Origin of the sequence: Sporomusa malonica (genome assembly GCF_900176355.1) — a bacterium.
GTDB lineage: Bacteria > Bacillota > Negativicutes > Sporomusales > Sporomusaceae > Sporomusa > Sporomusa malonica.
In genome coordinates this window covers 171,715-229,385 of the sequence record NZ_FWXI01000003.1, presented here as the reverse complement: position 1 = coordinate 229,385, position 57,671 = coordinate 171,715, and the positions used below count along the sequence as shown (strand labels likewise).

Here is a 57,671-nt window from a genome sequence, read left to right as displayed (position 1 = left end):
GCGACAAGTCTGAAGAGAGTGACGACCAGGTTACACTAATGACACTGCATTCAGCCAAAGGACTGGAGTTTCCCATCGTGTTCCTGGCAGGCCTTGAGGAAGGGATCTTTCCCCATGTCCGAACCCTGATGGATGAACGGGAAGTGGAAGAAGAGCGCCGGTTATGCTATGTCGGTATTACCCGGGCTGAGCGCAAGCTCTATATATCAAACGCCAGACAGCGCATGATTTATGGTAATACAGTAAGCTATTCACCGTCCCGCTTTTTGGATGAAATCCCACCTGAACTTATTGAGCGATATGCGCTTAAGCGCCCCAGCTATTTATCGCCAGTACAAAACCGTCCGGCAGCTGCAACGGCCCTGCCGCCGCGGGCTGTGCCCAAACCCGAACTGACCATTCTCAAAACCCCAGTTCAAAATCCCACTAAGCCGAATAATACCGATTGGAAGGCTGGCGAAAAGGTTTATCACGCGAAGTGGGGTACAGGCACTATTGTTGCTGTGACCGGCACTGGTGACAATATGCAGCTTAGCATCGCCTTTCCATCTGAAGGCATAAAAAAATTGATGGCCCAGCTGGCACCAATTAGCAGAGTCTAATATACTCTTTTCGGGGGTTACAAACATGAATAGCGCGATACCGGCCAGCTTGACTGCTGCCGCGCAGGAAATTGAACAATTAAGAAAAACCATCCACTATCATAGCCACCGTTACTATGTACTTGACAACCCTGAGCTAAGTGACAGGGAATTTGATCATTTGCTGAGACGGCTGATTGACATTGAGACAGCCTACCCTTCGCTCATTACCCCTGACTCGCCGAGTCAGCGGGTAGGCGGGGCTCCGGCTGATGGCTTTGAACGGGTGGCTCACCTGACACCGCTGCTTAGCCTGGGTAACGCTTTTTCCGCCGACGAGCTCAGGAGTTTTGATGCCAGGGTTAAAAGCGGGCTTGAGAGCACGGCTGTGGAATATGTTGTTGAGCTTAAAATTGACGGCTTAGCCATGAATCTGGTTTATGAAAATGGCAGACTGGCCAGGGGGGCTACCCGGGGTGATGGCACCTATGGTGAAGATGTTACAACCAACCTCCGCACCATTCGGGCAATCCCACTGGTTTTACATGAGGAAGGCGGGATACCGCCACTGTTAGAGGTACGCGGCGAAGTGTATCTGCCCAGACGTGAATTTGACCGGCTCAATAAACTCCGTGAAGCAGCCAATGAACCGCTTATGGCCAATCCCAGGAATGCTGCCGCCGGCTCAATCCGTCAGCTTGACCCCAGGATCACGGCTGAACGGGGTCTTGATATCTTCATGCATGGCTTAGGTACGGAAGAAGGCCTGGGTGTAGCTACCCACTCGGCTATGCTGGAGAAGTTACAGACGCTGGGTTTTAAAATTAATCCCTATTATCGGGTGTTTGACACGATTGAAGAGGTGGCAGAGTTCTGCGAGAGTTGGAGCGAGAAAAGGGTTGATTTGCCGTATGACATCGATGGCTTGGTGATTAAGGTCAACAACCTTGCCAGCCAACGCGCCCTTGGTTCAACAGCTAAAGACCCGCGCTGGGCGATCGCCTATAAATTCCCGGCAGAGCAGGCAGCAACAGTTGTTGAAGACATCTTTGTACGGGTAGGACGTACTGGCGTATTGACACCAACTGCCATATTACGCCCAGTTCGGCTAGCCGGTAGCACAGTGAGTAGAGCGACTCTTCATAATGCCGACTTTATTGAGGAAAAAGATATCCGTATTGGCGACACTGTCATTGTTCATAAAGCCGGAGAGATCATTCCGGAAGTGATCGCTGTTGTTGAGAACCGGCGCACAGGCAGCGAACAGCCATTTATTATGCCAGCCGCTTGCCCTGAATGCGAACAGCCAGTTGTACGTGGACAAGGCGAGGTTGCTCATAAGTGCATCAACCCCCACTGCCCAGCCTTGCTCAGGGAAGGCCTAATCCACTTTGTATCCCGCGATGCCATGAATATTGATGGTCTGGGGCCTGCCGTTATTACCAGCTTGCTGGAAGCTGGCTTGGTTACAGATGCGGCTGATCTTTATACCCTAAAGCCGGAATCCCTGGCCGCGCTTGACCGTATGGGCGAGAAGTCGGCCAGCAATCTGGTACAAGCGATTGCTGCCAGTAAAAATGCTGGGTTAGCCCGCGCCCTATTTGCCCTTGGCATCCGGTATGTCGGTGCCAAAGCCTCGGCAATGCTGGCTCAGCAGTATGGCAACATAGATAAGCTTACGGCAGCAAGTGCCGAGGAACTCATGACAATTGATGAAATCGGCCCCAAGATTGCCGAAAGCACAGCAAGCTATTTTGCCGATCCCGCTAATTTGGCCTATATTGAAAAACTAAAAGCAGTGGGCGTAAAGCTGACAGAAGAACAGAAGGTTACCGTAAGTCAGGAGCTGGCAGGCAAGACCTTTGTTCTGACAGGCACACTGTCCATGCCGCGTAAAGAAGCCGAAGACCTCATTGCTGCCTGTGGCGGTAAAGTATCCTCCTCTGTCAGCAAAAAGACCAGCTATGTTGTTGCAGGTACTGAAGCTGGAGATAAGTTGAATAAGGCTAAGGCTCTTGGCATTAAAGTTCTTACAGAAGAAGATCTCCTTGCAATGATTGAGTAATTTGAGAAAACGAAGATACCCACGTTTACTTACGGGCATTTTTTCGAGGACGAGTTTTTGAACATTCAATTGTGTATATAGACAACTACTACTATAGAAATTTCGCTTTAAAGGCTGTATTAATTGGACTAGTTCTCGTATCTGGATTAGTTTGGTTCCAATTACAGAAAAAGCATCACGACTAGGTTGGCTTGACAAATTAGGCTTTTATTACGGGGCGATTTTAAGGGTTACACAATTACAGTATATATCGCCAGGGATTTTCGTTCTGATTCGGCTCTCTTGGATGACCTACTGCCTTGGCCACTGGTTTTTCCGGTCAATTGCCGTAAACATAAAGAAAAGTTACAAGATGACTAACTATGACTCTGGCATTGTTGCCAGAGTTTTATTTTTTTACCCGCTGCACCCCTTGGCTAAGCGCTTACTGATGTTCTAACAAAAGGGCTAAAGTCCTACGAAAATTAGGATTTTAGCCTCATATTTTTTCTCAAAACATTTCCTATAATTGAACTATAAATTTAAATTATGGTAAATTATACAAAAATAACATAATTACTCCATGATTCTCTCCAATATGGATATTTTCGATAATAGAAAATAATGTTATCATTTTTAAATATTAAATCAGTTAAGAAGGAGGGTTAATTGTTACGATCACACTAGTCCGTAGTATAGACTATTAAGTATTCCAGAAAAGAAACTAAGTATAAAGCTAAAGCAGGTGAAAAATCTTGAACTTTAAAAATAACTGGCAAAAATTATCTCTAATTGGATTAATTGGTTTTCTGGAAGGTTTTAAGTATTTGCTTGTAAATCATATATTACTTTTTTTTGCTTCATTTATAATAACTATAGTTGTTGCAATTATTTCCTTTTTTCTATTCTATTATATTTCCAATGAAAAACCAAAAGATGATCGTATAAGTAAAGCGTTAAAAACAACTATTTATCTGATCATAATTACTACTATAATTAGCTATGTATGATTTTTTATCTTAAACAATATCATTATTATTTTCATGTGGATTCGTATTGTTTCAATATTGGCGTTCATTGCCACCCCAAAAGTTGAAGATGTAGTTTTATGAATTATATGGAGTGAACATTTTAAATAACAATTTAGCAATGAAATACTTTCTTGACTTTTTCATTGTTGTTGAAAGTATGGGGTGTTTATTCTCCGACAGAATGGAATCTAATTTGGAAGTATACTCTTGTCCTTGGTTCAGACTTGTTATGATGTCAAAATTTTTTATATAAATTGGAGAGAAAAAGAAATGGAAAATTTACAAGTAGAGAAGGTAACTGGTTCTTGGTTTAAGTGTAAAAATGATCTTAAAGTCGTAACCGGCATTCATTTAGCATTAGTTGGTTTTATAATTATTGCCGGATATGGCCGAATAGGAGGGTGGTCTCAGAAAATTGTTAATATGTTTTTTATAGATTCTTTATGGCTAGTCTTCGTCTACATCGGGCATAGTATGTGGCCCTTTGCGATTGCGCTTATTATTATCTCCATATTTTTGTGTATTGATCATTATTGGAAGTGGATATTTATATCTTGGGTTTCTTTATCAATTATTGGTGCTTATTCGATAGGATTATATGGTTTTAAGGTTATTCCATTCTCATTTCTTGCTCAAGCAACAGCAACATTAGGCATTATTCACCTACCTGTATTTGCTTGTTTATCAGGAATCGTATATTTTATTAGAACGAAGAAGAGAGAGGATTGATAAAGTATGAGTCAATATTCTGTGGTCATTCGAATTGCCGCGCCTGGAAGCCCACTTGCAGATGGGGACACTAGCGACGCAGGCCATATGTGGTTCGAATTAAATCGACCTGATGGAATCGTTGAATCCTTTGGTTTTGATTCAGGATGGGATAAGCCGCTACCTGCTGGCCCAGGGAATGTTTCAAAAACTGACTCTAATCACTACTTACAATCATCTGCGTCTCCTGATTTTTCAATTACTGAGCAACAATATAATCAAATTAAAAATTATGTTTCTATGGTAGATGCTGGACAACATGGATGGTATATAGCTCCTACAAATTCATGTGTTGATTTTACATGGCAGGCACTTGGACAAGCTGGTATTGGACAAAGAATTGCTCCAGATGGTGACTTATTTCCTACGTGGAATTTCCCATTAGTTAATTCGGCTTATCAACAATGGCAAAACGATCCTGGAAATCCAGATAATAGTGGATCTGGAGATGGTGGATCTGGAGATGGTGGATCTGGAGATGGTGGATCTGGAAACGGAGGGTTAGACCCTTTCAATGATGGCGGTTGGATGGATGCTGGCGCTGGTCAATTTGACCCTTTCAATGGCGCAGGATCAGCCCGTTGGGATCCTTTAGTTCTTGATTTAGACGGAGACGGTATTGAGACTACCGATACTTCTGCGGGTGCTTTCTTTGATTTAGATAACAATGGTTTTGCGGAAAGAAGCGGTTGGGTCAAACCTGACGACGGCATTTTAGTCATGGATCGAAATGGTGATGGCATCATTAACGGTGGACAAGAACTCTTCGGTGATCAAACCATATTGACAAATGGTCAACGCGCTACCGACGGATTTCAAGCATTAGCTGATTTGGATACGAATGGCGACGAAAAAATTGACGCAAATGACGCAGATTACGCTAATATTCGTGTTTGGAAAGATATGAATGGGGACGGTTATTCTAACGCTGAGGAGTTGTTTACTCTTGGTGACCTGGGTATTCAATCGCTAAGCATTAGGAGTACATCAACAAACACCACGGATGCTAATGGCAATACCCAAGTCAGTCTAGGTTCTTTCGAAAGGCAAGATGGAACTGTGCAATCTATAGGGCAATATCTGTTTGATCGTGATCCAATCTATTCTATTGCCACGGATTGGATAGACGTTCCTCAAGATATAATGGTACTACCGTATTTAAAGGGACACGGCAATGTCTACGACCTGTGGCAAGCTATGGCGCGTGACGAAAGTGGCGCTTTAAAAGCATTGGTAGAATCCTTTAGTGCGGAAGAAGATTTTGAAATACGTGGTAATATAATGGATCAATTATTATTTAAATGGACCAATAGTGATACTATTAATCCGGCAAGCAGCGGCGGAAATATGGATGCTCGACAATTATCCGTTTTAGAAAAGATGTTTGGAGAGCAATTCTCAGGTCTTATTACTACGATAGGTACAACTAATGATCCAAATGTGAACGCCGCTGCAATACTAAAAGACATCTATATTGATGTAAAAGAATATTACTATGTCCGTCTTATGGCGCAAACACATACTACTGGTTTATTAGATGCTATAAACTATACATGGAATTCTACAACTAATACGTATATAGACGATCTGACATGCGCTCGAAACCAAATTGATGAAGATTTTGCTCAAAGCTATGACAAAGGATTAGAAGAAATAAGCGAGTTTTCACGTGTCTTACAAGGCTTGGGGTTAAAAACAATGTTAACTAGCTTTGATGATTTTCGGAATTACTTCGCAAATACTTATGGAACGGATGTAGGACAGGCCATTGATATGGCAGGGAAGGGTCTACATAGTATCATAAGTGGTGGTGAGGGTGATGATGTTCTTTTAGGCGGAGTATCATCAAACACTTTATATGGTAATAAAGGTAATGATACTATTAACGGCGGTGCAGGTGACGATAATTTATTTGGACAAGATGGAAATGATATTTTAGATGGAGGAAGCGGTAATGATTATTTAGAAGGTGGTGCTGGTAACGACGTATACCAATATGGAATCGGGTCAGGAAATGATTTAATTTGTAATTATGGCTCCTCGGGAGAATATGATATTGTTCAATTTACCAGCGGCTTGACATCCGATATGTTGGCGTATAGACAGAATGGCAATGACCTTTTATTGATAATCCAGTCAACAGGTGAAACTTTAACTATTAATAATTTTTTTAGTGGAGAAGAGTACCTGATAGACAAGCTAGTATTTGCTGATGGGTCGGAGTTGATGGCAGCCCAACTTAGCGAAATAGCAACGGTACAAGGGACTTTAAACAGTGATACTTTATATGGATCTGATGGACATAATGACAAGATATATGGTCTTGATGGTAACGATACGATATACGGCTACCAAGGGAACGATACAATGGACGGGGGAACTGGTAACGACTACCTAGAAGGCGGAGCGGGAGACGACACATACATTTGGGGAAGAGGAGTTGGCAATGATACTATTAATAATTCAGTCTATACAGGCTCCTCTTCAAATCCAACATATGTGGATTCGGGTAATGACACGGTTCAACTTGGGAATGGAATTACCGTGGAGTCGGTAGAATGGCTCCAAAACGGCGAGACATTGACAATGAGGATCAAAGACAGTGGTGAAACATTGACCTTTGACCGATGGTTTCTCGACGATTCCTTCAAAGTGAAAACCGTTCAGTTTGCTGACGGAACCGAGTTAACAGCGGCCCAAATAAGCAATTTGGCAGTAATTCTGAGTACAGACGGAGCGGATGTACTGAAAGGTAGCAATAATCGCAATGATATCCTGAATGGTAGAGCCGGCAACGACTACCTAGAAGGCGGAGCGGGAGACGACACATACATTTGGGGAAGGGGAGTCGGCAATGATACTATTAATAATTCAGTCTATACAGGCTCCTCCTCAAATCCCACCTATGTGGATTCGGGTAATGACAGAGTTCAACTTGGAGAGGGGATTACCGTGGATTCGGTAGAATGGCTTCAAAACGGCGAAACATTGACAATGAAGATCAAAGACAGTGGCGAAACATTGACTTTTGACCGATGGTTCCTCGACGACTCCTTCAAAGTGAAAACGGTTCAGTTTGCTGACGGAACTGAGTTAACAGCGGCCCAAATAAGCAATTTAGCAGTGATTCTGAGTACAGACGCTTCAGATATACTTATTGGCAGTAGCAAGCGCAATGATGTAATGAATGGTGGCGCTGGAGATGACACTCTAGATGGCAGAGGTGGTGCCGACATCATGACTGGTGGCCTGGGAAATGATACTTATATCATTGACAATATTGGAGATGTAGTGACGGAATTATCTGGTGAAGGTTCGGATACGGTTAAATCATCTATTTCTTATACGCTTGGTGCCAATTTAGAAAATCTTATATTAACCGGAGCAATGGCGATTGATGCTACAGGTAATGAAATAGACAACACGCTGACTGGTAATAGTAGTAGTAATGTATTAAACGGCGGCTTGGGCAACGATACCCTCCAGGGCGGGGACGGAGCCGATACTTATATCTTCGATGCCAGCTTCGGTCAGGACGTCATCAAGGAGGGGGTGAGCAATTCAACGATCAGCGATAACGATAGTATTGTATTCGGCTCCGGCCTCACCTCGGATAAAGCAATTCTCTCGCGTGACGGCGACGACTTGATTATTGGCTTCCAGGGTTCGACTGATCAGGTCACAATCAAAGGGCAGTTTAGCCATGATGGTTGGTTCCTAGGATGGAAAGATATAGAAACCATCCGGTTCGCCGACGGTGTCGAGTGGACCGACGCCCAGGTAAGGGCGATGCTGATTCAGCAGTCGGAAACAGCAGGCGACGACACGGTCACCGGTTATTGGACTGCGGATACTCTCGACGGCGGGGCGGGGAACGATACTCTGATCGGACTGGGCGGCGGCGATACCTATCTATTCGGCAAAGGCTCCGGCCAGGATGTAATCAAGGAAAGTATTGTCACGATTTATGAAGATCAGCCTGACACCGTCTCTTTCTTACCCAATGTCGCTATTTCAGACGTCACTTTCCACAGGGTTAATAACGATCTTCAGATCTCGATCGCGGGTGTGAACGACACGCTGACGGTCAAAAACCAGTTCGGATTGAGCTACAACGCAGTGGAACTGTTCCAGTTCGCCGACGGAACGTCGCTGACAGCAGCTCAGATCGCGTCCAGCATCTTTGAGTCCCAGTCTACTTCAGGCGACGATTTGATTGTAGGGACGGACGGCGTAGATGTCATGAATGGCGGCCTGGGCAACGATACTCTCCAGGGCGGAGACGGCGCTGATACCTATATCTTCGATGCCGGCTTCGGCCAGGACGTAATTAAGGAGAGTGTGAGCAATTTAACGATCAGCGACAACGATAGTGTTGTATTTGGCTCCGGCCTCACCTCGGATAAAGCAATTCTCTCGCGTGGCGGCGACGATCTGATGATTGGCTTCCTGGGTTCGACTGACCAGGTCACGATAAAAGGGCAGTTTAGCCACGATGCTTGGTTCCAAGGCTGGAAAGACATAGAAACCATCCGGTTTGCTGACGGTATCGAGTGGACCGACGCCCAGGTTAGGACGATGTTGATCCAACAATCGGAGACAGCAGGTGACGACACGGTCACTGGCTATTGGACCGCCGATACTCTCGACGGTGGGGCGGGGGACGATACCCTGGTCGGACTGGGCGGCGGCGACACCTATCTGTTTGGCAAAGGCTCCGGCCAGGACGTAATAAAGGAAAGTATTTTTACGATCGCTGAAGATCAGCCCGACACCATTTCATTCCGATCCGATGTCACTAGATCGGATGTTACTTTCCTTATTGTTGGTAATGATCTAAAAATTTCAATTGCAGGGGCGGCCGACACGCTGACGGTGAAGAACCACTTCGGGTCGAGTGACAACGCAGTGGAACTTTTCCAGTTCGCTGATGGGACGATGCTCACGGCGGCGGATGTCGCGATACTGGCGGTAGCGGCACAGACTACCGGTGGTGATGATTTGGTCACAGGAACACTCGGCGCCGACACCCTCTATGGCGGGGCTGGCAACGACACGTTGGATGGCGGCTTGGGCAGTGATACCATGTCCGGAGGTATTGGCAACGATGTCTACGTAGTGGAGAGCAGCGGCGACGTAGTGATTGAGAACACCGAGGAAGGAATCGATACGGTCCATTCGAGTATCACCTATACTCTGGGCGCCAATCTGGAAAATCTGATGTTGACCGGTTATTCCAGCATTAATGGAACAGGAAACGAACTGGACAACGTCATCACCGGAACTAGCTACAATAATGTCCTGACCGGCGGGGCGGGCAACGATACACTGGACGGTGGCTTAGGCAGCGACACCATGATCGGAGGCACTGGCAACGATAGCTACGTGGTGGACAACAGCGGCGACGTGGTGACCGAAAACGCCGGTGAGGGCACGGATATGGTCCAGTCGAGTATCAGCTACACCCTAGGCGCCAATCTGGAAGGTCTGACATTGACCGATTCCGCTACCAAGGCAACTGGTAATAGTCTTGACAACGTACTCATAGGCAATGGTTTAAGCAATATTCTAGACGGCGGCGCGGGCGCAGACACCATGACCGGCGGGCTGGGCAACGACACCTATGTGGTTGATAGTGCCGGAGATGTCGTCATCGAAAACGCTGTAGAAGGAACCGACACCGTCCAAGTTGGTTTTAGTTACACCTTAGGCGCCAATGTGGAAAACCTGACCTTGAGCGGTACTAATAACATCACTGGAATCGGCAATGCACTTAATAACGTGCTGATCGGCAACAGTGGCGACAACATGCTGGACGGTGGCGCCGGGAACGACAACATGACCGGTGGTTTTGGCAATGACATTTTTATCGTGGACAGCATTGGAGATGTCGTGAATGAAAACATCGGTGAAGGTATTGATACCGTGCAATCTGGTGTCACCTTTACTGTCAGTGCCAATGTGGAGAACCTGACATTGACCGGTACTAATAGCATCAACGGAACCGGCAACACACTTAGCAATATGCTGACCGGCAACAGCGGTGACAACGTGTTAGACGGTGGCTCTGGTGCGGATGCACTGGCCGGAGGATTAGGTAATGACACGTATATCGTGGACAACGTTGGGGATACCGTGAATGAGAACGCCGGCGAAGGTATCGACACCGTAAAATCCAGTGTCAGTTACGTATTGAGTTCCAATGTGGAAAATCTGACACTTACAGGGAATTCAAACATCAATGGTACAGGTAACGAGTTGGACAATGTCTTAACCGGAAACAGCTATAATAACTCATTATCTGGAGGAGCGGGCAATGATACGCTAGATGGTGGCGGAGGCATCGATACCATGGTCGGCGGTGCCGGGAACGATATTTACGTCGTGGATAGCACTGGGGACAAGGTGACAGAGAACGCCGGAGAAGGAATCGATACCATTCAGTCAAGTATTACCTACACCCTCGGCGTCAACCTGGAGAATGTGATGTTGACCGGCAGTGGAAATATCAACGGGACCGGTAATACTTTCGACAATTTATTGATTGGCAATAGCGGGAATAATGTGTTGGATGGTTGTACCGGTGCTGATACGATGGCCGGTGGCCTGGGTAACGATACCTATGTAGTGGACAATGCGGGCGATGTAGTGACTGAGAACGCTGGGGAAGGTGTGGACGCCGTTCAGTCGAGTGTTAGCTATGTACTAGGGGCTAATCTGGAAAAGCTAACACTGACGGGAACTACTGCTATCAACGGTACCGGCAATGAAATGGACAATATCATTGCCGGCAATAGTGTCAACAATATTCTTTACGGTGGTCTGGGCAACGATATCATTGACGGGGGAGCCGGTGCTGATACGATGACCGGTGGTCTGGGTAACGACACCTACGTAGTGGATAATACGAGCGATGTTGTGGCAGAGAACGCTGAGGAAGGTGTAGACGCCGTTCAGTCGAGTATTAGCTATGTATTAGGGGCTAATCTGGAAAACTTGACACTGACGGGATCTTCCAGCATCAATGGGACAGGTAATGAACTAGATAATATTTTGACGGGCAATAGTTATGACAATGTGTTGGAAGGCGGTATAGGAAATGATACTATGACCGGTGGCACAGGTAACGATACCTATATCGTGGACAGCATCGGTGATATTGTAATTGAGAATACAGGACAAGGAAGCGATACAGTTAAATCCAGCGTCACTTACGTACTGGGGGTCAACCTAGAAAACCTGACACTGACGGGAACTGATGCGATTAACGGTACCGGTAATGAGCTGGACAACATCATTACCGGCAATAGCGTCAACAATATTCTTAATGGAGGTCTCGGAAACGACACACTGCATGGTGATGCTGGCGACGACAGCATGACCGGGGGTTTAGGTGACGACACATATATTGTGGACAGCACCGGCGATGTGGTGACTGAAAACGCTGGCGAAGGAAGCGATACAGTTAAATCCAGTGTCACTTACGTACTTGGGGCCAATCTGGAAAAGCTGACCCTGACGGGTACTGCCGTGATCGACGGTACCGGCAATCAACTGGACAATACCATTACGGGTAATAGCGTCAACAATATCCTAAGCGGCGGTCTGGGTAACGATATTCTTGACGGTGGAGCCGGTGCCGATATGATGACCGGTGGCCTGGGCAACGACATCTACGTGGTAGATAATACGGGCGATGTTGTAACAGAGAACGCCGGGGAAGGTGTAGACGCCGTTCAGTCGAGTATTACCTATGTACTAGGGGCTAATTTGGAGAACTTGACACTTATCGGATCTTCCATGGTTAATGGGACGGGCAATGCATTGGACAATGTGCTAACCGGAAACACGAGTTGGAACGTACTGAACGGCGGCAGCGGAGCTGATACAATGATTGGTGGTCAAGGCTGGGACACCTACGTCGTTGATAATCTGGGAGATGTAGTAATTGAATACGCCAGCGGGGAAACCGATACCGTTAATTCCAGCATCAGCTATATACTGGGGGCCAACCTGGAAAACCTGACCTTGACAGGAGCTATTGCCATCAACGGTACTGGCAATGAACTGGACAACACTATTACAGGCAATAGTCTTGCCAATATCATCGATGGTGGTTTAGGTAACGATACTCTTGACGGTGGCACCGGTGCCGATATGATGACTGGTGGTCTAGGCAACGACACCTATATGGTGGACAATACCGGCGATGTTGTGACCGAAAGCGCCAGTGAAGGAATCGATACCGTTAAATCCAGCATCAGCTATGTGTTGGGGGTTAATCTGGAGAACCTGACACTTACTGGATTCTCCAACCTTAACGGTACCGGTAATGAACTGGATAATGTCATTATGGGCAATAGCGTTAACAACGTTCTGATTGGTGGCCTAGGTAACGACACGTTGGACGGCTATGGCGGGACAGATACTTTTATTGGTGGTTTAGGAGATGATACTTACTTTATTAACAGTACTGGCGACGTGGTGACCGAAAACGCCGGAGAAGGAACCGATACTGTTAAATCCAGCATCACCTACACCCTCGGTTCTAATCTGGAGAATCTGACACTTACTGAGTATTCAAACATTAATGGTGCGGGCAACGAGCTCGATAATATCCTTACTGGCAATAGCTACAATAATATGCTGACTGGTGGGGCGGGCAGCGACGTGCTGAACGGCGGCTCCGGCAACGATATTCTTGATGGTGGTGCCGGTAATGACACTCTGAGAGGCGGACTTGGGAATGATACTTACCTCTTTGGCGTAGGTTCGGGCAATGAAACTATCAATAGCTATGAAAGTGCCGATAACGGACTTGATACGCTTCAATTCCAGAATCTGGTGTTAGCAAGTATCGAGTTCACTAGAGGCAACAACGATTTGGTTTGCACCATCACGCAAACCGGCGAAACTGTTCGTCTTTCCAACTGGACATTGGGCACGAGCTATCAAGTGGATCAATTTCAGTTTTCAGACGGAACACTCACAGCCGACCAGGTCAATCAAAAGATAGCTTAAGGTAAACAGCAAAATCGTACTTTTTGAAGCAAGTCTAAACCGGCGGCATTGCCGCCGGTTTAGACTATGTTCTAGGGAGGATAAATATGCAGCCTAGTCAAAATGACAGTGCTACTGCTCAACCTAATAAGGGAAGTCTTGATAGCGGCTTAATGTGTTTAGTCACCGCCGCACGGCTCCTTGGCATACCCGCCGAATATCAGCAGCTAAAACGGGCCTTTGTCGTAGCAGATACAGCCGCTGATATCGTTACGCTACTTAGGGCTGCAAAAGAACTGGGCCTCAAGGCGAAGCAGACCCAGATTCTAATAACCAAGCTGCCCAAATTAGCGCTACCGGCCATGACGCTGTTAAGTAACGGACAATATGTAGTCATCGTAAAAGCCGATGATCAACGGGTATTGCTTTTTGATCCATACAAAGAGCGTCCACTTACGCTCACCCACGAAGCCTTCGGTGCCGCGTGGACCGGGACAGTCATCCTTTTAGCCCGCCGGTTCAGTCTAGCTAATCTGGAGAAGGAATTTAACTTTAGCTGGTTTATCCCGGTAATCATTAGATTTAAACGGTTTTTTAGCGAAGTCTTAATCATGTCTTTTTTCTTGCAGAGCTTTGGTTTGATCACGCCTCTGTTCACTCAGGTTATCATTGACAAAGTACTAGTTCATAAAGGTGTAACAACCCTAGATATACTGGCGGTCGGCTTATTATGTATTAACCTTTTTGAAGGTATTCTAAGCTTTTTACGGTCCTATCTCTTTTCTCACACCACGAACCGGGTGGACGTCCTTCTCGCTGCCAAATTGTTCAATCACTTGCTGGCGCTGCCGCTGAAATATTTCGAAATAAGACGGGTCGGCGACACCGTCGCCCGGGTGAGGGAACTGGAAAACATTCGTCAGTTTTTGACCGGCTCAACACTTACAGTGGTTCTTGACCTTTTTTTTGCAACGGTATTTATTATAGCCATGTTTTTTTACAGCGTAACGCTGAGCCTGATTACCTTAGTATCATTACCCCTCTTTGTCACTTTATCGGTATTGGTTACTCCAATCTTCAAACAGCGCCTGAACCACAAATTCATGTGTGGCGCAGAAGTCCAATCATATCTTGTCGAGACTATAACCGGCATTCACACTGTTAAAAGTTTGGCGATTGAACCCCAGCTCAGCCACAAATGGGAGGGGCTACAGGCTAATTACGTCAAGTCTTCCTTCAATAGCACCATTTTAGGTAATATGGCCAGTAATACCGCCCAGCTTATTCAGAAAATAGCCACACTGGCGATTCTTTGGTTCGGCGCTCATTTGGTTATGGATGGAAATCTTACCGTTGGCCAACTCATTGCCTTTCAGATGCTAGCAGGTAGAGTAATAGATCCGGTGCTGCGCTTGGCCAACCTCTGGCAGGATTTTCAACAAGTCCGGCTTTCTATCGAAAGGCTCGGCGATGTATTAAACTGCCCCCGCGAGCCGGCGTTTAATCCCAACAGAACCTTACTGCCGCCTATCAAAGGTCTTGTTACGCTGGAAAACATCGCCTTTCGTTATCGCACCGACGGGTCGCTAGTTCTCGACGGTATCAACTTAACGGTTGAGCCAGGAACCACCGTAGGCATCGTCGGTCGCTCAGGGTCCGGCAAAAGTACTATGACGAAACTGATACAACGCTTATATATACCTGAACGCGGCCGGGTGCTTATCGACGGTATTGATTTGGCTCAGGTCGAGCCGGCATGGCTGCGCCGCCAGATTGGGGTTGTTCTGCAGGAAAACTTCCTATTTAACGGCAGTATCCGTGATAACATCGCTGCGGTTGACCCAGCCGCTCCAATGGAACGGGTGATTCAAGCCGCCAAATTGGCTGGGGCCCACGAATTTATTCTGGAACTGCCTGAAGGCTATGATACCAGCGTTGGCGAACGCGGCACAGCTTTATCCGGGGGACAGCGCCAACGCATCGCCATTGCCCGAACCTTGCTGATCAATCCACGAATCCTAATTTTTGACGAAGCCACTAGTGCTCTTGACTATCAGTCGGAAAGAATCATCCAGGATAACCTGGCGCAGATTTGCCAGGGACGCACGGTATTTATCATCGCCCATCGATTGTCTACGGTGCGGAATGCAGATACTATCATTGTGGTCGAAAAAGGCCATATCATTGAGCAAGGAAGCCATGAACAGCTTCTGAAGCAAAAAGGTGCCTACTATAGCCTCTATACGCAACAGGAGGGTACGAATGTATGCGCCTAAAAATGGTGGATAGTTTAGAAGCGATGCTTAATAAGGTAAAATCATTAAAACCGACAGCGACGGCCACTAACGCACTCAACAAAAGTGAACTGGAGTTTTTACCGGCTGCCCTGGAAATTGTTGAGACGCCTCCTTCACCGGTTGGACGAGCAACCGCTTGGGTGCTTATCACTTTATTCGTTCTTGCTCTAACATGGGCGTGCATAGGTCAGGTTGATGAAGTCGCCGTCGCGCCGGGGAAAGTCATCCCTTCGGGTTATACAAAGACTATTCAGGCGGAAGATAAAGGTGTAGTCAAAAATATTCTTGTTAAAGACGGAAGTAAGGTTCAGCCCGGTGATGTACTAATTGAGCTTGACACCACCATTACAGCGTCCGACCTTGCCCGTCTACTTAAAGAACAAGGCTATTACCAATTGGAGATAAAGCGGTTGATCGCAGAACAAACAGGCCAACCCTTCGTGCCTGACCCGAATCCAAACGTCAATTCCCAGGATCTACTGAATCAGCTGCTTCTCTATCGCGTCGATATTGACGAATACCAATCCAAAGTAGCCACAGCCCAGCAGGCGGTCATCCAGGTTCGCTCTGCATTAAACATTGCCCAATCAACCAAACGGAAATTGGAGATGCAGCTGGAAATATCCGTGGACAAAGAGGCAAAAATGCGGCAACTAGTGGAACAAGGCGCTGTTTCCCAGTTCCAATATCAGGATTACCGTGAGCGGATGTTGACCTTGCAGCAAGATTATGAGTCTCAGACAACGGAATTAGAGAAAGCTCAATCGGCTCTGCTGCAAAGTATTGAGTCGCTGAATAACGTTATGAGTCAGCATGATAGGGATATTATGAGTAAGCTTGTGGAAAACCGGAGGCAACTCCAGACTGTCGAAGAGGAACTAAAAAAGGCGAAAGAGAAGCATCGGCTTAGTACGATTACTTCGCCGATAGCAGGTACTGTCCAGCAGTTGGCTATACATACAGTGGGGGGAGTAGTTACACCAGCACAAGCGCTGATGCTAGTAGTACCTGAAGGCGCAAAAATGGAAATAGAGACTTGGATTGCCAACAAGGATATAGGATTCCTCTATGAAGGCCAGAATGCCGAGGTTAAGGTTGAAACCTTTAATTTTCAGAAATACGGGACGCTGAACGCGAAACTGGTTGATCTTAGTTCTGACGCTGTGGATGATAAGGACAAAGGTCTGGTGTACCGTGCTGTAGTCCAGACAGAATTAGACTACTTTGCCTTGGCTAATGACCGAAAAGTATATCTTACACCCGGGATGGCAGTAACGGCGGAAATTAAAACAAGGCAGAAACGGATAGTTGAGTACTTCATGGATCCGTTCATTAAATATAGGAGTGAGGGATTGAGGGAGCGGTAATAGCCAATTAAGCTATCAATATGCAATGTTGTACCCATTTGAAAGCGGAAAAAGAAAATCCGAGTGCGTACCTAATTTTAAAAAGCTGTATAAATGTGATATAATGTACTTTAGCCAAAAAACTGCAAAATTAGTGGCTTGAAGTATTTAGGCAAAAGTCATTTTAACAATTGCTGGTGCTGAAGCTGGCAGCAAACTGGATAAAGCAAATGAGCTTGGCATTACAGTCTTGGATGAAGAACAGTTCAGGACGCTGGTGCAAAAGCCACAGGCATGATATAATATCCTTTATGAAAATATTGGCACATTTTGCTTTTAGGAAGGTGATAATAAGATGAAGATATCCCGCCAAGATGTTGAAAACGTAGCCCTCTTATCCCGGTTGGAGATGACCCCTGAGGAGCTGGACGCCTACGCAGGTCAACTTAATGCGATTTTAGAATATGCTGATGTCCTTAATAAACTTGATACCGAGGGTGTGGAGCCGACAGCCCACGTTCTACCGCTTAAGAATGTTATGCGGCCTGACGTAGTCAAGCCTTCGCTGCCACAAGAACTGGCTTTGTCAAATGCGCCAGAAGCTGAGGACGGCTATTTCAAGGTTCCGAAGATTATGGAAGGCTAAGAGGACTGGAGGTTAAGAGATGGAATTATTCAAACACACCGTACATGCCCTGCATGACATGTTGGTAAAAAAAGAGATATCGGCAGTTGAACTGGCAAAATCCGTATTTGCCCGCACAGACGCTGTCGAACCTAAAATACGTTCTTACATAACTGAGACCAGAGAACAAGCTCTTTCTCAGGCAGCCGCTGTTGACGCCAAAATCGGGCGTGGCGAGCAAATCGCACCATTAGCCGGTATTCCTGGCGCGCTTAAGGACAATATTTGTACCAAAGGGACAAAGACTACTTGTGCTTCCAAAATTCTTGCCAATTTTGTCCCGCCTTATGATGCAACTGTTGTTGAAATGCTGGCAGCCCAGGATGCTGTCTTGACAGGTAAGGCTAACTGTGACGAATTTGCCATGGGCGGTTCTACTGAGAACTCAGGCTTTTTTCCAACTCACAACCCTTGGGATACTGACAGGGTTCCTGGCGGTTCAAGCGGCGGCTCAGCGGCAGCAGTGGCAGCCGGACAAGCTATTTGGGCGCTTGGCTCAGATACCGGCGGTTCTATCCGTCAGCCAGCAGCCTATTGCGGCAATGTTGGCCTAAAACCAACCTATGGCCGCGTATCCCGTTACGGCCTGGTGGCTTATGCTTCGTCGCTTGACCAAATTGGCCCTATTACCAGGGACGTTACTGACAGCGCGCTGCTGCTCAATGCCATCGCCGGACATGATGCTAAAGATTCGACATCCATTAATGTGGAGGCCCCTGACTATACCCAAGCGCTTGTCAACGATGTTAAAGGCCTCAAGATTGGTCTGCCGAAAGAGTATTTTGGTACAGGTATTCAGCCCGAGGTTGCTGCAACTATCCGCAAGGCGGTTGATCAGCTTATTGCCATGGGGGCTGAGGTTAAGGAAGTATCCCTGCCACACACCGAGTACGCTTTGCCTGCTTATTACCTGATTGCTCCGGCTGAGGCTAGCTCCAACCTGGCCAGATATGATGGCGTAGGTTTCGGCCATCGTGCAGCAGGCAATGATATCATTGATATGTATAAAAAGTCCAGGAGTGAAGGCTTCGGCCCTGAGGTTAAACGTCGCATTATGCTTGGCACCTATGCCCTAAGCTCTGGTTACTATGATGCTTATTATCTTAAAGCGCTGCAAGCGCGCACCTTAGTAAAACAAGACTTTGACACAGCTTTTACCGAAGTAGATGTGCTTCTTACGCCAACAGCGCCGACCACTGCATTCAAAATCGGTGAGCTTAGCGATCCGTTAGCTATGTACCTGCAGGATATCTATACCATCCCAATTAACCTGGCCGGCCTGCCTGGCATATCCATACCATGCGGCTTTGTCCAGGGACTGCCTGTCGGTATGCAGATTATCGGCAAGCCGCTGGCTGAAGCTACTATTATTCAGGCGGCTTATGCCTTCGAGCAGGCTAATGATTATCATACGCGTTTTGCGCCGCTGGGGGAGGTTTAAGGCCATGAAATATGAAACAGTCATTGGACTTGAAGTCCATTCAGAACTTAAAACCGAGTCTAAAATATTCTGCGGCTGCAGTACTAAATTCGGCTCAGAACAAAATACCAACGTGTGTCCCGTATGTTTGGGTCTTCCTGGTGTGTTGCCTGTTATCAATGAAAAGGTCGTAGAGTTTGCCGTCAGGGCAGGCTTGGCGCTTAACTGCCAGATCCTGCCGTTTAGCAAATTCGATCGCAAAAACTACTACTACCCTGACCTGCCCAAGAACTATCAAACCTCGCAATACGACCTGCCGATTGCAGTCAACGGCTATCTGGACATTGAAGTCAATGGTGAGACCAAACGTATTGGTATTACCCGTGTACATATGGAAGAAGATGCCGGTAAGCTGGTACACTCAGGCACCATCAGTAATAGCGAATATGCCTTAGTAGACTACAACCGGACCGGTGTGCCGCTCATCGAAATTGTGTCAGAACCTGACCTGCGGTCACCGGAAGAGGCTAAGGCCTATCTGGAAAAAGTCAAAGCCATTCTTCAATATATTGATGTTTCTGACTGCAAAATGGAAGAAGGCAGCCTGCGCTGCGACGCTAACGTTTCACTCCGGCCTGTTGGGACTGAGCCATTTGGCACCAAAGCCGAACTGAAAAACCTCAACTCCTTCCGTTCGGTGCAGCGTGGTCTTGAATATGAGGTAGAACGCCAGACCGAAGTGCTGGAAGAAGGCGGCCGCGTCATTCAGGAAACACGTTCATGGGATGAAAACAAGGGTGTAACGCTGTCAATGCGTAACAAAGAACAGGCCCATGATTACCGCTATTTCCCTGAACCTGAGCTTGTCCCCATTGTTGTTGATCCAGCCACAGTCGAAAGTATCCGGGCCAGCTTGCCCGAATTGCCTGATGCCCGCAAAGCCAGGTTGATGGCAGACCATGGTCTGTCCGCCTATGATGCTGAGACTATTACTGTCAGCCGCGCCATGGCCGACTATTATGACGCTATAGTGAAGGCCGGAGCGGATGCCAAAGTGGCAGCAAACTGGCTGATGGGCGATGTATCCAAACACCTTAATGCTGCCGGTAAATCGGTAGAAGAGTGCCCTGTAGCCCCTGCCCAATTGGCCGGGTTGATTGAGCTTATTGCTAAAGGTACTATTTCTGGCAAGATTGCCAAAACAGTATTTGAAGGCATGTGGGATAGTGGCAAAGATGCCCAGACCATTGTAAAAGAACAGGGTCTTGTCCAAATCAGTGACGAAGGCGCAATTGTTGCCATCGTAGACGGCGTGATTGCCGCCAGTCCGCAGTCTGTAGCTGATTTTAAGGCAGGCAAGGAAAAAGCCATTGGCTTCCTGGTCGGCCAGGTTATGAAGCAAAGCAAGGGCCGGGCAAATCCTGAACTTGTCAACAAACTGTTAAAAGAGCGACTGGCCTTAGTTTAATATAAGGGTATCCAAAGAAGCAGCCGATAAAATTCGGGCTGCTTCTTTTTTTACGGAAAAGTTTTCTTGAATTAAAGCCTATATGACCGCACATAATGGTATTGATACGCCAAAAAAATGAGGTTATTAAGTATGCTAAAAGCGACCTGGGACTTACGAGCCGTCCTCTCTGTTCATATTTTACGTCTGGCTGCCGGAATACTCGTTGTACGGCTGCTGTATCCGCTTTTCTTCGATGCCAGCCCGTTTATTATTGAATTGACTGATCGCCTGATTGTATTAGCCTTGGTATTGTGGAAAATCCAGAGCACCAGGGGTGACTTTGCACAGTTAGGGTTTTCGCTAAACAACTGGGGAAAAAATGTCTTGAAAGGTCTGGCAGGCGGAGTCGCGTTATTATTTGTCAGCCTATACAGTGAGCGCCTGTATACCACCGTACTTTTAGTATCACCAACACAGCATCCGATCGTCACGCAAGTACAGGCGGCGTTGTCCTGGCAAGAGCTCATTATCCCGTTATTTTTGGCCGGTATTGCCGCACCGGTTACTGAGGAAGTACTGTACAGGATGTTTACATTTCTACCGCTTAAAGACAAGTGGGGGCTATGGGGCGGAGCTTTAGTCAGCGCCGCAATTTTTGCTCTATTTCATTTTAACGCCTACTGGCTGGCAGAGATGATTATTGTTGGCATCGGTTTTGCCCTGCTGTATTTTTGGACCGGTTCGCTCATTACTTCAATTACTGCCCATTCTTTCATTAACACCAGTAAAATTGTAATGATGTACCTGGGCGTGCCGCTCGTGTAGCAGGATTTTTCTGGCAGACAGTAGAAAAGACATCTATGTACTAAATCTACGTAGATGGAGTGATGAAGAAATGAGTGAACAGCAAGAAGCCAGCTGCCTTAAGCCTGATGTAAACTGTCCATGTCCTAAAACGGAATGTGACAACTTCTCACAGTGCTGCAAATGTGTGTCAATTCACCGTGCTAACGGCACTCCAACATCCTGTATGGCCGAGTTAATTAAGAAATAGTACCCAAAGGGAGGACTCTTCATGACCATAAGTCAGGAATTGCCGGTCGAGAAACTCCGCTTTAGCTGTGATGAAAACATGTTTAACTTTGCAACAACTGAAGCAGTGCCGCCGCTCGAAGTCATGATAGGTCAGGAACGGGCGGTAAAAGCGGTTGAATTTGGCCTGTTCACCAAAAACCCGGGTTACAATATTTTTATTTCGGGTTTAGTGGGCACTGGTAAAATTACCTATGCGGAAGCAGCTGTAAAAAAAGTGGCCAGCCAGCAGGAACTCCCCTATGATTGGTGTTATGTAAATAATTTAGAAACCCCCGGACAACCCATTGCCTTAGCGTTGCCTGCTGGGATGGGGCATGAGTTTAAGCAAGACATGAAAGAACTTGTTGAGGACTTGAAAACTAATATTCCTAAGGTATTTAGCAGTGAGGACTATGAGCAGGCCAAGCAAAGCTTGCTAAAACAATACCAGGAACAACGGTCAGTGATGGTGGAAGAGTTTACTCAATACGCTGAATCACAAGGGATTTCTCCACAATGGAGTTCAACAGGTTTTGTTGGTCTGCCGATGGTCGACGGGAAGGCATTAGCTCCTGAAGATTTTCAAAAATTGGAAAAAGAACAGCGTGATGCCATTGAGAAAAACTTGTTTGCCGTCCATGAAAAAGGTATGGATGTTGTTCGCCGTATTCAACTGCTGGAACGGGGAACACGCGAGGATTTAAAACAGCTTGATATCAGAATCGGACTGTATGCTGCCGGAAACTTGATTGATGAACTTAAAGCCAAGTACGATGGACACAAAACGGTTGTCGATTACCTGGAGGCCATCAAGCAAGATGTATCAAAAAATGTCAACGAATTTAAGCCGCAGCCTGAAGAAGACAATAATCCTTTGGCCATATTTAAACGGCCTGCCCAAGACGCCAAAGATAAATACAATGTCAATCTCTTAGTAGAGCATCGGGAAACCCAGGGCGCACCTGTCATTGTTGAAATTAACCCCACCTATTACAACCTGGTGGGCCGGGCGGAATACGAAACCCGTATGGGTGTTGTTAGCACTGACTATACAATGATCAAGCCAGGAGCCCTGCACAAGGCGAATGGCGGCTACCTGATTTTAAATGCCCGTGATGTACTTGCTAATGTTGGTGCTTGGGAAGCACTGAAACGGGTGCTGAAGACGAAAAAGCTGCAAATTGAAAATTTAGGGGAGCAATACGGCGTATTGGCCATGGCCTCATTAAAGCCGGAACCCATTCCCATTAATGTAAAAGTCGTATTGATTGGCAATCCATATATCTATCAGCTTTTATACAATTATGACGAGGACTTCCGGAAATTGTTCAAAGCTCATGCCGATTTTGATGTTATCATGGAAAACAATCTGATCAATATTCAAAAACTGGCTGGCTTTATTAGCTCAACAGTCAACCGGGAGAAACTCAAGCATTTTGACAAGGCGGCAGTGGCCCGGGTTGTTGAATATAGTTCACGACTGACAGGTTCGCAAACCAAACTCACTACACGGTTTAATGATGTTGTTGAGATATTGTGTGAAGCCGATGTCTGGGCTACCATGGACAACAGCCAGCTAGTCACGGCAGAGCATATTAAAAAGGCCATAGAAGAAAAACGCTATCGTGCCAATAAATATGAAGATCACTTGCAGGAAATGTTTGCCGAAGGGCATCTCTTAATTGATACTGATGGCGAGAAAGTAGGCCAAGTCAATGGCTTGGCAGTACTGTCAGTCGGTGAATACATGTTCGGCAAGCCCTCGCGTATCACCGCCAATACCTATCTCGGTAAAAGCGGTATTGTCAATATTGAGCGCGAGACCAAGACCAGCGGTACCAGTCATACTAAAGGCGTACTCATCCTAAGCGGTTACCTGGGTCAAAAATATGCCCAGAAACACCCGCTGACACTGACTGCCAGTCTGACCTTTGAACAGCTCTATGACGGCGTTGACGGCGACAGCGCATCAAGCACTGAACTATACGCCATCTTGTCAAGTGTGGCAGATTTGCCGATTAAACAATACATTGCCGTTACTGGCTCAGTCAATCAAAAAGGTGAAATTCAGCCTATCGGCGGCGCGACAGAAAAAATCGAAGGCTTTTTCTCAGTCTGCAAGCTAAAAGGACTGACAGGCAACCAGGGCGTAATGATTCCCCACCAGAATGTCAGCAACCTGGCGCTAAATGACGAGGTCATCGAGGCTGTTGAGCAGGGAAAGTTTCACATCTATCCTGTCGAAACCATTGACCAGGGCATTGAAATCCTAACAGGCATCCCCGCCGGTGTACCAAACCCAGACGGCACTTATCCATCTGGCACAGTAAACGCTCTTGTCAGCCAAAAACTTAAAGAATACACCGATACCTTGATTAAGCTGGGCAAGTCTTCAGACGATAAAGAAAACACGGCTTCCGCCGAGCGTTAGCGAAAGTGAAAACCGATGTTGATCCAGGCGGAAAGTCAACCTTTCCAACAGGATAAGAAGGATTAAGTAAAGAGGGCGGAGATCTCCGCCCTCTATAACATATTTTATGATTTTCTAAAGAAAAGGTGGCATTTCGTGGCAAATAAAGCATACTCAGTCCCTGTAGAAAAAGGCAAAAGCTATAATATCGATATTACCGGCCTGGGCCATAGCGGCGAAGGCGTAGGGCGTTATCAAGATTTTACAGTATTTGTACCGCAGGCTTTGCCTGGGGAAAAGGTAGCGGCAGTTATTACAACAGTCAAAAAAACATACGCCGTTGGCCGACTCAAAGACGTCTTAATGCCGTCACCTCACAGAATTATTCCCGAATGCGGTATTTATAATGAGTGCGGTGGCTGCCAACTGCAGCATCTCAGCTATCAGGAGCAATTAAACGCCAAGCGTCAGCAGGTTGTGGATGCCGTTACCCGCATTGGCAAACTGCCGGAAGTAAAAGTTCATCCGACTCTTGGCGCAGATAACCCTTGGTATTACCGCAATAAAATGCAATTTCCTGTAGGACATAAAAACGGTAAAGTGGTTGTTGGATGTTTCACACAGGGAAGTCATGACATTGTAGATACAGATAATTGCCTGATTCAGCACCAAATTAATAACGATATTGTCAGGGAAGTCAGAACTGTTATTGATGAATTAGGTATTGAAACCTACGATGAGCATACAGGTCAGGGAATTATTCGACATGTCCTGGGACGGGTAGGCACAGCTACCGGTGAAGTCATGGTAGTATTAGTAACAGCGACAGACCGCCTGCCGCAGCGTGAGACGATCATCGAGCGGTTGAAAAACAAGATACCGAATCTTGTCAGTATTGTTCAAAATGTCAATACAGTCCGTACCAATATTATTATGGGAAATAAAACGGTTACTATCTGGGGACGAGACACCATAACCGATAAGCTGGGCGAATTCAGTTTTGCCATATCGGCCAGGTCGTTTTTCCAGGTCAACACGACTCAAGCCGAAGTGTTATATAATCAAGCCGTACAGTATGCCGGATTAAACGGTGCTGAAACAGTCATCGACGCTTACTGCGGGACAGGCACCATTACCTTGTTCCTGGCACGGAAAGCAGCTCAAGTATATGGCATTGAGGTTGTAGAACCGGCCATCCTTGACGCCCGCCAAAACGCCATCAACAACAATGTTGCTAATGTTGAGTTTATTGTCGGCGATACTGTCGACGTTATGCCCCGTTTGTATAAGCAAGGACTCAGACCTGACGTTATTGTTGTCGATCCACCCCGCGCCGGCTGTGAACCAAAAGTACTAGAGACTTTTGCAAGAATGGAGCCAAAGCGGATTGTCTATGTATCCTGTAACCCGGCGTCACTGGCCCGTGATTTGGCAGTTCTAAGCAGCCTGGGTTATATTGCCCAGGAGATTCAGCCTGTTGATATGTTCCCGCAGACGTTTCACGTTGAGTCAGTAGCGGTGATAGAGAAAAAACCCCAGGAATAGTAAGGGTGTGCGGATTTGCGGTATTTTCAAATGTGTGTTTGTATGTTAGCATGGACGTAGTAAATGGGGCGAACGTATGTTGGGGTTCGAACCCCCTATACTTTTACACGAAACTATTAAAGTATTTTTCGTAAGAGTATGGAAAATATATTATAACGGCTCCATATAAGGGCATTAGTAAAACAAGTCCGGTATTTAACCAGGAAAAGGGCGGGATAGTATGGACAAAAATAAGAGTAATTTTAATAATACAGAACTGATAAAAAAACGATTAAATTCGCTTCAATTTGCTGTAACTCAAGAAAATGCTACTGAACCTTCTTTTCGGAATGAATATTGGGATAATACACGTGAAGGCATTTATGTTGATATTGTGTCAGGAGAACCGCTATTTTCTTCATTAGATAAATTTGATTCTGGCTGCGGCTGGCCGAGTTTTACAAAGTCAGTTGATGAAAAGAAAATAAAACAATCAGTGGATGCAAGCCACGGCATGGTACGTACAGAAGTGCGCAGCACAGATGCAGATTCACATTTGGGGCATGTATTTACTGACGGGCCACAACCTGGCGGCTTACGTTATTGCATCAACTCCGCAGCATTGCGGTTTATTCCCAGAGAAGATCTAGAGAACGAAGGCTATGGAGAATTATTGGCATTATTTGAAAAGTAAGTTGTTGAGTGCAAAAATTGGGGAGGTTTGAGCATGAGCGTTAAAGAAACTGTTCTAGAAACTATGAAAACTGCCGGCAAGCCGGTAAGCGCAGGAGAGGTCGAGAAATTGTCCGGGTTAAATCGAAAAGATATCGATAAGGCATTTAAAGAATTGAAAGAGGAAAATGCCATCACTTCACCTGTACGTTGTAAGTGGGAACCGGCGAAGTGAGGATTGCGATTTAAGAGTTCTGGTTTAGATGTAGTAGAAGCGAATGATCTGATAAAAAATGCCGGGTTACTGCAATTTCATATATGTAACTGGTAATTCTAAAACTGTTCTGAAAGGGCATTCAACAATAAAATAGAAATGATGTGTATAATCCTGCGAATTTATATATAAGTTTGCAGGATTTTGTATTTTTATGGTAGAAACACCTACCGAATACTGAAAAAAGAGTATAAAACTAGAAGGTACAAGTCTTGGTGGATGTGAGCATGAAAAAAAGTGAGCATAAGCTAATCTACGGAGCTGATTTTGAAGAATAAATATGCAAATAAAGATACTCGTCAGGAAGGAAGGGGGAGATTCGGAATGGGAATGTAAGATATTTTGTGTAAATGGATTTTTTTGTTTCTTCCCGTCCTACCTAGTAAATGAAGAAACATGCAAAATTTGTCTAATATCGTGTGATATATGTGCATCATATGATTAAGTCATAAGGCAAAATCTAATGTTAGATTTTTAATGAGATTAATCAAAAGGATACAAGGGGAAGGTTCGTAATGTTTCCTTACCTAAATAGAAGTGTATAAAAAATAAAACACGGCCATTGTATAAACTTCCGTGTTTCTCTGCGTGCGTCCGGCATGGGGCGCAATCTAATTTGATTGCGGCAGACGGGGTCATCCTGACCCCGAGCCCCGTGACCCCGATTCCGAGTTTTGATTGTCCCCCTCGAAACAAATTGAAAAGGTAATAAGCTATCTAATAGCGAAAGAAATAGTGGATGTTTTTGGTAATACCAATAACTGTTCACTGGTTACCGGGAGAAATGGGGATTTTGTGATAGAATTTTTAAATAATACGAATAAAGAGGAAGACTTATGAAGAATGTAATTTGTAAAAAAATATACCTTGAATTGAGAACGCCGGGTAACGGAGATTCTGTGGCCGACATTGACAGAATCCGTCAAGCTTTAAAACCAGAGTATGGAGAGGTTCAGATTTCTATTGAAACCATTAAATTGTCCTACAAGCTGCTGCGAGATTTTGACTGGAAGCTTACAGTTACCCTGGTGCAAAAAGGTTTTGTCTGGGAAATTGTAAACCTTGAGAGGGGAAATACTTCAGATAAGAATTTTGCTTATGCAGCTGATCTTGGGAGCACAACGGTTATCATGCAGCTGATCGATCTGAATACTGGAAATATTTTGTGTGAAGAAAGCATGGTCAATCATCAAGTCCGTTTTGGTGAGGACATCCTTAGTCGAATCTTTTACGTTAAGGATAATGATACTCATTTAAGGGAAATCCAGCAATGTACGCTGCGGAATTTTATTGAACTCATGGATAAAATTCAAACTGCGACAGGCATTTCTCCGGACAGATGCGGTACATTCATTATCGGAGGCAATACTACCATGATTCATTTCCTGTTGGGGATTGATCCTTGGTTTATTTTTTACACTCCCTATACGCCAGCTTTTAACCGGAGCGGTTTCTTTGTTGGCCGTGAAATAGGCTTACCCTTTAATGGATTAGTATACTGTTTTCCTTCTATAGCTAATTATGTAGGTGGCGATATTATCAGCGGGCTGTTGGCGTCCAAGATGCATGAGCAAAGTGAACTGGCTCTCTATATGGATATCGGAACAAACGGCGAAATGCTTTTGGGCAACAATGAATTTCTGATTTCAGTTGCGGGTGCGGCAGGACCTGCCTTGGAAGGCGGTATCAGCAAGCAGGGAATGCGGGCAAAAGCGGGTGCGGTAGATTCGGTGCAGATTGTTCAAAATCAGTTGAAGGTTACTACGATAGAGAATGTAAAGCCAGTGGGCATCTGCGGTTCAGGGATTGTTGACCTTCTTGCTGAAATGTTGCTAGAAGGATGGATTGATTACTCAGGTCGGTTTATTCCTGGCAGATCAGAGAGAATCCTTATGCGGGATGGAGAATATGTCATTGTTTACGCATGGGAGTACGAATCAGCCTTAAATGAAGACTTAATATTCAGTCAGATTGATATTTTAAGATTTATGGATACAAAAGCGGCAGCGAACACCATGGTAGCGTTTTTACTGGATGCATTGGGTATTACACCGGATAAGATTCAACGGGTATATATGGCCGGAGCCTTTGGAACCTACATCAATATTGAGTCAGGTATTACTATTGGGTTATATCCCGACCTTCCCAGAGAGCGGTTTGTTCAGCTGGGAAACGGCTCTATAAAAGGAGCCTGCAAGTTGTTAAAAGATGCAGATCAATTATTGGTTGTAGAAGAGCTAATTAGCAGTATAGTCTATCTTTCCTTAGCCGAGGCACCGGATTTTCTGAATAAAATGTCAGCGGCCAAATTTTTGCCTCACACGGATTTTTCATTATATCCCACGGTCATTGAAAAGATCAAGAGCCGTAAACACTTGGAAAGTAGTTCCCTTTAATGCTTGACGCGGATGCTTCTTTAAAAAGCATTAGAGCAAAATACAATGTATAAATTGCTGGTTTCAGAACTGGCGCATCATAACTCTGGTGCTCCGCTTGAGCGCATCAAAGGGCTGCCCTCGTGAAAGTTCGGTGTCTTGAAGAGTTTGATGGAAATGATCTGTGAGGAGCGGGGGAGAGAATGAGCGAATTATCAAAACTGCCCAATGTGGGCAAAGTGTTGGAGAAAAATCTGTTGGCTGTCGGCATTGAGACAGTGACGCAGCTTCAGGAAATAGGCGCGGAAGAAGCATTTCGGCGCATCCGGCTTAAACGCGACCCCGGTGCCTGTTTACACATGTTGTATGGGATACAGGGCGCAATTCTTGGCATGCCGGACAAAAATCTGCCTACCGATATCAAAGAGAAGTTAAAGAGATTTTTCCAAAGTTTATCAAAGGATAGCAAGGGGAAATTTTAAAAACGTTACTTTTTTTCATAAAAGGAGAAATTCGTCATGAACAGAATCAGCATTATTTGCCTCGGTGTAAAGAATATGGCGCAGTCCATACGTTTTTATCGTGACGGCCTTGGCTTTGTCACGGATGAAAAAGAAGATAACCCGAAAGTAGTTTTCTTTAATACCACCGGCACAAAATTTGAACTGTATCCATTAGCTCTTCTCGCAGAGGATATTAATGAGAAAAATCCGCCGAAGATTTCCTCAGGATTCGCTGGAATTACGCTAGCCTACAACGTGAGAAGCGAAGCCGAAGTGCATGAAGTCATGGAACTTGCGAAAAAAGCGGGAGCAGTTATCGCCAAAGAACCCCAGAAGGTTTTCTGGGGCGGGTATAGCGGATATTTTACGGACCCGAACGGCTATTATTGGGAGGTCGCATATAATCCACACTGGTCTTTCGACGAGAACGATATGCTAGTATTGTAAACCATCTCCCTATATTCAGGGGCCAAACCTTTACGCGAATCCCATATTCCGCATATCAGTATCATCTTTCCAGGAACGTCCCTCGGTGTCCTCATAGGAAAGACTGATATTAACTTTGAACGTTAACACCAGTAGCAATGTCCCGAAAAGCCGTTGAAGAGGTTTAACTATATGATTACGGGGAATCAGAAATTATCAGTGCCTTGTTGAGCGTACCACAAAGCCTTGAATTCATGGAAGATACAACAGGCGGCCACCTATTCATTGGCGGCCGCAATCTTTCTCATTGTATAGCAGTACGGAAAATATGCTCACGGCAGGAACTGGCGCGGCATACATAACGCTTACGGTAAAGGGGGATTAATTGTATCGCTGATAGACTGGGCTTTATAAAAAATAGAATTAATTCCAAGTCGACGGAGGTGATAATGCAAATTTTGCCTGGTAATACCTAGTTGAATAGCGCACTGGCTTACGTTGCCGTTATTTAGCATTAGTGCGTTCTCAATGGTTTCTTTCTCGTACTGACGCAGCAGTTCTGGTAGTGGTTTGTTGGATTTTGCTTCTCTATCACTTGAGTCAGTAGTTGCTTGATCAATCATAAGTCTTTTCTTTAAAAGCCTGGGCAGATGTTCGTTAGATAAGATTGTTTCTGTGCTTTCAGCCATACTCATAGTGCTTTCAATGATATGTTCTAACTCGCGAACATTTCCCGGCCAACGATAATATAAGAATAGCTGCATCAAATCCTGTGCTATGAGTTTTATATTCATCGCCAGTGAATCATTGAACCGGGCTACAAACTCTTTTGCCAGCAGAGGGATGTCCCCGGCTCGCTCACGTAAGGGAGGAATATCCACAATAACGGGCGTCAAACGGTATAAAAGATCTTCACGAAAAAGGCCGCTCTTTGCCAGAACAAATAAGTCCTGGTTGGTTGCGCTGATTATCCGGCACGAAATCTTACGTTCTTTATTATCGCCCAGACGTCGTATTTTTTTATCCTGTAGCAATCTTAACAGTTTGGCTTGTAAGGAAATAGACAACGAGTTTATTTCATCCAAAAATAAAGTTCCATTCTCGGCCTGCTCAAAAAAACCGGGCGTATCTAATGCTCCGGAAAATGCGCCTTTTACAGTCCCCATCATCAGGCTTTCCATTAGCGTTTCCGGGATCGCCGCACAGTTTACAGCAATAAAGGGGCGGGAACTGTATGAACTTGCATTATGTATGCCTTGGGCAAACAACTCTTTACCTGTGCCTGTTTCACCCACAAGCATCACGGTAGATTGGCTTTGCGCCACTTTGCGGGCTTGTTTTAGGGTTTGCTGGATGGCGGCACTGCTGCCGATAATATCTTCCAATGTATAGAGGGTGCCATTGATGATTCTGTTAGCTTTTTTACTGTTAAAAGAATTTAACGCCGTTGTAATTAAATCGTTTATTGATGGCTTATCTCTGCCGATAGAGATAACGGCAGATAATTTTTCATTCTGAAAAAACGGGTATGAATTATATACAATATCGACTTTTTTGCCGGTGACTGTTGTATAAGTCATGTTCTGATCCAGCAAGGGTTCGGGATTTTTTGTTATAGCATAGCGTTGGAAGTTTTCAAGCTCCAAGTAATATACGTCAACGTCTTTTTTTCCCACCACGTGGTTATGGGTTGTCCCATCAATTTTTTTATGTGCTTTATTGCAGATAAGAATAGTTCCATCTACGCTCACAGCATAGACCCCATCTGATACCACATCAATAATGGCATGCAATAAACCATTTTCCATTTCTAGAGCTTCATACGTTTTCTTTACCATCAAAACAGCTCCTTATAAATATTGCAAGGCGTTTACAAAGATCTGCACATATTCTTATAGCTGGAAGGAAATCGTTCAGTGTATTGTATCGCTTTTTATAATAATTGGCAAGTCCCTGTTGTTATACCTATTTCAAAAAAGTGGCACGAATTTTGCGATAGTTAAAGGCAACGGTACATTGCAATGTACACAAGACCAGAATTGCCTGATGATATTATACAAGAACTTAAAGAGTATCTCATAAGCAAAGGTATCAACAAATCAGAGCTTGATAAAGTAGACTTAGCTGCAGGTGGGGTTTATCCCATCTGAAGGTTAGTCACAGGACAAATTGGGTTAGAAAAAAGGCCGCGTTGGAACTCACATAAGTTCAACGCGGCCTTTTCGTTATATTCTAAACATCTGAAAATATTCCTATCAACAGAAAGAAAAACTTTCACTATATAGTACGAATTTTCACAATAATCGACAAGCCTCGATTTCGTTGAAATATTCAAAAAACGATAATCCTGTTGCCTATGATTTTTCTGTGTCCAAGTGAAAGGATTCCTTTCAGTAGTGAATGGAATCAGATTGGCTAAGTGGATTTAATGGAGATTTGTTAAAAAAAGCAATCAAGAAATACTAGTTAAAACGTCCCGAAATGATCTTATTTATAAATAATTGATTAAATAAAGCAAGAATCTTTTGAAATGTTATTATTTTTAAACTATTTTATAACCATGCAAAAAAAATGGCACGAATTTTGCGATAGTTAAAGGCAACGGCACAATAGCTCTGAAAGTGAAGGCGATTTGGAAAAGGATGTGTTTGATAGCTCTTATTGTGTCATAACTAAACAACAAATTTCTAGGAGGTAGGTATTGTATGAGCAGTTTCGAAAAATTAGCAGAAGCGGTGTATCAGGGTGATGATTCTGAGGTAAAGACGATCACCCAGGGCATGGTAGAATCCGGTGTGAGTCCGATGGAGATTGTCAGCAAGGGTTTGCTGGCCGGCATGGACATAGTTGCTCCCAAATTCAAGGCAGGCGAAATGTTTATTCCTGAAGTTATGATGTCGGCTAAAGCCTTGTCAGAAGGGTTAAAGATTGTAAAGCCGCTGTTGTCTGCGGAAGAATCAGCCAATGTGTCCACCTTTGTCATGGGAACGGTAAAGGGCGATTTACATGATATCGGCAAGAATCTGGTAGTCATGCTACTCGAAAGTGGCGGCTTCAATGTGGTGGATCTTGGTGTAGACGTTGCGCCTGAGACTTTTGTGGCGGCCATCAAGGAGCATAAGCCCCAGATTGTCGGCATGTGCGCGCTGCTCACCACTACCATGATGGCCATGCAGGATACCATTGATGCGATCACAGAAGCCGGCCTGAGAGATAAGGTGAAGGTGCTGGTTGGCGGTGCACCCTTATATCCGGAGTTTGCCGATAAAATCGGAGCCGACGGCTATTGTGTTGATGGTGTCGCTTGTAAGGAAATGGCCGCTAAGATAGTAGCTAATAACTAATATGGGGGGTACCTTGTGCTAATCGTAGGAGAACTGATTAATACGAGCCGGAAGGCTGTCAGTGAAGCCGTTGAAGGAAAAAACGCTCAATATATTCAGCAAGTAGCGCGGGAACAGTTAGAGGCAGGCGCTAACTATATTGACGTCAATTGCGGCAATAAGGTGTTTAATGAAGTGGAGTATATGCAGTGGCTGGTAACTACCATTCAGGAAGCCGTGCAGGCGCCGCTTTGTATTGACAGCCCGAACCCGCAGGCACTGGAAGCCGGCTTGGCCCTGGCCAAATACGGTACGCCAATGATTAATTCCATTACCGATGAGGGGCCAAGATTTGAGGCAATCCTGCCCTTGGTATTGAAGTATAAAGCCAAGGTAGTCGCATTGTGCATGGATGATCATGGCATGCCCGAGACGGCAGCCGATCGTATGCGGGTAGTGGACAGCTTGTATGGCAAATTGATCGCGGCGGGAGTTAAAGACGACGATATCTACTTTGATCCTTTGGTCAAACCGGTAAGCAGTGTGCAGACTGCGGGGGTTGAAGTGCTGGAGACCATCAAACTGATTAAGCAAAACTATTCCAAAGTTCATTTTATGTGTGGCTTGAGCAACGTGTCGTACGGGCTGCCTAACAGGAAGGTGCTGAACCGGTTGTTTGTGGCTCATACCATGACCTTGGGGATGGACGGGTATATATTGAATCCTACCGATAAGAGCATGATGGGAGTCATTTACGCCGGCGCGACTCTGTTAGGCAAAGATGATTACTGCATGGGCTATTTAAAAGCTCATCGTAAAGGACTTTACGAAGAATAAACAATTATAGCTTCAAGTTTCAAGGGGGAGCTATTCTTAAGGAGGAAATAAATCACATGCAGAGATATCAGACAGTTAGTACGGAAGATATTGTAAAAATCCATGAAACTTCGCTTAAAATCATGGAGGAAGTTGGCATCATCTTTAGTTACGCGCCGGCAAGAGAAATTTTGGCCAAAGGCGGCGCTAAAGTTGAGGGAGAAACAGTCTATTTTCCCAAAAGTATGGTGGAACAGGCATTGAAACAAGTTCCATCCTCTTTTACCTTGCATGGCCGCAACCCGGAAAAGAACGTTGAAATTAATACTGAAACAACGAACTTTGTGGGTCCTTATGGTGCGCCTTTCGTCTTAGATATAGACAAAGGCCGGAGACCTGGCACGTTGGATGATTTTGTGAATATAGTAAAACTATGCCATAAGATGGACAATATCAACATTCAAAGCCACATTTCCTGCGAACCTGGCGATACTGATGTCGATACTCGTCACATGGAAATGGTTTATAACACGCTTAAGTACAGTGACAAACCTCTTATGGGCAGTGTTTTGGGATATGAAGCCGCCAAAGACAGCATTGAAATGGCAGCCATTGCCCATGGCGGCTTGGATGCCATTAAAGATAAGCCCGTAATTATTGGTATTTCCTGCACGTTGACGCCACTTAGCTATGACGACAAAATGGCCGGCGCTATCATAGCTTATGCCGAATACCGCCAGCCTCAATTGGTCAACTCGCTCTGCCTTGCCGGAGCTACCTCGCCGGCAACTATTGCCGGGAGCATCGCTGTGCAAAATGCGGAAATTTTAGCGGGGATTGTTTTGGCTCAAACAGTAAATGCCGGCACGCCGATTGTCTATTCCGCTTCCGGTTCCAGTACAGATATGCGTTATGGCAACCTATCCATTGGTGCTCCAGAAAGTGCTCTCTTCTCCTTGGTCAATGGACACCTGGCAAAATATTACAATATTCCTTGCCGGATAAGCGGTACTCTCTCTGATACAAAGCAGGCCGATGCCCAAGCAGGCTATGAGTCCATGATGACCTTGCTGATGGCTCAAATGGCCGGCGGCAACTTCATTCTCCACGCTGCCGGTATTTTGGATACTTATAATTGTGTATCTTTCGAGAAATTAATGATAGACGATGAAATTATTGGGATGGTAAAACGGATTGGCCGGGGCGTTACCGTAAACGACGATACGTTGGCATTTGATGTTATTAAAGAAGTCGGTCCCCGTGGAGAATATATCACTAACAGACATACCTTCGCTAATTTCCGTAAAGAGTTTTATCAAGCGCAGTTAAGTGATAGAGCCAGAGTTAACCAAGACGGTCTGACAATAGAAGAGCGGGCTAATGCACGCTGGAAAAAGATGTTGGATGCATACGTAGAGCCATCATTGCCTGCGGATATAGACACTGAGTTGAAGCGCTATATTGAAAACAGAAGGTAATATTGTTGCTATCGGCAAAGCTGGCCGATAGTATTGCCAAAGCCGAACAGTAGCCAAACCCCAGAGGGGTGCCCGGAGAACGGGGTGGTTTATCCTATGCCGACCACGCCGCCATTTTGCGTCACCCCTCAGCAGCGGGGAAGGGATATAATTATGATTTGCGTATTGAAATGTAGGGGGAATGGCGAATGAAAAATGGTAATGGTTCTATTGATAAACTATTGTTTTGGCCGCCCTTAGTATTGGTTGGTATTATTTGTGCAGCTATTATAGCCAGTCCCGAAGCAGGCTCTGCTGCAGTCAATAAAGTATTTGCGTTTTTAACCGGCCCGATGGGCTGGGCCTATGAACTCTTCATATTAGCCAACTTTGCAGTAGTGCTTTATTTTGTGTTTGGCAAGTTTGCCAATAAACGTTTCGGTGGTGATAAGCCTGAGTTTAGTACCCTGAGCTGGCTGGGGATGCTGTTTTCCGCAGGTACTACGGCAGCCATTGTTTATTGGGCTCCCATTGAGTTTTACTTCTATTTATCCTCGCCGCCGTATGGCTTAGAACCGTTTTCACCGCAGGCTATGGCAATTGCATCCTCGTACCCGTTGTTCCATTGGGGGCCAAGCAGTTACGCTGTCTATGTGGGGATCGGTGTCGTGTTCGGCTATATATTCTTTGTTCAAGGCACCGATGTCTTTAGGCCCAGTGCGGCTTTTGAGGCAGTCATGGGAGACTTCGGCGGCAGATATGCCGGCAAGGTCATTGACGTTTTTTACATGGTTGGCATGATCGCCGGCATTAGTACTTCCATCGGTTTGGGGACACCACTGTTAAGTGAGGTTGTTACCAAGATTACAGGTATACCGCATACGCTTGGACTGGATGCAGCAATTCTTGTTATCTGGACACTTATTGTGGCAATTTGCGTATATGGCGGGCTGGATAAAGGCATCAGACGCTTGAGCGATTTTAGGAACTGGCTGGGGTTTGGTTTGCTGGCATTTGTTTTAGTAGTTGGTCCGACTGCGTTCATTTTCAACAATTTCTTTGATAGTTTAGGCGTAATGATTAATAACTTTTTCAGAATGAGCTTATATACTGATCCGGTTCAGAACTCAGGTTTTCCCCAGGGCTGGACAATTTTCTACTTTGCCTGGTTTACTGCTTTTGCTATAGGCACGGGGATGTATCTTGCCAGAATATCCCGCGGCAGAACGGTACGGGAGTTTGTTCTGGGTGCAACACTTTCGGGCGTAACTTGTGTATATACCTATTTTGCGATATTTGGCAGCTACACGCTTGACTTACAAACAAGGGGAGTAATCAATCTGGGGGAAATTATTAAAGCACATGGTGTTCCCAGGGCCATTGTCGAGATATTTGCCACATTGCCTGGCAGTTTTATCATCTTACCCCTGATTCTGGTGCTGCTGTTTATTTCAACCGCAACCGTTATTAATAGTATTGCTTATACTCTCGCCATGGTCACGACAACAAAGCTGGGGACTGGTGAGGAACCCGCAAAATGGAATCGCGTATTTTGGGCGATAGTTTTAGGCGGCCTTTCGCTCACCCTGATATTCCTGGGAGGGATGAAGCCGCTGCAGGCTGCTGCCGTTGCCGGTTCTTTCCCGGCCATGTTTATCATTGGGATTATCGTATATGGCTTTATCAAGAAGGCAGGTACGGAATGGAATGATACACATCCGGACCTCCATGAAAATACACATAATTTTACTTCCGGCAAGGGTACTGAAGTATCGGTTGGGCCGCGCAATACGGATGAGTCCTGCTGATGCCGTATAGTTTAGCCTGAGACTAACCGCTTTAAGAATCCCGGCTTCGATAAGCGGGAGCTCAGGAGGCTTGGCTTCCCGGGAGTTGGACGACTGACCTTCAGATGGGGTTCAAGCCCCATCTGAAGCTAAGTCTTTTTTGCCGTTAGGCACCGAAAAATTCCGGAAGGGGTGGTGTTATTATGCTTGCTAAGCTTGTGTATGAAGGCGATTCCATTACTATCGATATGGATCAGCTCTGTAAGGTGCTCCATGTGAAGGTCGAAGGTCCGCATTTTGCGAAGGTTCAGGAATTGGCTCTGGCTGCGCGGAAAATTGCCGCTGTAAAAGCCGTATATAAACTGGCGTTTGTAGAAGCAAAAGGCGAGAGTTTTGTTACGATTGACGGTATAACCTTTACCAGCCGGGTACTGAGCATTAATCTTGCCGATACGTACCGGGTATTTCCCTATGTAATAACCTGCGGGACAGAGCTTTCTGACTGGGCTAAAAGTCAGCAGGATATGCTTGACAAATACTATGCTGACATTATCACTGAGATGATACTGAAAAATACACGTCAGACTTTTTTTAAGCAGCTTGATGAACATTGGGGGTTGGAGAGTACTGCCAATATGAATCCGGGTTCACTGGCTGACTGGCCAATTACCGAGCAGATACCTCTCTTTAACTTAATCGGGAATGTAGAGAATATGATTGGGGTTAGGCTTACCGAAAGCTGTCTCATGGTACCAATAAAAAGTGTTTCCGGTATTCACTTTCCCAAGCAGGGCTCATGGGAAAACTGCCAGCTATGTCCGCGGGAAGGCTGTCCGGGCCGCAAGGCGCCCTATGATGAGCAGCTTTTTGAAGAAAAATTCAAACTGTGAAGCAGGGTAATAAATGAGTCAAGGAACGATTCCTGATCTAAATTTGCCGGGGAGTGGTAATATGGCAGTTAGGCCTTTATTAAATGCTATCGTATGTGTAGGAATTAATATACTGTGCTATCTCTTGTTAACCAACTACAAAGAGGTTGGTCTTTTATCCTTCCTGGCTATACAAGCAGTGGTTGTATGTTTCATTTTTATTTGCGATAAAATTTTTTTTAAAATAGAACATAAGGATAATTTTGCGGTAAAGATTGCGGATGATTTAATAGCCGGTAATTTTTCAAATAGTAACCAAAATAGCAAGGCAAGTTTGCTTGAAAGAAAGCTAAGTCAATTTATGAGTCAGATGCGGAGGACCATTGCCGAGATATATGGTGTGGTACGGGTGGCAAGCAGTACGGGAATCTATCTGTCAAAAGATATTAATGACATGCTGCAGGCTACTGACAAGATTTCAGGTACATTGACTTATATGGCGCAAGGTAATTCCGAAGTTGCGTATTCGGTAGCCGAAGCATCTGGTAAAATGGCGCAAGTGTATCAGTCAGTAGTAGCGATAAAAAATCAAATTGAGTTGATTAATGAAAGCTCGCAAAAAACCATGCTGCTGGTTACGGAAGGGAACTCGGCTTTAGAAGTTCAAAGCCAAAAATTATATGAGAGTATCCAATCTTTCAAACAAGTTGTCAGTGTCATCAGTATTTTGCGAAATAATGGACTTGAAATTAATTCCATTGTTAACACAATTTCAAACATTTCTTCACAAACCAATCTATTGGCGTTAAATGCAGCTATTGAGGCAGCTCGTGCCGGTGAAGCCGGCAGAGGCTTTACCGTAGTGGCAGCTGAAGTAAAAAAGCTTGCGGAAGAATGTGGTAATTCTGCTGTAAAAGTCAGAGAATTAATTGAAAAGGTTAATTGTGAAATCGATACAGCCACAGAAGTGATAAATAACAATAATCAAACTGTATTGGAGCAGGAAACTCATTTAAACAATACCCAAGAAGCCTTTTCGAAAATAAATGGCGCAATGAATGTTGTCGAGCAAGAAATAGAAGACATTTTTGCCAAAATAAATGCACTTACTACTTCCAGTGAAAGCATAAATGCAGATATGGAAAGTATTTCGGCAGTATGCCAGGAGGCTGCAGCCAGCTCTGAAGAGATAGGCGCAGCGATGCAGGATAACGCTAATTCCATCGGCAGTATAACCGAAAGGTTCAATGAACTGACCCAAAAAATTGAGCAGATTTCCGCTCAACTTGAAAGCTACAACTATGTTAAGATTGCCCATACAGAATTTGCTGAGTCGATATTTCAGGTAGAAGTAGTAAAGGAATTGGTAAGGCAAAAGTTAGGGCTAGCAGCCGAGGGAATACTGGTAACTAATCCGGAAACCTGGAAAATGATTGCTGAAGGCAAAGCAGATGTTACCATGTCGTCGTGGTTGCCTTATGTAGATGCGGATTTAGAGCAGCAATATAGAGCGCAAGTAGAGAATTTGGGGCCAAACCTTCAGGGCTGTAAGTTTGGTTTGGTAGTCCCCTCTTATGTTACCGTTAAAAGCATACCGGAACTAAAAAATTACTCATGTAAATTTAAGAATAAAATATACGCGCTGCAAAGGCGTACCAAAGTCAGTCAATGTACCGCACAGGCTTTAAAAGTATACGGAATAAGTGACTATACCATAGACTATAGCGACGAGGAAACCATGTTGCAGGCGGTAGGACAAGCGATTAAAAATAACGAATGGGTGGTTATGACCGGTTGGCAGCCACATTATAAATTTTCTGTATATGATTTGAAATTCTTAGAGGATCCTAAAGGCGTGTTCGGTCAGGAAGAGCATCTTACGACGCTGGTAAGAAGAGACCTGAGAGCAGAGAATAAAGAGCTGTATGAGATAATCAGGAATTTTAAACTAAACATGGTGGATGTCAACAATGCATTGTATGAAATGAAAAGAGGAGCAAGTGCCAATGAGGTAGTCAAGAAATATTTAGGGTCGTAATTGTTCTTATTCCTGTGAGACATTAAATAAATACTTGATGACAAACCTAACAATTGTTGCGTTGCCCATAGACCGCAATGGGTTGGTTGCCCCTTTTGCTTGCAAGGATTTATGCTGGCTCCGGCAAGGGGAAAAATAATTAGCGAATGTATGGCGAGAGAAAATCCAATAGGGTTGTTGCTTATCACCATATATCAAATTGACATATTTCACGTATCAATAAGAGATGTGAAATATGTCAGTGTTTTTGCTCTCGTTTTATATTGCGCGAAAAAAGAATGTCTATCATTAATCGAAGTTTGTGTGATTTCCAGAACAAGCCGCTGGATTATTGAAAAGTACTGATTTGAGTCAATAATTTGAAATGTTAAAAAAATTGGAATGCTATATGGATAAGGCAATCTATTTTGGTGATAAATTGGCATGAATTTTGCTTAACTATTAAGCGAAAGAAAAATTTAATAAAACTATAATTTCCGTACCCCTTTCAGCCAGTTCACGCTGGATGTCATAGACAGCAAGATTTGCTTATGAAGACTTATTACCAGTGCGCGAACCGGGTCACGTATTGACGCTGAAGAGGCTTTTGGGGAGACAGGAAAAGGGTATTTCTGATTGAGCAACATTGTCAATTATATTCAGGGGGGGATTTATGATTAGGTTGCTAGTTGGTATTTAAGGATCTTAATCCCTAATCGTGAACTTCTTTTTTTCAAGGTGTTGCTCGTCAGTTGCTATTGGTATACTTACTACTAAATATAAGAAGGAGGGGAGTCTATGGCCAAAGTATCCGCTATTGAGGAAGGCGCTCTTACCCCATTTATCAAGAAACTCATGATTTATTGTGGCGGCGGTCCCTTGCTAGACGGCTATATTCTATGTATAATCGGAGCGGCGCTCGCCCAATTGGGACCAGAGCTAAACCTTGATGCTCACTGGTCCGGGCTGGTTGGAGCTTCTTGCCTTATCGGACTATTTTTTGGTGGATTGGTTTTCGGATATCTTACCGACATCTTCGGGCGTAAATTTATGTATACACTGGATCTAAGTGTATTAGTTATAGGTTCAATTTTATGCATGTTTGTCACTACTCCGATGGAACTGGTCATTCTGCGGTTCATAATCGGTGTTGCAATAGGGGCCGATTATCCCATTGCGACCGCGCTGTTGGCGGAATTTTGCCCGAAATCACACAGAGGCTTTACGATGGGAACTTTATTGATCTGGTGGTTTGTCGGGGCAACTCTTTCCGATATAGTTGGCTATTTCCTGATAGATGTGCCTGGCGGATGGAAATGGATGCTGGGCAGCGCGGCCATTCCTGGTATACTGCTTATTATCGGCCGGTGGGGCACACCTGAGTCGCCGCGTTGGCTGATGGGCAAGGGGCGGGTTGAAGAAGCTCGTGCTGTTATGAAAAAAGTTTATGGGCCGAATGCCGACATTGAGGACATCGAGCAAAATGTGGTACAGACTAACTTCATGAAGATGTTCCAAGGCGTTTATCTATCAAGGACTGCCATGATAGGCGGTTTCTGGTTATGCTTGATAGTACCGCTATTTGCCATTTACACTTTTGGCCCGGCAATCCTGGAACCGTTTGGCTTGGCTACCGGCAAACTGGCGATGCTGGGGAACACACTTATCAGTGCGTTATTTGTTGTCGGCATAATACCGTGTCTATCATGGGTTAATAAATTTGGCCGGCGGCCGATGATTATTTGGAGCTTTGCGGTTATGACCTTTGGGCTGGTAATTTTGGGATTATTCCCGACTGCGTCAACTCCGGTTATCATGTTTGGATTTGCCGTTTATGCTTTGGCTAACGGTGCGCCTAACGTCCTTTGCTGGCTCTATCCCAATGAGCTGTTCCCAACAGAGATCAGAGCTTCAGCCGTAGGCTTCGGTACTGCCATAAGCCGTATAGGGGCGGCCATAGGTATTTATCTGCTGCCGCAATGGCTGACTGATTACGGGATTGGCAACACCATGCTAATCATGGCTGGGTTTACATTAACTGGTCTCTTAATCGTCGCATGGCTGGCGCCGGAAACAAAAGATTTAACGCTGGCCCAAGCGGCGGGTTCTGCTGACACTACGTCAGGCCATATGTAACGGCCGACGGCATTACCAGCATACAAGCGTGCTGATTGAGCGTTAGCCGGTATTTCTAATCCGTTTTTTTATAACACAAGACTCGGGGGCTTTTCCGATGTGTTGCTATTTTTGATGAGGTCAATAAAACTCTCCATCTGAGGGGTTAGCCACTTATCCTTATGATAAAATAACTGGCTCCAAAATTGTATAGTGCAGTCTTCCACATCAATAATAGCTAATTCATTTTTCATTACACTTTCTTTAATAACATATTCTGGCAAAAACGAAATGCCAAGTCCTTGTTTTAGCAGCTTTACGATTGCGCTTGTATTGTCAATACCAAGTAAAGGCTGAAAAACGATTCCTTTTTGCATTGCAATATCTTCCAATGCGTTCCTATAGAACCCCTCATTCTCCGTCAGAATTAGAGGCTGATCAACAAGATCTTGTAATAGGATATTCTTTTTATTTGCCAATGGATTTTGTGGATATGTCACAAATACTATTTTGACTGGTTCCGACCAGGCGCAAATGAAATCCTTGTTGCAAAGTTTCTTATCAAGCAAATAAACTATATCCAATTCATTCTGCTTTAGCATTTGAAATAATTCGTTTGCTGGGGCATTTTTTATTCTTATCCGAATAAGTGGGAAAGATTTATAATACTGCAGCAACTTTTCGGACAGAACCCATATTAACAGTGATTCTAATATGCCTACGCGTAGGTTCCCCTCAATTTTTCCAGGATGTTTGCCAATCAGCTTGGCTTGCTCTGAAATTTTCACAAGGTGGTTAGCATAAACCATAAATTCTTGTCCATAGGAAGTAAGTTCTACTTTTTTTCCAATACGGTCAAACAAAATTACACCTAACTCTGTTTCCAATTGTTTTATCTGCATAGTAACAGTAGATTGAACATACCCGAGTCGATTGGCCGCTTTGGTGAAAGAACTCAATTCTGCAACACAAAGAAATGTTGATATGTTTTTAATTTCCAATGCGATCCTCTCCTTGAATCAAAAAAAATGATGATACTTATCAAAACTATTCGTTTTACAAATTAATATACCCATTATACAATACAAACAAGAAGTTGTCACACTTTTCATCGTAATAAAAAAGGAGTGGTCCAAGTTATGCAAGGGAAAAAAACCAGCTTTTTATATCTGAGTGAGGAAGACATGCTCAAAGCAGGGGTGCTTGACGGCGGTCAATGTCTGGAAACAATTGACGAAATGTTCAAACTGCTTGGACAAGGCGACTATATTATGGGCGGTTTGAACGAAAATGAACATGGTCTGCGTCTTTATTTTCCGGTAGAAAAGCGTTTCCCCAATATGCCTATTGCCGGGCCTGACAGACGGTTTTTAACTATGCCGGCTTATTTGGGCGGAAAGTTTAATATCTGTGCCTGTAAATGGTACGGTTCAAATATTGAGAATACCAAAAAGGGATTACCCAGGTCTGTGCTGGTGGTAATTTTGAATAATGTGGAAACCGGCGAACCAGTAGCCTTCATGTCAGCTAATTTGCTTAGCGCTATGAGAACAGGCTGCGTTCCCGCAGTTGGAGCGAAATACCTGGCCACCAAAGGTGCTGACACCGTTGGCTTAATCGGCGCGGGCGTTATCAGCCGCGCTACCGTGACCTGCCTGAAAGCGGCTTTGCCTAATTTAAAATTAGTCAAAGTATATGATTTATATAAAGAAAAGGCCGAAGCATTCGGTAATGAAATGAGCAAACAACTGGGTATTGAATTAAAAGCAGCCGATAGCATGGAAGATGCTGTCTCCGGTTCTGATTTCATAAGCATTGCCACCGCTGGAGCAGCCAAACCCAAAATAGAAACAAAATGGGTAAAAGACGGAGCTGTTTTAGCTACTCAAGGAACGGCTGACTTGTCGGATGATTTATTCCTTAGCTCTACGATTGTATTTGATGAAATTAAAATGCATCAGGCCTGGAAAGAAGAAGAAGACCGTATTCCCGAACATGAGAGCGCTAAAAAACTGGGTTTCCCCGGCGGGGCTGCTTTCCGTCTGGTAGAGGAAGGAAAGAAGAAACAAGAAGATATGCCAAGTTTGGGTGAGATTGCCACCGGGAAGAAAATCGGACGGAGAAACGACAAGGAAAAATTTGTCTTAATCGTCGGCGGACTGCCTGTTGAAGACGCTGCCTGGGGTTATGCCCTATATCAAAACGCTCTGAAAATGGGAATCGGTCAGGAACTTGTTTTGTGGGATTCGCCGCATTGGGCTTAATTGTGGTTTAATTAAATATGACCGGAAGAGGAGTGAAAATTCGTTATGGCACTGGCTGTTAAACCTAAGCTGTGTAAAGGCTGCGGTATCTGCGTGCATTTTTGTCCGAAAGCCGTTCTGGATTTAGACGATATGGGCAAAATTTATGTAAAAGATCCGGATAAATGCATTATCTGCGGTCAATGTGAGCTGCGTTGCCCGGACTATGCTGTGAAAGTAACTAAAGAAGAACCAAATAAGGTAGAAACTGAGGGGAGGGATACCAAGTGACTAAGGCTCGTTTAATGCAGGGTAATCAGGCTTGTGCCGAAGGAGCACTGGCGGCCGGAGTTCGTTTTTTTGGCGGCTATCCCATTACCCCGAGTACCGAAGTTGCAGAAATACTTGCCGAAAGGCTGCCTGAGCTAGGCGGCAAGTTTATTCAAATGGAAGATGAAATTGCCAGCATGGGTGCAGTATGTGGCGCAGCTCTGACAGGAGTAAAAGCACTTACTGCTACCAGTGGTCCGGGTTTTTCCTTGAAGCAGGAGCTAATTGGCTATGCTTCCATTGCAGAGATTCCGGTGGTAATTGTAAACGTACAGCGCTTAGGCCCTAGTACCGGCAAACCTACATCACCGGGACAAGGGGACGTTATGCAGGCGCGCTGGGGCAGTCATGGTGACCGTGGCGTAATCGCGTTGTCACCGGCTTCTGTGCGTGAGTGTTTTGACATAACAGTCAAGGCCGTTAATTTTTCGGAAAAGTTGCGTACACCTGTAATTTTATTATTAGATGAAGTTATCGGCCACATGCGTGAGCGGGTAGAACTGCCGGAGGCCGATGAAATTGAGATCATTAATCGTAAACTGCCGACTGTGCCGCCAAGTGAGTATCAGGCGTACAAACCGGATGCTGACAGAATTCCGGCTATGGCTTCCTTTGGTTCAGGTTATTATTATCATGTAACAGGTTTGGTTCATAATTATCAGGGTCAGCCTACCCAGGCAAATAATCTTACTGCCGAATTGATTGAACGTTTACATACTAAAATTGATAATGCTAGAGATGAGCTGACGCTTTATACCGAGCATTATCTTGATGATGCTGAAGTGTTGGTTATATCCTATGGCGGCTCAGCCCGGGCAGCCATTGCCGCTGTTAAGGCAGCCAGAGAACAAGGGATTAAGGCTGGACTCTTAAAGCTGATAACCATTTGGCCGTTCCCAGGGTCTATTGTACAACAGGCGGCAGTAAAAGCTAAAAAGGTAATTGTGCCTGAAATGAACTATGGCCAGTTAGCCGGTGAAATTGAGCGGTACGTAGGTCAGGACAAAGTAGTATCTGTTACTAGAGTTGACGGCGAACTGTTTAAGCTGGAAGAAATACTGACACCTATTGTTACAGCAGCAGGAGGTGCTAAATAATGGCAGACATCGAAAAATATTTGCGGACATCAGCCTTTCCCCATATCTGGTGTCCAGGTTGTGGCAATGGTATTATTTTAGCTTCCATTATCCGCGCTATTGATAAATTAGGTCTTGATCAGAATAAAACCATTATTGTGTCAGGTATCGGCTGTTCGTCCCGGGCATCCGGCTATATGAACTTTAATACTGTACATACGGCACACGGCAGAGCGCTGACTTTTGCTACCGGCATTAAACTGGCCCAGCCTGAGCTAAATGTGTTGGTTATTACCGGTGATGGTGATTCTACCGCTATTGGCGGCAATCATTTCATCCATGCTGCCAGACGGAATATTGACATTACCACCATTATCTTTAATAACAACATTTACGGCATGACAGGCGGGCAGTCCTCGCCGCTTACCCCTGTAGCCAGTAGATCAACAACAGCACCCTTTGGACATATTGAACGTTCGTTTGACATTGGTGCATTAGCAATTGCTGCAGGCGCCACCTACGTAGCCCGGTCTACCGCATTCCATGCCAATATGCTGACCAACCTGATTGTAAAAGGCATTGAGAATAAAGGCTTCTCAGTTATTGAGGCCATAACACAATGTCCTGTCTCTTACGGACGCAAAAACAAAATGGGTTCAGCGGTTAAAATGATGGAATGGCAGAAAGAATACGCAATTCCTGTTCAGGCTGTTGCCAAGCTCTCGCAAGAACAACTCAAAGACAAGTTTATTATTGGTGAGCTTCACTGTTCAGAAGCCCCTGAGTTTACTGCTGAATATGACAAACTGATTGCTCATGTTCAGGCCAAAAGGGGGAATAAGTAATGTGGCAAATTAGCTTGAGCGGTACTGGTGGCCAAGGGCTTATTCTAGCCGGCATTATTTTAGCAGAAGCTGCTATTCTGGATGGTAAAGAGACCATCCAGACCCAGTCCTATGGCCCTGAGGCCAGAGGCGGGGCCAGCAAATCCGAAGTTATTATTAGCGACCAGGAAATTGATTATCCCAAAGCTACTTCGGTAGATATTCTACTGGCTATGAGCCAGGAAGCCTTGAGCAAATATATTGGTTTGTTGAAACAAGGCGGCAAGTTGATTGTCGATACCACTCTTGTAAAAACCATGCCTGAAGTTCACGCTCATGTACTGGCATTGCCAATAACCCATATTGCCCGTACTGAACTGGGCAATGTTATGTCTGCCAATATTGCTGCGCTTGGTGCATTAGCTGGTTTTACGGGTGTAGTAGACCTTGAATGTTTAACTCGAGCCGTATTGGCCAGAGTGCCTAAAGGTACTGAAGAACTTAATAAGAAAGCGCTTGAAACCGGCTTTGCTCTAGGGCAGGCGGAAAGATAAGCAAAAGTAAAAGGGCATGTCGCTTTACGTTTTTTTGAAAAACGTAAAGCGACATGCCCTTTTTGGGGGAAAATAGATTCGTTTTCTTTGCATCAGGTTTAGTTTTACTGTAAATAAAGCTCAGGTCTATGGCAGAACGATAAAAAGCTGAAAGCTTTAACGTTATGTCAGTGTTTTATTTTTACTGGGATTTGCATCTTTACCAAAACATTACTGCTTATAGGATCAAAAATTGATGATTCGGCGATTACTTCGCCCAAATAATTGCCGACAATTTTATAGTGATTTGTTTCAATGAAATCGAGCAATTTTGTGATTCCGCGTAACTCTGAACAACTATCTCCCGCTATCCATTTATCCAGTATGCAAACATATGTCCCGGCGGGTATAATCTCCTGCACATAATTCAGATTGTTTTCCTGAGTCAGCATGAAAGCCCCGCTGCAAAGCAAAGAATGTTGCATTATATCTTCCTGCTTGATAATACCACCGACAGCGCCAAAATATGACGGTGGAAGCTTTCTTTCTTGTAAAGCACTTTTGACAGTATATAACGCTTTTTTCCAGTAATTCTTGCCGATTTCGCTCTTAACGGCAAAATCATAAGGTTCAATATCAAAATAGAATATTTTTCGTTTGGGAAAGTACTCAACATAAACCCGATTAAGCATGGGGGAATTCTGAAAATTCTTGCAACTTGCCAAATTTCTTTGGAGAGCGTTGCGAATAGCAGTCCATTCATTAATCCTTGTTTCGACCATGTCAAGCTGTTCGCACAGTAAGGCTTCGAAGGCAGATAAGTCGTGGTCATCCAGCATGATTTTTATCTGTTTTAATGATAAGCCCATCGCTTTCATTTGAAGAATGGTGTCTATTCTCGTCGACTGACTTAGGGCGTAATAGCGGTAACCGGTAGTCTCGTCAATATGCTGAGGGATAAGCAGTCCAACATCATGATACAACCGCAGTGCTCGCTCGGAAATATTATGTTTCTTGGCCATTTGACCAATTGCCAGCATGTTCATTCACCAGCCTTTCAATAGTACATTTATATGGAAAATGAGAAAATTCCGTTGACTTTTACGCAGCGTCAACAGTTATTCTTAAATTATAGTTACATATACCCACAATAATTATATTAAATTTACCATCAATGAGCAAGTATGGTAAAAAAAGGAGTGAGCTAAGTTATCGATGGCCGGGATGATTTGCTGCAAATGCCTAAAAGAGCTTAAGCCGTGTAAAACGTATTTTAAATATTTGGGGAACAGCTTTTTCACTGATGTCCTCAAATGCCCTGAGTGCGGCCAAGTATATATATCTGAGACTTTGGCTAAAGGGCGTATGGCCGAAGTTGAAATGCAATTGGAGGATAAATAAATGGCTTTGCCGGCTGTAATTCGCAATACGTACAGTAAAACCCATGGGTTCACAGCAACAAGGGAGGAAAAAACTTCAGTGGCTAATGAAATGGTTCGCATGACACAACTTAAGCTGCAAGGCTTTCACTGCAGTCAGATACTGCTGCTTTTGGGTCTTGAACGCCAGGACAAGGAAAATCCCGATTTGGTGCGGGCAATGAACGGATTGGCGGGAGGGCTGGGTTTTGCCGGCAAAACCTGTGGTGTGTTGACCGGAGCCGCATGCCTGCTTGGGTTGTATGCAGGCAGAGGACAACTGGAGGAGCAGGAAGACCACCGGTTAAACATCATGATCCAGGACCTCGTTTCCTGGTTTGAGACGAGGTTTGGCGAGAGTTACGGCGGGATTGATTGTCAAACAATTTTGGACGACGATCCCTGGAATCGTATGCAACGTTGTCCCAAATTGGTCACTGAAACCTATTCAATGGTTAAGGAATTGCTTAAGGATAATGGTTTTATCCCGGATACGGAAAGCATGAATTAATGGCTGATTTTACTCCATCAGATTTATGGCAGGCCTGTAAAAAAAGGAAGCTTTAACATTATGTCAGGGTTTTATTTTTATTGGGAGTTGCATCTCTAACAAAACAATATGCAACCATATGTCCCGAGGTCATAAGCGCCTGCAAATAACGCTGTCCGGCAATAATTCTTGCTGCTTTAGCCCTAAACTGCAAAACCATAAGGCTTGTTTTTATCTATTTTAATGATAAGCCCATCGTTTTCATCTGAATAATAGTGTTTATATTTAAAGTAAAAACAATTTATTAAAATATGGAAAATTAAGAGATTTCTGTTGACTTTTACGCTGTGTCAACGATTATATTAAATTTAAACCGAAAATTCTAAAAAATGATATATTTTATGAAGGGAGATATTTTATGAAATTAAGAAAGATGTGGTTCAACATTAATGGCGCAGACCGCATGGTTGTTTGCTGCCCGGAAAAGGATACTTTGTCTGATGTATTGCGCCGTATAGGGCTGACCAGTGTTAAAGTTGGTTGTGGTACAGGCGTATGCGGGTCCTGTGCGGTAATATTGGACAAAAAGGTAGTTCGCTCTTGCAATAAGAAGATCAAAGCGGTGGAGGAATACAGCAAGATCATTACCCTGGAGGGAATCGGCACGCCTAGCAATCTTCATCCGCTGCAGGTTGCCTGGATGAACTGTGGTGCGGTACAATGCGGCTTTTGTACACCAGGATTCATTGTGTCGGCTTATGCCTTGCTGCTGGAGAACAATAACCCGACCCGGGAAGAAGTTCGTGATTGGTTCCAGAAAACCCGTAATGTTTGCCGGTGTACCGGCTATAAGCAACTAGTTGATGCAGTAATGGCGGCGGCTAAAGTTGTCCGTGGTGAAGCTAAGATCGAAGATATTACTTTCCAGCTTCCTGAAGATAACGAATGCTATGGAAAACCCGTAGTTCGCCCCACGGCTCTCTCCAAAGTAACCGGACTTGCGGATTATGGCGAAGACATGGCAGTCAAGATGCCTGGTGAAACTCTGCATGTAGCTGTGGCGCAGCCCAGAATTGCTCATCATGCAAACATATTGAAAATAGATACTTCCGAGGCGGAAAAGATGCCGGGTGTTGTCAAGGTAATCACTTACAAGGACATACTGGCAAACGGCGGCACAAACCAAATGGCTGAGGCGAATTTGCATGAACGCAGCACGGTTACCCTTCCCAGCCGCAAAATACTCTGCGACGAAAGAATATTCCGCTATGGCGATGTTGTGGCGCTGGCAATTGCCAATACGCCGGATCAGGCTCGTGCCGCTGCCGCTAAAGTCAAGGTGGAGATTGAACAACTCCCCGAATATCTCAACTATTTGGATGCTGTTTTGCCTGATTCCATACGTGTTCATGATGACACGCCAAATATTTTCTGCCTGCAGCCGGTGTTAAAGGGAGTGGCTTTGGAAAATGCCGATAACGTGATAAAAGTCCTTGATGAGTCTGCCCATAGTGTCGAAGGCAGCTTTTATTCCGCTCGCGAGCCCCATCTTTCCATTGAGGGTTGTACCGTCCAGGCATATTTCGATGAAGAAGATTGTTTAACATTCCAATGCAAGTCTCAGGGTCAATATACTTCAATAAGCCGTATTGGCAACTCTTTGGGGATTCCGCGGAAAAAACTCCGTATTGTGAACAATTTCAACGGTGCCAGCTTTGGCTGGTCGACAAATGCCGGTGATCTGGTTCTGGCTGGCGCAGCCGCCGTTGCAGTCAATGGCCCTGTTGCTTTGCACATGTCCTATGAAGAACATCAACACTACAGCGGCAAGCGTTGTCCCAGCTATTCCAACGGTCGTGCTGCTTGTGACGAAAACGGAAAAATTACCGCGGTTGAATTTGATATTGGGCTGGATCACGGTGCCTATTCCTGGGGCGGCGATCATGTTATTGAAAAACCTGTGCGTTTCACCTTCTTCCCTTATCATGTACCTCATGTGGCAGGTCTTGGCCGTGTAGCCAACACTAATCATACTTTCGGTACAGCTTACCGCAGTTATGGTTCCCCCCAGGCATATACTTTGTCGGAAGCGTTGGTAGATATGCTGGCGGAGAAAGCAGGAATCGATCCCTTCGACTTCAGATGGCTCAATATTGCCAGACTGGGTGAAACCAACATCAACAGTTTCCCCTTCAAGGATTACCCTATGGAAGACATGATGAATAAGATGCGTCCGTTTTATGAAAAAGCCGTGGCAGAGGCAAAAGCGGCAGACACTCCGGAAAAACGCAGGGGAGTTGGCCTGGCATGGGGCGGCTTTAATGTAACGGAGGGTGGTACTGACCAAGCGACGATTATCCTGGAATTGGCACCTGACAATATGATTCTTAAATACGACACTTGGCAGGATTTGGGCCAGGGCGGCGATATAGGCTCCCTGATGGTGACTCTGGAAGCCTTGAAACCAATGGGAGTAACCTCTGATCGCATCAGGCTCATCCAAAATGATACTAAAGTGTGCCCCGACTCGGGAATGTCTGCAGCCAGCCGTTCGCATTATATGAACGGCCATGCCACCAAGATCGCGGCGGAAAGGCTGATGAACGCGATGCGCAAGCCTGATGGCACCTATCGAACCTATGAGGAGATGGTTGCCGAAGGTATAGAGACTAAGTACGAGGCACAATATTTGTGCACGGCAACGCCTGTTATCCGGATTGATCCGAACACTGGTGTCGGCGACCCTACTCCCGCATACACTTATGTGCTGAATTTAGCCGAAGTCGAGGTGGACACCGCCACCGGCAAGACCCGGGTAATTCGTTTTGTTTGCATTTACGATGTCGGCAAGATCGGCAATATTGACGCTGTGAGCGGTCAGGCGTACGGAGGCATTTCCCACAGCATCGGTTTTGCCCTTAGTGAGGATTACAGCGATGTCAAGAAGCATACCAATATAGCTGCCAGCGGTGTACCTTACATTAAAGACATTCCTGACGAGATTATTCTCATACCTTGCGATAACCCGCGCAGTGACGGACCTTTCGGCTCGTCAGGGGCTTCCGAGGCATTCCAGTCCTCAGGCCATGTTGCTGTTCTCAACGCTATATACAATGCCTGCGGGGTGCGCATCTATGAAATGCCGGCCAGGCCTGAGAAAGTAAAGGCCGGCCTGGAAATACTGGCGAAAGGCGGAAAAATTGAGCCTCCCCAGAAGTACTTCCTTGGCTCCGATCTGTATGAAGAGTTGGAAAATATCAAGGCCAATCCAGTGGTATTCCGTGGTGACGACATGTTCACCGCGCTGGGAGGATCCACTGATGAAAGATTCTATTAATTAATATTTATAAGGTAAAGGCTTGAATAATTATTGCCCGGACTGGGGCTATATGCACAGTCCGGGCAACACAATTTGGAGAAATGTATGGAACAAGAAAGAAAAAAAATAAACGCTTGCCTAATAAACGAACCGCCTTTTTGCACTGCTCTATGTCCTTTTCATTTAGATGTCAGATCCTTCATAGGTAAAATGCAGCGTGGCGGATTTAATGCGGCTTTTCGGGTCTACCATGATACGGTGGGATTTCCGGAGATTGTTTCTCACCTGTGTGAAGAACCGTGTAAAAAGGCATGTATAAGACAAAAAAAAGACCAGGCAATATCCATGAAGCTTCTGGAACAGGCCAGTATCAACTATGCTGCGAGAATCACCCCCAATAGTTACAATATGCCGGCAAAAAATAAGACAATAGCAATTATTGGCGCCGGTATTAGCGGTTTAGCCTGTGCCCTGCGTCTTTGTGAAAAAAAATATGCAGTGACTGTATATGAAAAAGCAGACCGAATCGGCGGACACCTATGGCAGACTATGCTTTCTGAGATATTCTTAAGTGATATTAATCGCCGGTTTATGTATGAAAAGTACACGCTCCATTTGAATACAGAGATTACTTCACTGGAAGAACTCAATTTTGATGCTATTTATGTCGCTACCGGGGCCGGGGGACGCAATTTTGGCTTAATGTCTGATAAAAAAGGTACTTTTGCTAGTGCAAAGCCTGGGATATTTCTGGGTGGTTCGCTAATGGGGAAAAATAGTTGTGAAGCCATTGCTGATGGACTACACGTCGTAAATGCTATTGAACGATATGTAAAGACCGGGAATATGAATACCCAGGAAGAGAAATATGAAACACAGCTTCAGTTGAATTCTGACCGCTTGACCATTGCTCCGCCGGTGTTGCCTGCAGACGGCAATTCCTATACTAAAGACGAAGCCCAACAGGAAGTGCAGCGCTGTATTAAATGTAGCTGTGATGCCTGTATTCGTAATTGCGACTTAATGCGAATTTATCAGAAACACCCAAAGGTTATAGCCGACCAAGTTGAAGCTACGGTTAATCCCGGAACTTTGGCCGGTGATGGAACCATAGCCACCAGATTAATTTCCACCTGCAATCAGTGTGGACTTTGCAAAGAAGTTTGTCCTCAAGGCATTGACTTAGGCGTCTTCCTCCTAAAAAGCCATCGAGTAATGAAGGAAAAAGAAAAAATGCCTTGGGCTTTTCATGACTTTTGGTTACGGGATATGGAATTTACCAATGGCGATAGTGTACATTTGGCCCGTATTCCTGATGAATACAATAAAAGTAGTTATATGTTTTTTCCCGGATGTCAGTTAGGGGCATCTGATCCAAGGTATATCACGGAAAGTTACCGCTGGCTATTAGCTAAGCAGCCTGATACGGCTATAATGTTAGGATGTTGCGGCGCTCCCGCTGAATGGGCCGGTGATGTAAAGCTTCATTCAGCGGTATTAGAAAAAATCCTTGCTTACTGGGTTTCTTTTGGAAAGCCCAAAGCAGTATTTGCTTGTCCCACCTGTAAAAAGATGTTTAAGCAGTATCTACCAGCGATTGACGGCGTAACTCTTTACGAACTGTTTTTGGAATGGGGAATTTCCCCAGTGATGAATGGGCAAGGAGAGGCTATATCGGTTTTTGACCCTTGCGCCAGCAGAGGGGAACCTGAGTTGCAGCATGCCATTCGCAATCTTGCATCACAGTCGGGTTACAGCCTTCAGCCGCTTGCATTGGAAGGAAAGCTTGCGCAATGTTGTAGTTGGGGTGGTCAGGTGGCAATCGCCAACCCGCGTTTTACTAATGAGGTTGTAAAGATAAGAGTAAGGCAAAATAGCAATCCCTATATCACATATTGCTCTAACTGCCGGGATATTTTTGCTTTAGCTGAAAAACCGGTTTATCATATGCTGGACATTATATTCGGATTAAATACCTCGGCTCGAAAATCGCCCACTTTGACAGAACGAAGGAATAATCGTACAAGCCTCAAAAGCAAACTGTTAAAAGAGATTTGGCAGGACGAGTTAAAAGAGAAGGGGGACAATAAAATGAATTTAATTATTACACCCGAAATACGGCAAAAGCTCAATAATGAAATGATACTGGAAACTGATGCCGAAGCAGTCATTAAGAACTGTGAAAGTAGTAAAAATAAAGTTTTTCACCCTGACTCGGGCAGTTTTACCGGCAATTTAAAAATAGGCAACGTGACCTACTGGGTTGAATATATCCCCGTTGACAAAGGGGTCAATTTGCTTAACGCATATAGCCATAGAATGAGCGTGGAAGAGTAGGAAAGTAAAATATAGTGTTGCCCAGTGTGCCCTTTGGGTATAACTCCCGCTTACAGAAGCGAGAGTTTTAGAGCGACTTAGTCATCGGATAAAATTTGTGACCGGGAGGGAGAAGCGTGGATTCATTAGCTCAGATCAAAGATGTTGTTCAACAATTTGCCGAAGCAGCTAATGCAGCATTAAAATTGGATGTTGAAATATTTGATCGCGAGGCAAGAATCGCTGGAACTGGGAAGGCGAGGGCACTGGTTGGCAGGCCTATACTAAAGGATGGAGTTATAAACCGTTTTGTATTCGGAACCGATGTGCAGCAAAAGAAAATAATTGTAAACAATCCGGGATTGGAGGCTGCTTGCAAACCATGCCGAATGAAGGGCACATGTTACTATAAAAAAGCAGTTTATGCGGTCATAGAATTTGAAGAACGAATTATTGGTGTTATTGGGGTTGTCGCCGAGAATAAAGAACAAAGTGATTTAATTGAATACAATAATTATGCTATGTTGGATTTTGTGGATAAAATTGCAAACTTGATCAGCTCCAAAGTTAAAGAGAATCAAATGATGAAACAATTGGAAACCGATGCAAAATTCATGAATATGGTAATAGATAATATTAATAAAGGAGTAATTGTTTTAGACAAAAAATATAAAATAGTTAATATAAATAATTACCTAATACAAAAAATAAAAAGAAATAAAAATGAATTGCTGGGTGCGTATATTGAAGATATTTTTCCCGCTCTGCAACTAAATAAAGAACACCAAAATGAATATCAAGAAATTGTTTACAATATTCAAAATCAAAATATATATCTACTTTGCAACCTGAAGTCAATTGTAGTCAAGGAAGAACTCCTAGGAAGCATATGTTTGGTCGAGGACTATAAAGATACAACTCAGATGGCATATGCGACAGCTTCTAAACAAAATGACATTACTCTAAAAGATATAATTGGTGAAGATCCGAAGTTTGTTAAATTTAAAGAAAAGGTCAGGATTGTTTCCTCAAACGAATCGACGGTTTTGTTGATTGGCGAGACTGGAACTGGTAAAGAACTTTTTGCCAGAGCCATTCATTGTGAGAGCCAACGCAAGGATCATCCATTTATCGCAATCAATTGTGGCGCAATCCCGGAAACATTATTGGAAAGTGAGCTTTTTGGCTACGAAAAAGGGGCTTTTACCGGGGCGAGCAACATGGGCAAGCACGGAAAATTCTTTATGGCAAATAAAGGGACGCTGTTTCTTGATGAGATCGATACTATGCCACTATACCTCCAACCAAAACTTCTGCGTGCCATCGAGAGAAGAGAAATTGAAAGGATTGGTGGCGTAAAAAGCATTCCGATTGATGTTAGAATTGTCGCGGCGACAAATGCCAGATTATTGGATATGGTTCAAAATAAACAGTTTAGAGAAGACCTATATCACAGGCTGAATGTTATTACTCTTTTCATCCCGCCACTTCGAGAACGTGGAAATGATGTGTTAGTTCTAGCGGATTATTTTATTAAGAAGTATGCAAAGCGATTTAATAAAACTATCTTGGGATTATCCCAAGAGGTAAAGAATATTTTTATGTCTTACGAATGGAAAGGGAATGTCCGTGAACTGCAAAATACTATCGAATACGCGATTAATATGGAGAAGGAGCAGTATATCACAGAAGATAATTTACCTTTTCAGTTTCGAGAAATAAAGGTGGAGAATGTAGTTAAAACCCTAAAAGAGATCGAGGAACTTAGTATTAAGAAAGCATTGGATCGCTTCGGCTGGACGGAAGCAGGCAGGATCAAGGCAGCTGAGTATCTTGGTATAAGTCGTGCGACAGTATATCGAAAAATTAGGAAGCTTCACCTTGGCGGTATGGAAATTTAGATGAAATCCCTCTTTGGGCGGTCTGCAAAAGCGAGATATCAAATTGATATATTCACGTATCAATTTGATATGTGGAGAAAATCAATGTTTTCACCCTTGTTTATATATGCGGAGAAAAAAGAATGTCTAAATATTAGATGAATTTACTGAATTTTTCAAAAAAACGGCTTATTCCGAGCTTGTTGGAATGAATTCTATTAGTTTTTAAAATATGCTTATTCCTAATCGAAGATTGTATGATTTCCCGAACAAACCGCTGGATTATTGAAATGTACTGTTTTGCGTCAATAATTTAAAGATGTTAAAAAAATTTCGGGATGCTATATGTATAAGGCAAATCTGATATTGTGATAAATTGGCATGGATTTTGCTTAATATATTAAGCGGAAGCGAAACTTAATAAGACTACCAAGAAAGGAGGGAATGAAATTGCGTATAATGGAACACCCGATTTTAGAGTTTCCCCAGAAGAAAGAACATTAATGACAGATGTCATCTGGGACAGGACAGGGACGAGAAATTCGCAGATGAGGAGATGAAATAAATTGAAGAAAGCTGAGATTGCCGGGGGCGAGCCTGCTACACTACGGATTACCAATCATCCGGTACTCACATTTGAACATGGTGTAACAGTCCAGTTCAGGTTTGAGGATCAAATTTTTGAGGGGTACGAAGGAGAACCGATAGCCGCCGCGCTGCATGCCAATGGCGTGCGCGAGCTGCGCGAGCATTATGGCCGTCCCCGCGGATTTTTCTGCGCTATCGGCAATTGTTCATCTTGCCTGATGGAGGTAGACGGCATACCTAATGTACGCGTCTGTGTAGAACCGCTGAAGAATGGTATGGTGGTTAAGTTGCAGTCAGGCAACGGTTCTTTGATGGGAGGCGTTCAGAAATGAAGTTTAGCGATATTGTCGTGATCGGCGGCGGACCGGCCGGAATGAGCGCCGCATTGGC

42 protein-coding genes (2 of these 42 only partly in view) are annotated in these 57,671 nt (G+C 44.6%); 38 read left to right on the top strand and 4 right to left on the bottom strand.

Annotated features, from left to right (window positions below; all coding sequences use genetic code 11):
- The 18 genes from pcrA to B9A22_RS26245 form a co-directional block, all read left to right on the top strand.
- A protein-coding gene (pcrA, locus tag B9A22_RS04715; protein WP_084574548.1) for a DNA helicase PcrA crosses the window boundary here: on the top strand, nucleotides 1-602 show its final stretch. 1,621 nt of this gene lie to the left of the window's left edge; only the last 602 of its 2,223 coding nucleotides appear in the window; its start codon lies beyond the left edge, outside the window; it ends in the stop codon at nucleotides 600-602.
- Between the two features lie 25 nt (nucleotides 603-627).
- Nucleotides 628-2,646, top strand: coding sequence for an NAD-dependent DNA ligase LigA (gene ligA, locus B9A22_RS04710; RefSeq protein WP_084574547.1), 2,019 nt, complete (start codon nucleotides 628-630; stop codon nucleotides 2,644-2,646).
- 1,280 nt (nucleotides 2,647-3,926) lie between these two features.
- On the top strand, nucleotides 3,927-4,385 hold the full coding sequence (locus B9A22_RS04700) for a hypothetical protein (protein ID WP_084574545.1): 459 nt from the start codon (nucleotides 3,927-3,929) through the stop codon (nucleotides 4,383-4,385).
- Nucleotides 4,386-4,391: 6 nt separating this feature from the next.
- The gene (locus tag B9A22_RS24945; RefSeq protein WP_139796168.1) at nucleotides 4,392-13,445 is read left to right on the top strand and encodes a beta strand repeat-containing protein; all 9,054 of its coding nucleotides are present in this window, start codon (nucleotides 4,392-4,394) and stop codon (nucleotides 13,443-13,445) included.
- 86 nt (nucleotides 13,446-13,531) lie between these two features.
- Nucleotides 13,532-15,700, top strand: a complete 2,169-nt coding sequence (locus B9A22_RS04655; RefSeq protein WP_084574544.1) for a type I secretion system permease/ATPase — start codon at nucleotides 13,532-13,534, stop codon at nucleotides 15,698-15,700.
- Nucleotides 15,691-17,088: an HlyD family type I secretion periplasmic adaptor subunit gene (locus tag B9A22_RS04650; protein ID WP_245823798.1), complete on the top strand. Its 1,398-nt coding sequence runs from the start codon at nucleotides 15,691-15,693 to the stop codon at nucleotides 17,086-17,088. Before B9A22_RS04655 ends, B9A22_RS04650 begins: the two co-directional genes overlap by 10 nt.
- 334 nt (nucleotides 17,089-17,422) lie before the next feature.
- A complete protein-coding gene (gene gatC, locus B9A22_RS04645; protein ID WP_084574543.1) occupies nucleotides 17,423-17,713 on the top strand; it encodes an Asp-tRNA(Asn)/Glu-tRNA(Gln) amidotransferase subunit GatC in 291 nt (96 codons plus the stop codon).
- A gap of 19 nt (nucleotides 17,714-17,732) precedes the next feature.
- Complete coding sequence (gene gatA, locus B9A22_RS04640) at nucleotides 17,733-19,193, top strand: Asp-tRNA(Asn)/Glu-tRNA(Gln) amidotransferase subunit GatA (RefSeq protein ID WP_084574542.1); 1,461 nt, start codon at nucleotides 17,733-17,735, stop codon at nucleotides 19,191-19,193.
- Nucleotides 19,194-19,197: 4 nt separating this feature from the next.
- The gene (gene gatB, locus B9A22_RS04635) at nucleotides 19,198-20,640 is read left to right on the top strand and encodes an Asp-tRNA(Asn)/Glu-tRNA(Gln) amidotransferase subunit GatB (protein WP_084574541.1); all 1,443 of its coding nucleotides are present in this window, start codon (nucleotides 19,198-19,200) and stop codon (nucleotides 20,638-20,640) included.
- A 132-nt stretch (nucleotides 20,641-20,772) separates the two neighbouring features.
- On the top strand, nucleotides 20,773-21,447 hold the full coding sequence (locus tag B9A22_RS04630) for a CPBP family intramembrane glutamic endopeptidase (RefSeq protein ID WP_084574540.1): 675 nt from the start codon (nucleotides 20,773-20,775) through the stop codon (nucleotides 21,445-21,447).
- Nucleotides 21,448-21,697: 250 nt separating this feature from the next.
- Nucleotides 21,698-24,127, top strand: a complete 2,430-nt coding sequence (locus B9A22_RS04625; RefSeq protein WP_084574539.1) for a Lon protease family protein — start codon at nucleotides 21,698-21,700, stop codon at nucleotides 24,125-24,127.
- Between the two features lie 135 nt (nucleotides 24,128-24,262).
- On the top strand, nucleotides 24,263-25,651 hold the full coding sequence (gene rlmD / locus B9A22_RS04620) for a 23S rRNA (uracil(1939)-C(5))-methyltransferase RlmD (protein WP_084574538.1): 1,389 nt from the start codon (nucleotides 24,263-24,265) through the stop codon (nucleotides 25,649-25,651).
- Between the two features lie 220 nt (nucleotides 25,652-25,871).
- On the top strand, nucleotides 25,872-26,324 hold the full coding sequence (gene msrB, locus B9A22_RS04615) for a peptide-methionine (R)-S-oxide reductase MsrB (RefSeq protein ID WP_084574537.1): 453 nt from the start codon (nucleotides 25,872-25,874) through the stop codon (nucleotides 26,322-26,324).
- Nucleotides 26,325-26,357: 33 nt separating this feature from the next.
- Nucleotides 26,358-26,537 (top strand): transcriptional regulator, encoded by a 180-nt coding sequence (locus tag B9A22_RS04610; protein WP_084574536.1) that lies wholly within the window; start codon nucleotides 26,358-26,360, stop codon nucleotides 26,535-26,537.
- An 875-nt stretch (nucleotides 26,538-27,412) separates the two neighbouring features.
- Nucleotides 27,413-28,972 (top strand): ASKHA domain-containing protein, encoded by a 1,560-nt coding sequence (locus B9A22_RS04605; protein WP_084574535.1) that lies wholly within the window; start codon nucleotides 27,413-27,415, stop codon nucleotides 28,970-28,972.
- Between the two features lie 182 nt (nucleotides 28,973-29,154).
- Entirely contained in the window at nucleotides 29,155-29,433 is a 279-nt protein-coding gene (locus B9A22_RS04600; protein WP_084574534.1) for a TfoX/Sxy family protein, read from the top strand.
- Between the two features lie 36 nt (nucleotides 29,434-29,469).
- Nucleotides 29,470-29,901, top strand: coding sequence for a VOC family protein (locus B9A22_RS04595; RefSeq protein ID WP_084574533.1), 432 nt, complete (start codon nucleotides 29,470-29,472; stop codon nucleotides 29,899-29,901).
- 206 nt (nucleotides 29,902-30,107) lie between these two features.
- A complete protein-coding gene (locus B9A22_RS26245; protein ID WP_281252351.1) occupies nucleotides 30,108-30,242 on the top strand; it encodes a hypothetical protein in 135 nt (44 codons plus the stop codon).
- Nucleotides 30,243-30,245: 3 nt separating this feature from the next.
- On the opposite strand, the gene B9A22_RS04590 is transcribed toward B9A22_RS26245, so the two are convergent.
- Nucleotides 30,246-31,718 carry a sigma-54 interaction domain-containing protein gene (locus B9A22_RS04590; protein WP_084574532.1) on the bottom strand — a complete coding sequence of 491 codons (1,473 nt, stop codon included), beginning with the start codon at nucleotides 31,716-31,718 and terminating at the stop codon, nucleotides 30,246-30,248.
- Nucleotides 31,719-31,901: 183 nt separating this feature from the next.
- On the opposite strand from B9A22_RS04590, the gene B9A22_RS26240 reads away from it, so the two are divergent.
- From B9A22_RS26240 to B9A22_RS04555, 8 genes are all read left to right on the top strand, one after another.
- Entirely contained in the window at nucleotides 31,902-32,030 is a 129-nt protein-coding gene (locus tag B9A22_RS26240) for a hypothetical protein (RefSeq protein ID WP_281252350.1), read from the top strand.
- Between the two features lie 555 nt (nucleotides 32,031-32,585).
- Nucleotides 32,586-33,224 (top strand): cobalamin B12-binding domain-containing protein, encoded by a 639-nt coding sequence (locus tag B9A22_RS04585; protein ID WP_084574531.1) that lies wholly within the window; start codon nucleotides 32,586-32,588, stop codon nucleotides 33,222-33,224.
- 15 nt (nucleotides 33,225-33,239) lie between these two features.
- Nucleotides 33,240-34,040, top strand: coding sequence for a methyltetrahydrofolate cobalamin methyltransferase (locus B9A22_RS04580; protein ID WP_084574530.1), 801 nt, complete (start codon nucleotides 33,240-33,242; stop codon nucleotides 34,038-34,040).
- Nucleotides 34,037-35,497: a trimethylamine methyltransferase family protein gene (locus B9A22_RS04575; protein WP_342747810.1), complete on the top strand. Its 1,461-nt coding sequence runs from the start codon at nucleotides 34,037-34,039 to the stop codon at nucleotides 35,495-35,497. Before B9A22_RS04580 ends, B9A22_RS04575 begins: the two co-directional genes overlap by 4 nt.
- Nucleotides 35,498-35,685: 188 nt before the next feature.
- The gene (gene caiT, locus B9A22_RS04570; RefSeq protein WP_084574528.1) at nucleotides 35,686-37,284 is read left to right on the top strand and encodes an L-carnitine/gamma-butyrobetaine antiporter; all 1,599 of its coding nucleotides are present in this window, start codon (nucleotides 35,686-35,688) and stop codon (nucleotides 37,282-37,284) included.
- 182 nt (nucleotides 37,285-37,466) lie between these two features.
- A complete protein-coding gene (locus B9A22_RS04565; protein WP_084574527.1) occupies nucleotides 37,467-38,153 on the top strand; it encodes a vitamin B12 dependent-methionine synthase activation domain-containing protein in 687 nt (228 codons plus the stop codon).
- A gap of 13 nt (nucleotides 38,154-38,166) precedes the next feature.
- Nucleotides 38,167-40,170: a glycine betaine ABC transporter substrate-binding protein gene (locus tag B9A22_RS04560; protein ID WP_139796167.1), complete on the top strand. Its 2,004-nt coding sequence runs from the start codon at nucleotides 38,167-38,169 to the stop codon at nucleotides 40,168-40,170.
- A gap of 777 nt (nucleotides 40,171-40,947) precedes the next feature.
- Nucleotides 40,948-42,285, top strand: coding sequence for an MFS transporter (locus B9A22_RS04555; RefSeq protein WP_084574526.1), 1,338 nt, complete (start codon nucleotides 40,948-40,950; stop codon nucleotides 42,283-42,285).
- A 68-nt stretch (nucleotides 42,286-42,353) separates the two neighbouring features.
- Here B9A22_RS04555 and B9A22_RS04550 read toward each other — a convergent pair whose 3' ends face one another.
- Nucleotides 42,354-43,265 (bottom strand): LysR family transcriptional regulator, encoded by a 912-nt coding sequence (locus B9A22_RS04550; RefSeq protein ID WP_084574525.1) that lies wholly within the window; start codon nucleotides 43,263-43,265, stop codon nucleotides 42,354-42,356.
- Between the two features lie 138 nt (nucleotides 43,266-43,403).
- On the opposite strand from B9A22_RS04550, the gene B9A22_RS04545 reads away from it, so the two are divergent.
- The 5 genes from B9A22_RS04545 to B9A22_RS04525 are packed head-to-tail and all read left to right on the top strand — an operon-like array spanning nucleotide 43,404 to nucleotide 47,291.
- Entirely contained in the window at nucleotides 43,404-44,528 is a 1,125-nt protein-coding gene (locus B9A22_RS04545; RefSeq protein WP_084574524.1) for a tyramine oxidase subunit B, read from the top strand.
- Between the two features lie 45 nt (nucleotides 44,529-44,573).
- On the top strand, nucleotides 44,574-44,798 hold the full coding sequence (locus B9A22_RS04540) for a 4Fe-4S dicluster domain-containing protein (protein WP_084574523.1): 225 nt from the start codon (nucleotides 44,574-44,576) through the stop codon (nucleotides 44,796-44,798).
- Nucleotides 44,795-45,934: a 2-oxoacid:acceptor oxidoreductase subunit alpha gene (locus tag B9A22_RS04535; protein ID WP_084574522.1), complete on the top strand. Its 1,140-nt coding sequence runs from the start codon at nucleotides 44,795-44,797 to the stop codon at nucleotides 45,932-45,934. Before B9A22_RS04540 ends, B9A22_RS04535 begins: the two co-directional genes overlap by 4 nt.
- Nucleotides 45,934-46,758: a thiamine pyrophosphate-dependent enzyme gene (locus B9A22_RS04530; protein WP_084574521.1), complete on the top strand. Its 825-nt coding sequence runs from the start codon at nucleotides 45,934-45,936 to the stop codon at nucleotides 46,756-46,758. The genes B9A22_RS04535 and B9A22_RS04530 overlap by 1 nt, the downstream gene beginning before the upstream one ends.
- Nucleotides 46,758-47,291 carry a 2-oxoacid:acceptor oxidoreductase family protein gene (locus B9A22_RS04525; RefSeq protein ID WP_084574520.1) on the top strand — a complete coding sequence of 178 codons (534 nt, stop codon included), beginning with the start codon at nucleotides 46,758-46,760 and terminating at the stop codon, nucleotides 47,289-47,291. The genes B9A22_RS04530 and B9A22_RS04525 overlap by 1 nt, the downstream gene beginning before the upstream one ends.
- Before the next feature lie 167 nt (nucleotides 47,292-47,458).
- On the opposite strand, the gene B9A22_RS04520 is transcribed toward B9A22_RS04525, so the two are convergent.
- Nucleotides 47,459-48,316, bottom strand: a complete 858-nt coding sequence (locus tag B9A22_RS04520) for a MerR family transcriptional regulator (protein ID WP_084574519.1) — start codon at nucleotides 48,314-48,316, stop codon at nucleotides 47,459-47,461.
- A 169-nt stretch (nucleotides 48,317-48,485) separates the two neighbouring features.
- Between B9A22_RS04520 and B9A22_RS04515 the strand changes: the two genes are divergently transcribed.
- Both B9A22_RS04515 and B9A22_RS04510 read left to right on the top strand, forming a co-directional pair.
- Nucleotides 48,486-48,671 (top strand): DVU_1557 family redox protein, encoded by a 186-nt coding sequence (locus B9A22_RS04515; RefSeq protein WP_084574518.1) that lies wholly within the window; start codon nucleotides 48,486-48,488, stop codon nucleotides 48,669-48,671.
- Entirely contained in the window at nucleotides 48,672-49,199 is a 528-nt protein-coding gene (locus B9A22_RS04510; RefSeq protein WP_245823796.1) for a DVU_1555 family C-GCAxxG-C-C protein, read from the top strand. It begins immediately after the preceding gene.
- 58 nt (nucleotides 49,200-49,257) lie between these two features.
- Here the strand turns inward: B9A22_RS04510 and B9A22_RS25260 are convergent, their stop codons facing one another.
- On the bottom strand, nucleotides 49,258-49,398 hold the full coding sequence (locus tag B9A22_RS25260; RefSeq protein WP_176215397.1) for a hypothetical protein: 141 nt from the start codon (nucleotides 49,396-49,398) through the stop codon (nucleotides 49,258-49,260).
- 198 nt (nucleotides 49,399-49,596) lie between these two features.
- On the opposite strand from B9A22_RS25260, the gene B9A22_RS04505 reads away from it, so the two are divergent.
- The 5 genes from B9A22_RS04505 to B9A22_RS04485 all read left to right on the top strand — a co-directional run.
- Complete coding sequence (locus tag B9A22_RS04505) at nucleotides 49,597-52,515, top strand: molybdopterin-dependent oxidoreductase (RefSeq protein WP_084574517.1); 2,919 nt, start codon at nucleotides 49,597-49,599, stop codon at nucleotides 52,513-52,515.
- A gap of 87 nt (nucleotides 52,516-52,602) precedes the next feature.
- The gene (locus B9A22_RS04500) at nucleotides 52,603-54,834 is read left to right on the top strand and encodes a pyridine nucleotide-disulfide oxidoreductase/dicluster-binding protein (protein WP_084574516.1); all 2,232 of its coding nucleotides are present in this window, start codon (nucleotides 52,603-52,605) and stop codon (nucleotides 54,832-54,834) included.
- Between the two features lie 116 nt (nucleotides 54,835-54,950).
- The gene (locus B9A22_RS04495; protein WP_084574515.1) at nucleotides 54,951-56,714 is read left to right on the top strand and encodes a sigma-54 interaction domain-containing protein; all 1,764 of its coding nucleotides are present in this window, start codon (nucleotides 54,951-54,953) and stop codon (nucleotides 56,712-56,714) included.
- A 545-nt stretch (nucleotides 56,715-57,259) separates the two neighbouring features.
- Nucleotides 57,260-57,613 (top strand): (2Fe-2S)-binding protein, encoded by a 354-nt coding sequence (locus tag B9A22_RS04490; RefSeq protein WP_245823794.1) that lies wholly within the window; start codon nucleotides 57,260-57,262, stop codon nucleotides 57,611-57,613.
- On the top strand, nucleotides 57,610-57,671 hold the 5' end (the start) of the coding sequence (locus tag B9A22_RS04485) for an NAD(P)/FAD-dependent oxidoreductase (RefSeq protein WP_084574514.1). 1,009 nt of this gene lie beyond the right edge of the window; the window shows 62 of its 1,071 coding nt (coding positions 1-62); its start codon is at nucleotides 57,610-57,612; its stop codon lies beyond the right edge, outside the window. The genes B9A22_RS04490 and B9A22_RS04485 overlap by 4 nt, the downstream gene beginning before the upstream one ends.

What these genes read in the sequence shown, in the direction of transcription:
- B9A22_RS04500 (WP_084574516.1), top strand. Translation starts at nt 52,603, where the DNA reads ATGGAACAAGAAAGAAAAAAAATAAACGCTTGCCTAATAAACGAACCG.
- B9A22_RS04520 (WP_084574519.1), bottom strand. Translation starts at nt 48,316, where the DNA reads ATGAACATGCTGGCAATTGGTCAAATGGCCAAGAAACATAATATTTCC.
- B9A22_RS04600 (WP_084574534.1), top strand. Translation starts at nt 29,155, where the DNA reads ATGAGCGAATTATCAAAACTGCCCAATGTGGGCAAAGTGTTGGAGAAA.
- B9A22_RS04655 (WP_084574544.1), top strand. Translation starts at nt 13,532, where the DNA reads ATGCAGCCTAGTCAAAATGACAGTGCTACTGCTCAACCTAATAAGGGA.
- B9A22_RS04595 (WP_084574533.1), top strand. Translation starts at nt 29,470, where the DNA reads ATGAACAGAATCAGCATTATTTGCCTCGGTGTAAAGAATATGGCGCAG.
- B9A22_RS04625 (WP_084574539.1), top strand. Translation starts at nt 21,698, where the DNA reads ATGACCATAAGTCAGGAATTGCCGGTCGAGAAACTCCGCTTTAGCTGT.
- B9A22_RS04605 (WP_084574535.1), top strand. Translation starts at nt 27,413, where the DNA reads ATGAAGAATGTAATTTGTAAAAAAATATACCTTGAATTGAGAACGCCG.
- B9A22_RS04565 (WP_084574527.1), top strand. Translation starts at nt 37,467, where the DNA reads ATGCTTGCTAAGCTTGTGTATGAAGGCGATTCCATTACTATCGATATG.
- ligA (WP_084574547.1), top strand. Translation starts at nt 628, where the DNA reads ATGAATAGCGCGATACCGGCCAGCTTGACTGCTGCCGCGCAGGAAATT.
- B9A22_RS04700 (WP_084574545.1), top strand. Translation starts at nt 3,927, where the DNA reads ATGGAAAATTTACAAGTAGAGAAGGTAACTGGTTCTTGGTTTAAGTGT.
- B9A22_RS04540 (WP_084574523.1), top strand. Translation starts at nt 44,574, where the DNA reads ATGGCACTGGCTGTTAAACCTAAGCTGTGTAAAGGCTGCGGTATCTGC.
- B9A22_RS04505 (WP_084574517.1), top strand. Translation starts at nt 49,597, where the DNA reads ATGAAATTAAGAAAGATGTGGTTCAACATTAATGGCGCAGACCGCATG.
- gatA (WP_084574542.1), top strand. Translation starts at nt 17,733, where the DNA reads ATGGAATTATTCAAACACACCGTACATGCCCTGCATGACATGTTGGTA.
- B9A22_RS26240 (WP_281252350.1), top strand. Translation starts at nt 31,902, where the DNA reads ATGTACACAAGACCAGAATTGCCTGATGATATTATACAAGAACTTAAA.
- B9A22_RS24945 (WP_139796168.1), top strand. Translation starts at nt 4,392, where the DNA reads ATGAGTCAATATTCTGTGGTCATTCGAATTGCCGCGCCTGGAAGCCCA.
- B9A22_RS04630 (WP_084574540.1), top strand. Translation starts at nt 20,773, where the DNA reads ATGCTAAAAGCGACCTGGGACTTACGAGCCGTCCTCTCTGTTCATATT.
- B9A22_RS04515 (WP_084574518.1), top strand. Translation starts at nt 48,486, where the DNA reads ATGGCCGGGATGATTTGCTGCAAATGCCTAAAAGAGCTTAAGCCGTGT.
- B9A22_RS04650 (WP_245823798.1), top strand. Translation starts at nt 15,691, where the DNA reads ATGCGCCTAAAAATGGTGGATAGTTTAGAAGCGATGCTTAATAAGGTA.
- B9A22_RS04590 (WP_084574532.1), bottom strand. Translation starts at nt 31,718, where the DNA reads ATGGTAAAGAAAACGTATGAAGCTCTAGAAATGGAAAATGGTTTATTG.
- B9A22_RS04560 (WP_139796167.1), top strand. Translation starts at nt 38,167, where the DNA reads ATGAGTCAAGGAACGATTCCTGATCTAAATTTGCCGGGGAGTGGTAAT.
- msrB (WP_084574537.1), top strand. Translation starts at nt 25,872, where the DNA reads ATGGACAAAAATAAGAGTAATTTTAATAATACAGAACTGATAAAAAAA.
- B9A22_RS04525 (WP_084574520.1), top strand. Translation starts at nt 46,758, where the DNA reads ATGTGGCAAATTAGCTTGAGCGGTACTGGTGGCCAAGGGCTTATTCTA.
- B9A22_RS04610 (WP_084574536.1), top strand. Translation starts at nt 26,358, where the DNA reads ATGAGCGTTAAAGAAACTGTTCTAGAAACTATGAAAACTGCCGGCAAG.
- B9A22_RS04545 (WP_084574524.1), top strand. Translation starts at nt 43,404, where the DNA reads ATGCAAGGGAAAAAAACCAGCTTTTTATATCTGAGTGAGGAAGACATG.
- caiT (WP_084574528.1), top strand. Translation starts at nt 35,686, where the DNA reads ATGAAAAATGGTAATGGTTCTATTGATAAACTATTGTTTTGGCCGCCC.
- gatC (WP_084574543.1), top strand. Translation starts at nt 17,423, where the DNA reads ATGAAGATATCCCGCCAAGATGTTGAAAACGTAGCCCTCTTATCCCGG.
- B9A22_RS04510 (WP_245823796.1), top strand. Translation starts at nt 48,672, where the DNA reads ATGGCTTTGCCGGCTGTAATTCGCAATACGTACAGTAAAACCCATGGG.
- B9A22_RS04555 (WP_084574526.1), top strand. Translation starts at nt 40,948, where the DNA reads ATGGCCAAAGTATCCGCTATTGAGGAAGGCGCTCTTACCCCATTTATC.
- B9A22_RS25260 (WP_176215397.1), bottom strand. Translation starts at nt 49,398, where the DNA reads ATGGTTTTGCAGTTTAGGGCTAAAGCAGCAAGAATTATTGCCGGACAG.
- gatB (WP_084574541.1), top strand. Translation starts at nt 19,198, where the DNA reads ATGAAATATGAAACAGTCATTGGACTTGAAGTCCATTCAGAACTTAAA.
- B9A22_RS04530 (WP_084574521.1), top strand. Translation starts at nt 45,934, where the DNA reads ATGGCAGACATCGAAAAATATTTGCGGACATCAGCCTTTCCCCATATC.
- B9A22_RS04585 (WP_084574531.1), top strand. Translation starts at nt 32,586, where the DNA reads ATGAGCAGTTTCGAAAAATTAGCAGAAGCGGTGTATCAGGGTGATGAT.